The following is a 57671-nucleotide window of genomic DNA, read 5'->3' on the forward strand; positions in this document are numbered from 1 at the left end:
CCTGCCTATTGGCGCGAAAGTGACTTACAAAAATATATTAGCGATCGCTTAAAAGAACGTGGATTTCAAACTCAATTGGAAGTTTCTGCCAATGGTGGCAGGGCTGATATTGTCACCAATTGGCATGGTGGTGCAATCATTGAGTGCAAAAAGTATCTTGATCGCAATACTATTTATCAAGCTGTAGGACAACTCAATCTTTACGGCTTGAACAATACACACAAGCTGATTGTCATGGGATTTCTCATACCTGATGCGCGTGAGCAATCATCAGCGCTCAAGACTGCCTCAATGGTTGAGCAAAATCCCCGTATACAAGTAGTTTTCGTCAATACTGAAGAAGAATGGTTGCCAGGAAGTAGAATTGCTCCCTCGGGGTTGGTGCAGTTCTTTTCATTGCCAAAACTTTTACGGACAAACCTCGATTTGGGTAACTGGCGATGGTGGTTTAGGGTTGCCAAAGCTAATCCAATGCTGATGGTTTTTGCAGTGGCTTTGGTTTCTCTAACGGCATCCCAAATGAAGCGAGAGTTTACCCAATGCCAACAAACTAATCATCTTTTGAGTTGTTTGTTTTCTCAACAGTCTTCTCTGCCTTAATCGAATCGGAATTATTTAAAAAATCAGTTTGAACTTAACTGTTGAGTTTGATTCTTCATTAAAACTCTATCCCTACCTGGATGCCTAAGCCAGGAAGTCACCCCCCTGACTCGGCTACAAAACCGTGCATGAAACGTTAATTTCACACGGCTCCGAGCGTGATTTGGTGTTTGTCAAACACACCTATAAATTCAGAATTAGAAGGGATGAAAGTTGAGATAATCCTCATCTATTTCTGGAATTGCAACAGCAAATTTATCTGCTGCCGTTTTAGCATCGTGGCAGTGTCCATGAAGTAACTGAAGGTTGTCGTATCTATCCTTACCGCCTTTTGAACGGGGGATTTTATGGTCAATTTCCACTTCTTCATGGTGAAAAAACAGTCCACAGTGAGTACACTTTCCTTTTTGCATCTTCAAAAGTGTTGCCACTCTTGTTGGCGCTTCAGGATGTTTACCCATTCTGGAACTCCAGTACACACAGTCCCCATCAAACGGGCTACGGCTTCCTTGCACCTGTATGTGTCTCACAATGCGAGTTTCACGGTGCTTGAGTAAGCGAATCTTCTGGTTATGGGGTTTAAATACCCAATTATCAGACCCTACAGTTTGCCAATACTTTTGGCAACTCCATCTGGAAGATTTATTAGGGTGACGATGTTCTGCCCATGCTTTTAGCTGGCTGAATAAAGTTGTATCAGCCTGGTTAAATATGCGTTTGCTGACGACACCTGAATAGTAGTTTGTCCATCCACGGATTGCTGGATTTGACTTTCTTGGTCATCATACTCAACAATTCCCACGGGGCAAATATCGTAGTGATGAAGATAAGCACGGGAGAAAGTTAGGTTTTGATACACTCATCACCCCATCAAAATTAAGGTTCTTGGCAACTTTTGGTGATCTTGGTTGGGGAAAGTTGCTGCACCTGTCGAGAGCGAGAAGAAGTTGAATGTGGGGGATGCGATACCGAAGGTCAGCGTCTTTGACGCTATCGCTGACCTAAGCCACATCCCTATCAATTCCCAAATCGACAATTGGAGGTTAAACCACAAGGGCGAATACGCCCAATATTTGGACAAAATCTTCCCTGTTACTCCAAAATCATCGAACCTGATTGGTGGATTTCAAGCAACAGTACATACAGCAGCAAAACAACAAAAATATGGTGATACTATTCTTGGAGAGAAAGAACCGACTACTTGGGCAAAACGATTGTCAGCCAATGGGTTGTCCCCGACATTACGTGCTGGGAGTGGGAATCGAACAGCAGCAAGACCGATACATTACGAACATGCGCGGGTGATAACGGTTCGTGAAGCCGCGAGATTACACAGTTTTCCTGATTGGTTCGCTTTTGGGGCAAGTAAGCTGGCTGCTCGCAAGGCGATCGGTAATAGTGTGCCACCTTTACTTGCTTATGCCATTGCTTCTCAGGTATGGGCGCATTTGGAAGAACAGCAAAATTCAACGATTGTTTTGCGATGTCCAGGGACAAGCTGCTTTGTGTTTACACATCTACTGGACTTAGCAACCCTTGAAGCGTCGGTTGATTTGCCTCAATGGAGCAACAACCAGAAAAACGAATCTGCGGGACTTCTGGGTTAGTTGATGGAGAAAATATCAAAGTCGGTAACGAGCGATCGCCTCCAAGTAATTTGCGGAGCGCAATTCATAAATTACGCCATTTTGTGCAAACCAGGGTTTGTAACATAGGTCTTATATTTTTGAGATCATTTCAGATTGGTATTTTGCTGAGATGGCGAAATACCAGAAGTGTTATTAAAGCTTACTCTTAAATAACGATCGCAAAACTAAAGCCAAACAATAAATAGTACAAAAATACTATAAAATAGTCACAGGATAACTTATCCCGGATTTCTCACAAGTTAGAAAAAAATATTGATATACTCAAGATTCAGACTAATCGAATTTATACACAAATAACTCGGACTTAAAAACCTAGATATTCCTCAATATTAATACTGAGAATAATAGATAATTAAATACTCTAAATACTGAAATAATAAAATAAAAAACCTCTAGAGATAAAATCTAGACACGGTAAAATTAGAATTGAATAAATCCAACTCTAAGTGTAAGTGTAAGTGTAAGTTAATAATTCAGGTTTAAATCAGGTCAAATCAACTAAAATCAAGTGAAATTAGGCAACATACTCAAATACTTGTAAGCAATTGCAAAAGTCTCTTGGTAAGGGCAAGCATTAGTAATCGCAATCAAAATTTCTCGGGTGCTAAAAGTGATAGTTGCACCTAACTTCAATAATTTTGTCCGAATAGTACCAATTTGGGCATTTCGTAGTTCTGTTTTAGCTAAACACTGTTCTCGTAAAGCGTTCATCAAAACATAGGCAATAGACGAAAACCACAAACGTAATTGATTACCAACGAATGTGTGGGTACTGGTTCTGTCACTTTTCAATTCTAGTTTTTGTTCCTTGAAACGATTCTCCATATCACCTCGCGGACAATATTTTTGGGTGTAAAGTCGTCCTGGCGGCACTAATTTAGTAGGTAGTGAAGTCACAACAAAGCGAGTATTTGCCCCTTGCTCACCATATTCAATTTTTGAAACCACACGACGATTACGACTCCAAGAGTCTAATGTTTTATAGTCAAGTGAACAATACCAAACTGATTCATCAACTAATGCTGTGGCTTGCTTTTTCAACTCTTGATCAGGAATAAATAAAGTTTCAAAAAAACTGACTAAGGTTTGAAGTTTTTGTGAATATTCTTCAGCAGCTCGGTTTTTGGTCGATTGAGATAGTTGTAATAACCTATTGTTCGGTGCTAACCCAAACACATAATCTACACCTACTTGGGATTCGCACCATGCCATAATTTCTTCTCTGGAATACGCACTATCTCCGCGCACCAGAATTTTCACCTTACCCCAACATGAGCGTATTTGTTTAATTACCCTTTGTAATTCGGACAATGCTCCTTCTGCTGGGTCTACATTAGAAGCACGCAATTTTGCTGCTAATAAATGTTTACCGCAAAAAATATAGAGGGGCGCATAACAATATCCTCCATAATAAGGGTTAAAGAACGCTTCTTCTTGATTTCCATGTACGAGGTCGTCGGTAACGTCCAAATCCAAAATTATCTGTCTTGGTGGTTTTTAATAGGATTCCAAAAATATTTCAACCAACAAATTTTCTATTGCTTCTGCCTGATGTTCAATGCGATGATACCGACTATCGGCTCTATTTGAAACTGTTTCTGGGCAGTGTTCGATACGATTTAAGGTACTTTTTCCAGCTAGAGTCGCTGCTTCATTCTCTAGACCAATTACTTTTCCCACTGACAACCCAAACATTAAGTCGTGCCTTAACTGTTCATGGTCATTTATGTCTTCGTACCCCATGATTAAGCCATATACTCTCTGTGCAATTAAACTATCCACAGGATGCTTAATCCTTTTTGCTTCTCGGTAATCTTTAAAACATTTCGCTAACCGAGATGTTATTCCTCTTTTCCGGTCTAGTTCTGCAATTAAGCTTATTCCTGCATCCGATGTTACATTCTCACCCTTGAAATTAACTAGAACCGAGTATGAATCTACTTTTTCAAATTGGAATTGTTCCGGTATACAATCTGTGAATACTGGGGTCATGTTCAAAACTGCTGAAATTCTTTCCTAATCTACATTTTCACAGTTTTTGACCCCTCTTCTTTTAGCCTTTGTGAGAAATCCAGGTACAGCCAGTCATAAATAGGAATTCAATGAAGGAAGCGTAGTATTTGTAATGGCGATCGCTCTTAAAACCCTCGATTATTTTATCCCTCTCCTCCAAAGAAAAAGGATTGATATCCGTATCCTCCGATTCCCCCTTGGGAACCCGAATATCGGCAGCCATCCCCACAAACGGATTATTGGTAATTAGTTGAGATTTCACAGCCCAATTGCAACAGGCATTTATTTGCGTCAAAATACGTTTTGCAGAATTGGCCGTTTTATTCGCCACCAACCAGTCTCTAATTGCAACTGCATCGTCAATAGACTTCTTTGGCAGGTACAAATTAAGACAACGGTCAACTTTCTGATAATCCTTTGCCAGGGTACTTGGAGAAGCATTTGGTCGCTTAAATTCTACATATTTCTCCCACAACTGGGGAAGGGTTGGTTGGGATTTTTGCGATGGTGTACCTGCTTGAGCCTTACGGACAGAACCTTCGGGGCTGTACTTGCTTAAATCCTTGGGGTCAAACCGCTCGCACAAAATATCTTTTTCGATTTCTGAGGCTTTGAGTTGGGCTAGCTTCCAATGTTGTGGTGTGTCAGGATAGCCCGTGGAAATATAATGACGCTTGCCAGCAAAATGGAAGCGCAGCTGAATGCGTCCATTGGAAAGGATGGTTGTGACAGAACCCTTGGAAGCCCTGCCAGTTGGGGTTTTCGTTTTCATGGGGGTATCTGGTGTAATCTACATTCTAGTCTACACAAGGATTACACCATCTTTACACCATTTTTTTCGCTAAATCGACCTAAACATACCCAATAATTTGATTACAGCTTTTTTTACTAAACCTCCAAAACCCTTGCTCTGTGGGAGAAATGTAAATTTTGTAGTAATGCCAGGAACCAGACTTGAACTGGTGACACGAGGATTTTCAGTCCTAATAAAAAGCTTTGTATATCAGTACTTTGAAGTTGAATTTAGACATTTTACACCCAATTTACACCCATCTATTCCTTATGCGTGAAGAACAAAGGAATAATTTTATGATTAAAATACCAAACTCTAAGAAAAGTAAATAATACTATAGCGATCGCGCTTGTAAATATGCTCAAGTGAACATTGTCATTACTCTGGTCGCTGGCGTCTTTACTAACTAGACGGTACAGGGGGGAACTTCTCGCCTTGGCATACCTCACCTTCCTGAGCGTCTGAATATACAGTTACTGGGTATCGTGTGACCAACGCCATCAACCCTAATAACCCTTCTATACTGAAGATAGCCAAAGAATTTTGTTTATGGTTTATGTAGTATTGCAGTTCGGTAATCGAACGCAGTTTTGGTTGGTTTAATTGGTGTCATCGCTTGGATAAAGACTACGAATTTCTACCACAAATCCATGAAGTATTTGTACAAGTTGCAATGATTAGGTTAGTGCTGAGAAGACTCGCTTAATTGAATTGTTTAATACTTTCCAAACATCCTCTAACATGGCTAAGAATGACAATAATAGCGGATGAATATGTTCTTCAACAATTTTTAGGCACCTTAGTTATATGTTCTCTGCTACTAAATAGGCAAGTCTATAAACAATATTTTGAATTTTAACTTACTAATTTTAGTTTTATGACTAAGACCAATTCAGAAATTATCGCTCTATTAAAACAAGCATCTTATGGTTTGTTATTTACCAGCGAATCTGAGTATCCATTTTTGGTGTTTCTTTGGTCAGGTATCGCACCTGTAACACCAGAAAAAGTTGTGCAACAGACAGATCATTCCCCAGATACACCTGTCAAAGTAATAGCAGTTGATGATTTCTTTCAGGTGGCGACAAAACAAGAAGATTGGCATAGCCCTTCTGAGCAAGAAACTGTGAAAAAATTCCAGAATCTAGTGCAGGTAATTAAAACCAATCTCAGTAACCCACAAGTGTATCGCCTCGGTAGCAAAGAAGCTGATGTTTATATTCTTGGAACCACGCCATCAGCTGACTTAGCAGGGCTTTCCACTAAAATTGTAGAAACTTGAGTCGTTCACGGATCTACCTTACTTTCAATGACTTCTTGAATATTTGGGGAAACCGAGGAGAGAAAATCATAGCCTGTAAGTTTCTCTAATTCATCAACGCTGACTTTATAAGCTCTCCAGTCATTATTAATTTCTTGTTCATTCGGTATATTAACCGCGATAACACGAGTATTAGCGGTAATACCATTAATCCCAGAACCTGGGGTATCTAGTACGACAACAATCTTCCAAGTCGATTGAGGAACTGTGACCTTACCCTTGAGGGGTTCGCCAAGACTGCCACTAGGCCCGGCGATAATGTAAAGTTCTTTGCCAAGGCTTACCAGTTCTCGACAATAATCTTCTAAATTCCCCCAAGTGTTGCGATTATTATCGGCGCTCTGGGGCATCATGTTAGTCATGAGGAAAGTTGAGGAATTATCTTCTTTGGTCTTGGTGCGGTCTGCCGAAGGGACAATGTGACCTCGGTCATAACCTGAACCAGAGTACATAGAAGGAGTTACCCGCTCCCAACCCGTAGGCAACGTGTTGTCAGGGCGAAAGTTATCTTGGCGCTCTGCGTTTCCTAGCCATGAGGAGTTAAGCTGCCAGCTTGCCCAATTCGCAGTCCCTTTGCTGCGGTTGATTGAGAGTGCATACTGATTTTTTACCATCAGGTAATTGTCAGGTGTAATGCTCGTTGGCGTTGCGCTGCTGGGATTTCCCAGGAGTAAATGCACGCTTATTGATGGGGAAAGTTCAGTGTTAGGTGGGATTTGGGATTGGGCAGGCGAACACCCAACCATCAGCACTAAGAATGCTACACCTAAAAAATGACGGATTTTCATAAATTGCTGCACCCAATGAGATTTATTGCACTTGAGTTAGTTGATTGTATGTCCTGAGTTCTACTTAGTTTTGGTTGAGCAATTTCTTCACAGTGTTTAATTCCTACTACATCCTGATCTGGACATAATACAACACTAGCTCCTTTTAAATCCTCGAGGTAATTGGGATAGCCGTAGCGTCTCCATGCACCTGATCCGCCAATAGAACAAGTAGCAGGAATCCCCATCTTTATTAGAGAGTCTACTTTGCCTTCTCCCTCAACTTTGAGAATAGGTTTCCCATCAGCGATCGCATCTTGATTTATAGCTTCATGAATTCGGTAGAGATGAATCTTTGCTTTAGCTTCATCAGTCAGTTTTGCTTCCCATTCTTTGCCGTTCCAATGATATTGAGCAAATTTTTTCTGTCCATCACCTGAATCTGTACGCACTACTTTAACTAGCTTGTCGCCTTGAGCATCCGGATAATAAAATTCCTTTCTCGAGTTAGCACGGATGGGTTTAGATAGCTCTTCTGCTTTGGTACTAGCACTAGGATAATAAGACTTTTTGTTTGACGGTTCTTCTATTATCGGAAAGTACTGCCCCCACAATCCATCATCTGTTGCTCCTCGATAGATATAACCAGAAATAGCAGCATCCTTATCTATGTATGTGTGGCACAAAACGACATCATCATTCCATCGGCAATCTTGATCCTTGGTGCGCTCACATATAGGGCATGGCTTTCGGTGGCTAGAGTAGATTAATTGAGATTTTGACATCAGCTACCCTTCCTGTACTTTTGCTTATTGGAAGGCAGCGATCGCAAGTAATTTTCTATTGCCTTTTGATGTACTGCTGGAGCATTATGATTAGCTACCCAGTCCAGTATCAACGGCAAATTATAGAGAATAGAACGAGAATTTATCCTTTGCCAATGAATTCCCTCAAGCCAAACGCCGGATAGCCGATATTTCTTAAAGGTCGAGTTTGAAAGCCCTGTGGTTTGGCTGAGAGTTCTTTTTGAACAGAATTGTATTTCCATAAGTATTTTTCAATTCTTATGGACACTATTGTTTGACAGCAACTGCTTCAATGTAAAGGATGTGAAAACTGTTAAGTTTTCGTAACAAAAGCTCGGGATAAGTAGTCAGGTGGAAATAACCTCAAATACAGCACTCCTATGGCCATAACCCAGCCTTCAGATAAAGCGGCTTGTACCCCCTCTGCTTAACCCGAACTCACGTTGTATAAACTGTTAAGCTTTACAATCCTTCCATTTCTGCCGGAGAGTACCCTCAGTAATTACGCCCTCAACACAATAGTGAGATTTTCGCCTATGACTCTTGAGTGCTGGATCACGAACACTTTTAATCCTTAAGCGAGCCATAGCATCAATATTATTTGAATTAATATCTAAGTATGTTTTGATTTTTTGTACTCCACGATCTGCAAGTTCATAGGCTATAGCGATCACACGGTCATACCAGATAGCCTTTGCTGCATTTTTGTCAACTAATTTCCAAAACTTCTTTTCTTCTTCTATCTCTTTCTCTCCCTCAGGAAACTTATCTTTGTGCATTTTCCGTTTGAGCTTATCAATTTGATCAATTTCCCAACCCTTATATTCATAAGAACTCAAAAGATAACGGCTAAACTCTCCCTCTATGTCTCCTCTCACCATTTCGCACAGCAAATCTGTATTAGATGTAAAAGGATAACCCCAATTTTTATCTAAATTTAGTGTGATTAATCTGCTGTTATCGCAGATTAAATGCCAAAGATTTTTGTATAAGTCAGCTTCTAGCCACTTATATTCGTATGCCCACTTATCAATTTCACCTTTCTCAAGTAATGGTAAAAGAGGATCATCAACCTCACCTTTAGTTGACAAAAAGCATTTAGCAATATTGACACAGGCATCCTTGTATCCCACCCAAGCTTGTAGAACTCCGCAACCAATATTCTTTCCTCCATCTAGCAATTGTGCATCTGGTAATGCAGATATAAAGAATGCTATTTTCTCCTCTTCAGTTCCATGAGGTAATCCAACTGATTGATAGCCATATTCTGCGTTAGAAACCAGGTAATCTCCTCTTCTTCTCGTAGATAAGTACTTTATATAACAATGTCTGCCGCGAATCTGGTATTGTTCTGGTTCGCTGGATTGGTCTGTCATTATTGAACTCCTCCTTTAAGAAAGTTCGGGTGGCCTAAGGTTCGTAAAGTTAGTAGCGCCATAGTGATTGTCAATCATTTTGGCTGATGTTCCAGTCCATCGACCGATCGCGGTACTATTAATATGTGCTTCCACACATAAGCTGATAAAGGTATGTCGTGTCTGGTAGCTTTTACGATAAGGGACATTACACTTAGTTAAGATTGACTTCCATGCACGGTTAGCAAAGTTGTGATGGTCAATAAATTTTCCTTTCGGACTTATAAACACTAGAGATTCAGGGTTATTGCCCTCATGTCTAATCTCATCTAAAATTGCTTGCACTTCTGAATTAATCGGAAAATCCCGTTTTCTTTGGGTTTTTAGTCCATCTTTCAGGACTAAGCCATCTTCTGAGACAACAACAGATTCCCGAAACTGAATCACACTATTAGTAATGTGCTTCCATTTCAAGCCAACTGCTTCTGATGGTCTACATCCAGTAAAGAAAAGGAAGCGCACATAGTTGGTGTAATGACTATAGTGGCGATCGCTAGCGAAAGTACGAATAATTAAATCTCTCTCTTCCTTGGTGAAAGGATTAACGTCCTGTTCCTCGGAAGTACCCTTAGGGACTTTGATTTTCATAGTGGCAAAAGGGTTAGTGTCGATTAATCCCTCATCCATTGCCCAATTACAGCAAGCTTTCAGTTGGGTTAAGCAGCGCTTTGCTGCATCTGGAGTGAGATTTGATAACAGATGATCTCGAATAGCAGATGCCTCATCTAGCGATCGCGTAGGTAACTTAGCAATGTGATTTCGATGCTTAGTAAAGTCTTTGGCGAAAGTACTCGGACTAACTTGCGGTTTCTTAAACTCGCTATACTTGTCCCAAAGTTCATCTAATTGAGGTTGGGACTTTCTAATGGGTGTAATGGGTGTAACCGTGCTTAAAGCCGATTGAGGTTGGTACTTGTTCAGAGATAGGTCTAATCGTTCGCAGAGTATATCTTTCTCTATCTCGGATGCCTTCATCTCTGCCAATTTGCGGTTAGCGGGAGTATCAGCTAAACCCGTAGAGATGTAATAACGCTTGCCCTGATATCTAAACCGTAACTGCAACCGTTCGTGAGAGTTAATGATTGATACAGAACCCTTAGATGCTCGTCCTGTAGGGGTTTTGGAGAACATAGGTTTAAAAGGTGTAATTACTCCTCTACTCTAACTCTTTTACACCCAATTTACACCCAATTTGTATCTAAAGGTATCCAAAAATGTCCAAAATTGACATAAATAGTAGAACATTTGTTCTCCATTTTCAGAGATAAGAAAGCAAAAAACCCTTGAAATTCAATGATTTCAAGGGTTTTTTCAAATGCCAGGAACCAGACTTGAACTGGTGACACGAGGATTTTCAGTCCTCTGCTCTACCGACTGAGCTATCCCGGCGGGGACGTTTTCTTTGCCACGATTACTAAATTTAGCAAAGTTATCAGGATTGCGCAAGGGGATGAGGAAAAAATTTTTTATGCTGCTTTCCCAATCAACTTGAGGCAGATGAACACAGCTATAAATAGGAGAAACTGAACTAGAACAATACTAGGGCCAGAGGCTAAGTTAAACAAACCGGAAACCATCATGCCAACAAAGCTGCTACTAGAACCGATAATCACTGAGAGAATTAGAAAACGGGTAAAATGATGACTAATTAATTTGGCGGTGGCGGCGGGAATGACTAAAAAGGCGTTGACTAGTAAAACGCCGACAGCCTTAATGGCAACAGCTACAGCTAGTGACAGCAATACTACAAACCCATAGCGATACAATTGAACGGGGATACCTTGTACCTGCGCTACGTCTGCATTCAGGGTCAATAAAATTTGTTGTCTTAGGGTTGATAGTAAGAATAGGCTACTACTAAGCAACACCAGCAGCGTCAAGATTAAATCTGTATTGTCAATGGCGAGAATATCCCCAAACAGTACTCCCATCAAGTTACCGCGATAACCTTGAATGAGGCTGGCAAGAATAATGCCGATCGCTAAAGCTCCGGAGAGTACTATACTAAGTACGCTATCACTAGCTAAATCTGTTTTGTCAATCAAGTAAAGGACAATTACACCAAAAACTAAGCTAAATGGCAGCAACATCCATGTAGGATTTAACTGTAGCAGTACGCCTAAGGCTACACCCACTAGGGCTGCATGACCTACAGCATGGCTAAAAAAAGACAACTGGCGTAAGGTGACAAAACAGCCTAATAAACCGCCAAGTATTCCCATTAATACAGCACCTGCGATCGCGCGCTGCATAAAGGGAAATTCTAATAACTTCAGTAAATCTTGAACGTTAACGACAGCTAACTCAATTATCTGGCAATCAGTGAATAAATTCATGTGTAAGCTTTTTAACTGATTAGCCTTTTATTTATCACAAATTGTTAGATAATTTTCTCTTAGATTAACTAGCCCAACCAAAAGAAATTAAAATTTGCACAGGCATAAAGTACGTTACAACCCGTTAAAGTATCCTACTAAAAGCCGGAAGTCCCTGTATCTGATGCTTGTTTAGGGTGATAACTGCCCTGGTAGGTCGCTTATTTTACCCTGTTGGACATAACGCTCAAGGGCGCGAACGCTCACGCCTAGATAATCTGCGGCTTCTTGCTTGTTCATAAATCTCGCCAAATATCGACAGTCGCAAAAATACTATCAGATTGTTGGCGAGTTTTATTAGGCGTACTCTAGTTTTTGTCAAACATTATAAAAATTCAATTTACAAAATGAAAATGCTTGCATGTCGTAAAATGCAAGAATAGAAGTAGTCAAAAAGTTGAATTAATCAAGTTCAGATATGGTATAAATGGCACATTAGCCTCGTGCAGCAAAGCCGTACAATAGATTTTTTTACGATTATTCTAATAATTTTTATTAGGTAAATAATTAGTAATTAAATAACAATTAATTATGTCATTTGTCAATACAATTAACATCTTTTAACAAATAGCTAATTGTATAATATATAATATATTACGTTATATTACTATCAATACTTAATTAAGTATAAAATTAATTATACCTTTATTAATCTAGTGGATATTTAAGAAGTATTAGTTATGATGCTAGTACTAATTCAATAACTTAACTTTCAGTTATTTATAATATTTTCAATTAAAATCTTTTTTGTATTAAATAGTACATTACCTTATTGTTTGTGCCAATTATATAAGTGGCATTCTCAGCTATTTCCTGCTAATACACTTACTGATAAATTACTTGCAAATGCGTTTAAGCGCAATTTAACTAGTTAAGTAAGAAAGGATGCATATGCCTACTTCATATCAGGACCCCAGTGAAGATCGTTACGGTACAGAAGGCAATGACACTATCACATACTCAGGTACAGTATATGGTCTTGGTGGTAATGACACCATCAATGGTGGATCTAGTTCTAGTATAGACGATCTCCATGGTGGAGATGGTAATGACTGGCTCTATGGTGGAGATTATATAGACTTCCTCTATGGTGACAATGGTAATGACTTGCTCTTTGGTGGAGATCGTGCGGACATCCTCGACGGTGGTACAGGTGCAGATACAATGTTTGGTGGTGCTGGTCATGACTCTTTCTTGGTTGATAATGTAGGTGATGTTGTCAGAGAAAATGCCAATGAAGGTATAGATACAGTTTCTTCAACCATCAACTACATCTTGACAGCTAATGTTGAAGAACTGTATCTGTCTGGTGCTGCGATCATCGGTATAGGTAATGCCAGCGATAACAGTATCACAGGTAACAACAGCAATAACATCCTCTACGGTGACTATGGTGATGACACCCTCGACGGTGGTACAGGTGCAGATGCAATGTTTGGTGGTGCTGGTGATGACCTGTTCTATGTTGATGATGTAGGTGATGTTGTCAGCGAAAATGCCAATGAAGGTACAGATACAGTTTATTCAACCACCCACTACACCTTGGCAGCTAATGTTGAAAACCTCACCCTGACTGGTACTGCTGCGATCGCCGGTACAGGTAACGCCAGCGATAACAGTATCACAGGGAACAGCAGCAGTAACATCCTCAACGGTGGTAAAGGTGCAGATACAATGTTTGGTGGTGCTGGTGATGACTTTTTCTATGTTGACAATGTAGGTGATGTTGTCAAAGAAAATGCCAATGAAGGTACAGATACAGTTTATTCAACCACCAACTACACCTTGGCAGCTAATGTTGAAAACCTCACCCTGACTGGTACTACTGCGATCTACGGTACAGGTAACGCCAGCGATAACAGTATCACAGGAAACAGCAACCATAACATCCTCGACGGTGACTATGGTGATGACACCCTCAACGGTGGTACAGGTGCAGATATAATGCTTGGTGGTGCTGGTAATGACCTTTTCTATGTTGATAATGTAGGTGATGATGTCAGAGAAAATGCCAATGAAGGTATAGATACAGTTTCTTCAAGCATCAACTACACCTTGACAACTAATTTTGAAAACCTCACCCTGACTGGTACTACTGCAATCTACGGTACAGGTAACGCCAGCGATAACAGTATCACAGGGAACAGCAGCAATAACATCCTCAATGGTGACTATGGTAATGATTCTTTATTTGGAGGAAATGGTAATGATTCTTTATTAGGGGGTAATGGTAGTGATATTTTGTATGGTTCTAGCTCCTACATTAATCAAGAAAAAGATACTTTAAATGGAGGATCTGGTTCCGATATTTTTGTTATAGGTGATCAAAACGGCAACTTTTATGAAGGATCTGGTTATGCAATAATAACAGATTACAATTTTCAGGATGATACAATTCAAGTGAGACCTGGCAGTATTATTGTTTTAGGCAGAAATAGTAATATTGGTGGAGGTCTTGCGAATGATGTAATTATATATGAGTACGATTCAGGTTCTCTAGATAGACTAGCAGTAGTTTATGATACTAATGCTGTTCGCTTTGTATAATAACTTTCTTCAGTTACTTTCAGGGAGAGCGATTGCTAGAAAGCTGATAAGACAATTAATACAAGCTATATTTTTAGAGAAAAATTGGTCTTGTATTTGTTATTAAAAAATAATTGCACAATCACTTGCTATACAAAAGCTCTAGAATTTAGAAAGAGCAAAACCTTTCGGATAGTGACAGAACAAGGTTAACGCTGATTCTACTTTGCTGGACTTAACGCTCAAGGGTGCGAACGCTAACACCTAAACAATTTGCAGCTTCTTGCTTGTTTATAAAGGAAGCCAAATATCGAAACTCGCCAAGATGGTATAAAATGCTTGGCTAGTTTTGGCGTTTATCTATAGCTTTAAATGTTGCTTTTCATACTTCCCAGTTTTGACAAGCAAGTAAGCAAAAAGTAAGCAAAAATTTCTCCGTAGTGCTGGAATTAAGTACTACTTAATATTTAGCTAATTTATTTTTGAATAGTTCATTAGCTTCAGTATAGCAATCATAAATGATTTATGAGAAAACACGTAAATATTTAAGCGTGATTTATAAAACTTGTTTTTAGTCTATATATTATGCAAAGTATATAATTTTAACCTCAAACTTCAATTAATACGAGTATTTGAAAAGACATTAGCATGTTCAGTGTTTTCTCACGTATGATTCCGGATTGCTATATAAGTTTTGAATTGCTTAATGATGATGTTGGTAACGGCTAAAACCAGGCCCATAGGTTGCTAATAAGTTTTGTGGTGAAAGCGCTATTTCTGGGTTACCAGTACATACAACGGTTTGGTTAAGACAAAGAACGCGATCGCAATGGTGGCTTACCATATCAATATCATGGGAAACCTGCAATATTGTCCACCCTTCCTGCTGCTTTAACTCGTTTAACAACTGATAAAAATCAGCTGCACCTTGCATATCTACCCCTGCAAAGGCTTCGTCTAATACCAAAAGTTTCCTTGGTGTAACCAAACAGTAAGCTAATAATACTCGCTTAAGTTGACCACCACTAAGAATACCAATAGCTTGATTTCTTAAATGATAAGCGTCACATCTGACTAAAGCTTGCTCTACGGCTAGTGATTTTTCCCTGTCTTGTCTAAATAAGTTTTTCCAGAAATAACTTCTAGATTGGTTTTTATTAGTCATTTTCTCCCATCCTAGCCCCACTAGTTCTTTAACTGAAATGGGAAAACTACGGTCAAAAATAAAATTTTGGGGCATATAACCCAATAAATGACGTAAATTACCTAAGTTTTTCACTTTTCTGCCAAATATTTCAATTTTGCCGCTATTGTGAGGAATTAATTCTAAAATAGCTTTGACTAAAGTACTTTTACCTGCACCATTCGGCCCTACTATAGCTGTATCTGTTCCTGGCAATAATTCAAAAGAAACATCTCGTAGTGCTAGGTAATTGCCTTGATATACGGTTAATCCTTCGACTTTTAAAATCGGTAAATTCATTTTTAGCTCATTAATCATATTAGTTATTTAATTTAATTTCTTGGTTGTTAGAAATCTTGACCGTGACAATTGATAATTGCTAAATATGGATGCACAAGCAATTAGGCGAACCTGATAAATAAGCAATAGATAATTTTTATCATCTATTGCTTATTGACTTTTACATCTTAATAATTAGCTATTACCAGCTACTTGCAAGCGGCTTCCAATGTTTGCAAATTTGCTTTCATCGCTTGGAAATAATGCTGCGGATCTGTTTCACCATTTTCCAAGGAATCTAATGTTTGCAAATTTAATTTCAAATCTTGGGAGAGACTCTTGAGCAATTTGTTATCTGTTCCTGGTTCAGTAAATAAAGCTTTTACTTGATATTTCTTCACCGCGTTGACTGCATTTTGCACATCTGTAGGTGAGAGTTGATCTTCAGGAATTTCGACTACAGCAACTTGCTTGAGTTTATAACGTTGAGCTAGGTAGGGATAAGCATCATGAAAGGTGACAAAGGTGCAGTTAGGATATTTCTGCAAAGTCTGCTGAAATTCGCTATTTAATTGATCTAATTTTTGAATATAAGCTGCACTATTAGCTTCATAGGTAGCTTTATTTTGCGGATCGGCTGTTATCAATCCGTCACGAATATTGATTACCTGTTGTTTCGCCATTACAGGATCGAGCCAAATGTGCGGATTACCACTAGTATGTTCGTGATCGTGGTCTTTTTCTTCTTTACTAGTTTTGACAATTGGTGAAATTTCTTTCACTGGTTTAATACCTTTACTAGTATCGATTTCCGTGAGTTTGGGATTTTGGGCATTTTTGACTGTTTCTTCGAGAAATTCTTCCAAACCCAAACCGTTTTTTACCAGTATATTCGCAGTTGCGATCGCTTTCACATTTTCTGGTTTTGCTTGATACTCGTGTACCTCCGTACCCGGCGGTACTAAAATTTCTACTTCTGCTACATCCCCAGCTACTGCTTTTGTAAACCAATAAATCGGTAAAAATGTCGTTACTATTTTGGTTTTTTTCGCCGATGGTTGTTCTTGAGATACTGCTTTTTTATCTGTGGGCGATTGGTTACAACCAAAAATTGATAATATCAGCAGTGCAATTACAGGCAGAATACCACTTCTTCTCCTGCCTTTTTTCGGTTCTATACCAGTGCGAACCACAGTTTTTTCCCCTCCAGATTTGTCTGGCGCTGTCTTCGTCAAACATTTTTTGACAATGATTGACAATGATATCCATTATGAATTCTATATTATAATAATTCTCATTCTCATGCAATTATTGTATGTGTGTAATTTGATCAATGATGATTTCCTGACTGAATCTTCTTCAAAAAAAAGCTTGGCTCCTGATAAGATATCTGAGAATAGTTATTAATAAGTCTGGTTTAAAGGCTGGGTAGTATAGAGAGTTACTCTCATTAGGTGTGAGGATAAAAGATGCGTAAATTATGGAAGTCGCTGCTGACTAGTTCCGCAGTTAGCAGTGCAATGCTGTTTTTAACCACAGCAGCAATTGCCGGAGAAATTAGTCAAACAATTGTTGCAGCTGATGGGGAACAAGAAACTGAGAATACTACGCAACAACAGGTAATGTCTCAGGTTACCTCAGTATCTCAACTATCAGATGTACAGCCTACAGATTGGGCGTTTCAAGCATTGCAATCGTTGGTAGAGCGTTATGGCTGTATTGCAGGTTATCCCAGTGGAACATTCCGGGGTAACCGCGCCATGACAAGATATGAATTTGCAGCTGGGTTGAATGCTTGTCTTAACCGTGTTAACGAACTGATTGCAACTGCAACAGCTGACTTAGTTACCAAAGAAGATTTAGCCACACTGCAAAGATTACAAGAAAGTTTCGCAGCAGAATTGGCGACATTACGGGGACGAGTCGATGGTTTAGAAGCGAAAACAGCAGAGTTAGAAGCTAATCAATTTTCCACCACAACCAAACTGCAAGGTGAAGTTGTCGCTGTCATAAGCGATGTTTTCTCAGGTAGTCAAGTTAACGGTGGCGAAATCACAGACAAGAATACCACGCTTGGAGCAAGGGCAAGGGTTGAATTAGTCACCAGTTTCACGGGTAAAGATACATTATTCACCAGAATCCAAATGAATAATATCCTTAGCCCTAATATTGGCACACCAGAAGGTAACTTATTCTTTGCTGGCGAAGATGGTACCAATGAAACATTTGTGGATGCACTATATTATCAATTCCCGGTTGGTGAAAAACTTCAGGTAATTGCTATTGCCAATGCTGGAGCAGCAGATGATCTGACAGATACTGTAAACCTGTTTGATGGGGATGGTGGATTTGGCGCTTTATCTACCTTTGGGACACGCAACCCGATTTATTATCAGATGGATGGTGCTGGTTTAGGCGTCAATTATGATTTTAGCGACAAATTGGCGCTGAGTTTGGGATATTTGGCTAATTCCAATAACGATCCTAGTGCGGGGAATGGTTTGTTTAATGGTGGGTATGGTGCTTTAGCACAGCTTACCTTTAAACCAAGCGATCGCCTAAAAGTTGCCTTTACTTACATTAATGCTTACAATCAGGAATTAGCTACAGGTAGCAACAGAGCTAATGTAGGCTCATTTTTAGGTGACATTGTTCAAGATATAACCGGAAGTGAAGAAGCTACTTCTATACCTACTTCTAGTAATTCCTACGGTATCCAAGCATCCTTTGCAATTAGCGAGAAATTTGTCCTTGGTGGTTGGGTAGGATACAGTAACGTTCGGAGCTTATCCAGCGCTGATGGCTTAGTTGATACTGGCGATGTTGACATTTGGAATTATGCTGTTACTCTTGGCTTCCCCGACTTAGGTAAACCAGGTAACTTAGCGGGTATTATCTTAGGTATGGAACCAAAAGTTACCAGTTCCAGCATTAGCCAACTTCCTAAAGACCAAGATACTTCCTATCACATTGAAGCATTCTATCAGTACAAATTAAGTGACAATATCACCATTACACCAGGAGTGATTTGGTTAACAGCACCAGATCACAACGAAAACAATGATAATGTTGTCATTGGTGCTTTAAGAACTACATTTAGTTTTTAAGTACAGTCAACAGTCGATAGACTAATACCAATCCGCGTTCTAATACGTAATTAAGATTTTGGTAGGGGTGGGGTTTCCCCCATTGGTGTCAACTTAACGCAAAACCCATTTACCGCAAGGAACTGAAGTTCCTTGCTAATAGCCAAAGTCATCGTCAGATTCCTAAATATTCTCAAAATCTTGAGTCTACTTCAGTAGACTTGGGCTATTAGCCTGAGAATTAATTCTCAGGCGGGCGACAAAGCTAAGACAGAGGCGATTTTTAGCTTAAGTTAACACCTATGGGTTTCCCCACCCTTGTATGGGTTTCAATGTTACGTTTTAGATTGCAGTTTAGTATAAAAATGACCTTATAAAATAAAACCCAGCCACAAAGGCTGGGTTTGTTTTGTTACCCCAAATTACCGTTGTTTATCTTTTAATCTCAAGGCTTCATCTCACCTCATGTGTCTGTTGCTATTAAAAAGTTTAGACAGAGCTTGATTTCGCCCGTTTCTTATGTATAGGATGACATATAAAGCTAAGAATTGTGTAGAGTAAAGCAATATTTTTAACCGAAAAAATATTTTATTGCAGTGACTCTAAAGATAGAATTAAGCGCTTATTGAAAAACAGTTTTCCATGTATAAGTATTCAATTTTATTCAGTATTTATATGTAGATAAATCAATAAAGCGTATTCATTTATTTTGCATTTAACTAATATTTCAGTAAAATCTAGTAGGACTAAAACTTCTCAGCAAAACTCGATATATATCATCTAGTTAATTTAACTGAGATAGCAGAAAAAATTTGCGGAAAATACTGATAGTGGATGATGCAATCAGCCTTAGTAGGCAGTTGATTATTTTCCGTATCTGTTGTATTGCGGTAGTTAGAGCAATAGTCTGTGATAGCTACTCCAGTAAGCAGACGCTACAGCAACTAATAAAAATAGTATCGTTAGCAGCAAGTTAATATTATCGCTCAATATCAGTCAAAAAAAATGACCAGCCTCCCACAGCTGGTCTCTCAAATATTTTCCGCGTTGTCTTCTCAATAGAGTTAAAACCAAGTTGCGCGTTCCCAAAATATGACGGGCAACTTTTCTTAACAATATTGTAGCAGTCAACACAGTTTTTTCGTAAAAATTTACAAAAAAAAGATACTCGCTTTAATTTCCTACCTCTATCTGGCAGCATAATTTAGTACATTTTGATCGAGATGATACAAAAATAACTAGACCAATGACCAATGACCAATGACCAATGACCAATGACCAATGACCAATGACTATTGACTATTCTGTGGTTTACCCCAAAGAATGCGCTCTTGTTTGTAAATAGCAATTCCTGGTTTAGCACCTTTAGGTTTGTAAACGTACTTGGGCTGTGTATAGACTACTGGTACTTGGTCGCTTTGACGAGCGCGGCTGTAGTAAGCTGCTAAGTTAGCGGTAAATTGTAAATCAGTTTCTTCAGCAACAGCACCGGGTTCTAGGCGCAGTAATACATGACTACCAGGAATTTCTTGGGCGTGGAACCATAAATCATAATCCCCAGCTACTCTAAAGGTTAATTGGTCATTTTGACGATTATTACGACCGATTAAGATTTCAAAACCATTGGGGGTGCGGTAACGATGAAAATTGCTTTTGGTTTCATTGTTAGTGCGATCGCGGTATTCTGGATCTTCGAGATACTTTTGTCCAATAAGTTCGTCGCGGATTTCTTCTAGAGCTTGTAAGTCTTCTGCTATCTGATATTTGTCGATTTGGGCGATCGCATCTTCTACTTGTTCTAAATATTCAATTTCGCTATTTACTTCTGCTAGTAGGGGTTCTACAGCCGCCCGCGCCCGTTTGAGCTTTTGATGTTGCTTATATAAGCCTTGGGCATTTTGTACAGCATTTTTATCTGGTTGTAAAGCGATCGCAATTGGCGCACTTGTTTCAAAATCTGGGAGCATAATTTCTTTCATCCCTGGTTCCCAGTTTTGCAGATGCGCCATTAATAAATCGGCTTTTTGACGATATTCATCAGCGCGATCCGATTGCTGTAAGCGATCGCTAAAAGTGTTGGCTTTTAGGCGTAATTTTGCTAAAATATTAATCAGCTTTTGACTGAGTTGATGGCGCAGTTGAGCAAATAATTGTTCGTTTAGGCGATCGCTATAATAACGGTTAAGTAACTCTTGGATATCCTTAGCTGGTTCCACTCCACCCCAACCCATGACAGTATAGCCATTCGCAATCCAAGCAGGGTGAAACTTCTCCTCTTTTAAAGCTTGTAACCATTCTTGCCATTGAGCAAATAATTCTTGCCAATTTTGTGCAGTTAAGTCATCAGTATTGGCTTCTGGTGCTAAATTTGCCGCTCGCACCATTGATTCTACTAATGATGCACTCAAACCACTATAACTTTTAAGTAACTGACGCTTAATCGCACCGGGGACTAAACTCACTCGCTCTTGCCAACGTTGTAGCGGTTCGCTGATACTGGGAACTGGGCCTGTAAGTTTGGGTGGTGTTTCGTAAACTTGTCCGGTGAGAATGGGACGGACGCTAGATTGTTGTTGACTAACTTGATGGGCGGCAGTGATAATTAAGTTACTGGCATCGGTAAGAATGACATTGCTGTATTTGCCCATAATTTCCACGTAAACGTGATATAAAGGGCTTTCTCCTGGACGACGGGCAAATTGTAAATCTACCACACGTTCCCAAGGCGCGATCGCTTCAATGGCGATTAAAGCCAAACCACCCAACTGATGTATGAGTTGTTGACTAAAAGTAAAAGTATCCGGCGTGCGCGGTGGGGGACTACCAATACACAGGCGTGCGGCTTGGGGATGCCAAGATATCTCTAGCCAACCCCGTTGTTTTAAGGTACGTAATGCTATGGAAATTGTATAGCGATCGCGCTGAAAAACCTGTTCCATCCGGGATGGTAGCCAGTGAGCGCGGAGTTCGCTACAAGCAGCTGAGAGAGTCGTATAGTCTACTGGTTGCACGATAATTAGCTATTGGCCTTCAAACGTCGATCCTCAGTATTGTAAAGCTTGATTGTTGATGTAGTCCAAATAAACTAAAAGTCACAGTCACATCTCTATTCTTTTAGATTAAGTTGTTAGCGATCGATCTGAAAAATTGATAAATTAAATAATATCTTCAGATTTTCCTCATAATTATTCTTTACTATTAACTTTAAGTTAGTTGGGAAACAGTTGGAAAACAGGGTAGGAAGTAATACGGTTGGGCTAAAAAAATTGTCAAACTGGGCAAGAGAATTAATAAAGATGTAGAAGATTTGGCTTAAGTATTGCCCGTCAACAATATATATTTGATTAACCGAACCGTACTCCAGATATCAGGGAATAATTTGGCTGACGATTGTTCTTCCTTTCTACATCACAAACAATGTCTATGGTGTTTAGATACTCAAAATTGGAACTTTTCTATGTCCAAAAAGCGTATTCTCTTGATTGATGATGAAAAATCTCTAGCCACAGTCATTCAAGCTTGTCTGGAAAACTTAGCAGATTGGACAGTACTTAAAGCCGAATCTGGTAAGGAAGGTTTAATCAAAGCTCAAACGGAAAAGCTGAATGCTATTTTGCTGGATGTTATGATGCCCGATGTAGATGGATTTACCGTCTTACAAGAGCTGAAAAAAAATCCACTGACTCAAGCTATTCCTGTCATGTTAATTACTGCTAAAGTCGAACCTACAAAGCATAACCAATATGACGAGTTAGGCATTGCCGGGGTAATTAGTAAACCTTTTGACCCCTTAAAATTAGCCGACCAAGTAGCATGTATTTTAGGCTGGAATTAACTGAATTTTTGGTTGCATAATTCAAGCTATCAACAAGGATTAATTGCGATTTCTAGTAATGCTGTGCTTAATTTCTAATTACCTAATTAGAAAAGGTTTTATACCAATTTGACGCGAAGGGCGACAGATATATTTATATAAGCGAGATTTCCCAGACAATTCCCAAACTAAAATCCATTGATAAAGTGACACTCCACGCCAGCATATTCCATAGTCAGGCGACATAATGCTTTTTGTAAAGAGAGTGATTCTGGTAAGTTGTTGGCGAGACTTTTCATGGAATGCAAAATGGTATTAGACATTTCTCATTGGTGGTTTATTTATACACAGACTTTACTAGTTTTATGAAAACTAAATTTATTTGTTGATGAGACTTGATACATAAAATTACCTTCAGAAAAAGAAATTTCCAAAGTAACAGATTTCACCAACTAGTATTAAGTAGAGACACAACATTTATGGAAGCACAAAATTTTCTGGCATTTTCTATCTACGAAGATGATGTATTTAATGTAGATAATGCAATTTTTCAAGCTTATTTACAAGCTTTTTTTCGACATCAGGCTTATATTTATAAATTATACAATACGGGTAAAATCACTGAATTACAAACCATTGAAAGAATTAATACAGCTTGGAAGAAGTTAGCAAAGATACAAACCAAACTCAAATGTCAAATAAAATTGCCACAATATGATGTGCGAGAGAAGTTTATGTTCGTTAACACCAATGATTTTTGCTTGTATGCACAAGATTCAGTCAGTATGTGGAATTAATACATAACTGAATGAATGTGAAATCGCCAGGATACTTAGCTCCCCGACTTCTTCAAGAATTCGGGGAGCTAAAAATTGTAGGATACTGTATAAGTTTCCCACAAGCTCTAAGAGTAGCCATCACTACCAAAATATTCCCGATGACTACAAATCTTGTCTCCACGTACTTCAAAAAAGACAGCTACCCGATTTTTATAAGGTTGTCCTAATAATAGCCCTTCATCTCTAAATTCAAAGACAACTGTTGTTTGATTACTAGTAATTCTATCTAAAGAAGTTAACTTTATCCCATCAGTAAAAACAGCAGAAACATATTGAAAAAACTCTTTAGCTCGCTCTTTTCCTTGATTCCAGCCTTGAAATTTACCGATGGGAAACCAAAAGGTAAAGTCTTCTGTCAGCATATCGAAAAAACCTTGCCATTGGGCAGTTGCTAAACCATGCTGAAAATGCACAAATGCTTGCTGGGCAATTTTTAACGTATGTTCTGAATCTGGTGTCATTTTGAGTTTATGTAAAATAACGATAAAGTTAGATTTAGTATAACTGTATTTTTGCTGGATACTAAGCAGCTTAATTCTAAATATCATTAACTAAAGTCACTAAATATAACTAATATTCCGTAAAATTACTGCATTAAAAATAAAGTTTAGATGAAGAAATTAATAAAAGCAGAGAAACCCACAGTATTTTCCGGTTACCTGTATTAAACTGGTGACAAATCATATCAGCATTTTGTTTGACAACTACCAAATCTATGGAAAGCATCGCCAAATTTTGAGAACTCAAGTTTGAGAGGCAAAGATAAGAATATGCGAAATTTTGGAACTCATCCTAAGAATCGTTTGTATACCAATCTGAACAGTTACCTGTTGTATTTGGGTTATGTTCTATGGGGGCGATTTCAGCAAGAGAGAAAAGATATTGAGTTATTTGAAAAGGCGCTATGCGAACGGTTTGGGGCTAAACATGCTATTTGCGTATATCAATGTCGAGTGGGGATATATCTTGCTATTAAAGCTTTAATTAAGCCGGGACAAGAAGTGATTTTGTCTCCTTATACGATCGCGGATGTAGTCAATATGGTGATTTTTGCGGGAGGGCGTCCGGTATTTGCAGATGTGGAACGTCAAAGTTGCAATATCTCACCTGGGGAAGTAGAAAAGCTGATTAATCAGAATACAGGTGCAGTATTAATTACTCATTTACATGGACTTGTGGCTGAAGCGCACCGGATTAAGGAAATTTGCGATCGCTTTCACATCCCCATAATTGAAGATTGCGCTCAGTCTTTCGGCGCTTACGAACAAGGTAAAGCAGTCGCTACAATTGGCGATGTGGGTGTCTTCAGCTTTGAAATGCATAAGAATTTAACTACCTGGCTGGGAGGCGCAGTAATTACAAACCGCACAGATCTAGTAGAAAAATTTCGCACGGAAATCGAGAGTTTTATCTATCCTCCATTACCGCGAGTTACAGGTAAAGTTAAGTCAGGATTAATCCAAGATATTGCCAGCTTACCTGGAATTTTTCAGCTATTTACCTACCCCATACTTCGATATAGCTATCTGAAACAGATTAAAGTTGTCAACGAAGCAGTTCGCAGAAAACCCCAAGAAAGCCAACCAGCAACACATTTACCTGATGTATATAAGTCACGGTACACCACATTTCAAGCTCGCCTGGGATTATCACAGCTTAAACATATCAATCGTGATATTAAGAAGAGGATTGATAATGCCCTAATTTATTATGAAGGATTAAAAGATATTGATGAGTTAATTTTACCGCCTCTGCGGACTGATGGCTCCCATACTTATCTGTGGTTTCCAGTGCAATATTCTCGTCGGGATGAATTGTTGCGGTTTATGTACAATCGTCATCGAGATATAGCTGCTGGTCATTTTACCAGCACTGCTGATGCACCTCAATATCAAGAGTTTTATAGAGATTGTCCCAACTCAAAAAAAGTTGAGCAAGAATTATTGTATTTGCCTACCTATCCTCGCTATCCTCAAAGAGAAATTGAGAAAAACATTCAGGTAATTAGAGAATATTTTAATCAAAAAGTGTAGGTTGGGTTGAGGAACGAAACCCAACATTTATCGTACATTCAAGGGATAAGGAACTTCCAAATAAAAAATATTCCAATCATTAACTTACCAAACCCGCAACTCGTAGGGGCGGGGTTACCCCCATACGTGTCAACTTAACGCGAAACCCTTGCCAATAAGTGATGAGAGAATTTAATCGCTTACCAATCACGAAAAGCGTTACCCCACCCCGGCTTTGCTGACGCAAAACCTCCCCTCCCCGTAAACGGGGAGGGGATTGAGGGGTGGGGTAAAAAACTTGTGGGGTAAGCATTTAAACTTAAGTTGACACCAATGGGTTACCCCGCCCCTATAATTTGGCATAATTTACAGCATATTTCAGGTAAATGAGGTATGCGCTTGGGGGCATGGCAGTGCCAGTGCCCCTACAATCAACAATCATCTGTACATCACCAGATGACAATGTGCTGTATTTTTTGGAGTTACCTAAGACCCCTTCGTCTACAAGTAGTAGATTTTCAGTGGAGGTTTAAATCTCCAATTGAAAATGTCTTTCACGCGCAAATACTTCGAGTGAGCTTCAGTACAAGTTTTGAGTTTTGAATTGTTAAGCGGATGTTGGGTTGAGGCTTTGCGAAACCCAATCTACATCTAGAATACTACTAGCTTGTCTAAACATTAGGAGTTTATTGCTGTTCTTCTTCAAAAAACCAAGCTTCCGCTAAAAGTGTAAAACCAACCAGCCAAAGTAATAAGAAAATCGCAACTAGAATTATTCCTGTCATGGCTAATAACTCCCCCGATTTAATTTCAGTACAGAGTTATATACAAGTTAGCGAGATTTTTATAAACTAATGGCAACTTGCAACAAAGATTGACAATATAGTTATGAGTCAATAGTCAATAGTCAATAGTCAATAGTCAATAGTCAATAGTTATTGGTCAATAGTTGAGAATTTCTTAACTATTGACCAATAACTAACTTAATTAGATAGTAATTGAGCGTTGAAGGCTTTAGTAATGCGATCGCGTGAAAGTTCCAAGTGCGCTACTGTGGAAATATCCAGGTTTTCGCTCCTTTGCTGGAGGTGCTTGTCAATGGCTGTTTGCAGTTGGCGCAATTCATACCAAGCCAATGTTCTACCATCTTCAGTGGCGTGAGTATGTTGTAACATCATTTCTAGCAAAATATTTAGGTGTTCCCGTTGTAAGGAACGGCGAATACTGGAAATTGGCTGTGGTTTGTCTGGTGTGAAAATTTCTGTCCAAATACCTTTTTGTAAGGTATCAAACAGTTCGGGGATGGTTAAAGCTTCTCCTGGTGGTGTTTTTAATTCTATATCTTGTAGGCGATTCAAGCGATCGCTGCTCAATAGCGATCGCAATATTCGACTTTGGAAGCGAAAAATGCGATCGTGTAGGGGATAATCTAAGCGATCGTTAGAGATGGGATTACCCCAATGTTGCCAGCGTGACGGTGCTAGCTGATTTAATAATTGGGGTGAAAACTTCAAAGCATCTGCTGCAAATACATAATTTTGCAAATTTGTCAACGCTTGACGCTGTTTTTCTAGGGAAACTGGGACAAAAGCCCAAGATGTATCATTTCCAGCATGAACCCGGCGGAAGGATTGCCCGCCAATATATTGAGAAACTAAAGTAGCATTGCGAAAATAGTATCTGAAGACTCGATTAAATAAAACGCGCAAATTGCTATAGCTTTCTCCTTTGGGGAGATAACGCCGATCCAAGCGTTCCCACATTAAGCGGGCATTATCCATTTGCCATTGAGAATACATTAATACATCGCTGCTCATATCCCAGAGATTTGCTAGGGGGTTGATATCCCAAATATCTTCATCCGTAGCGTAAGATAATTCTGGCTGGGGCGATGCTAAAGCTATCTGTTCTAAAAAGCTTTGTTCTGCTTCTGGCTGGGGGCTTCTTTTATAACCATATTCTATAGCCCATTCATCATAAGGGCCGACAACCCCAGGAAAATAATCTCCTTGCTGTTCTCCTTGGGGGGCGATGTTGACGGGTAAATAATCCATCACCGAACCGACTAAACCCTTGGTGTGGGTAATTTCTATGTTATTTAATTCTTGGGGCGCTAACATGGTGCTGCCATGAAAATTATGGCGTAAACCCAAAGTATGTCCAACTTCATGGGCAATGACAGAACGCAAGTATTGATGTACATATTCTCGCATCGCTTCGCTATTGGGTGTATTATTCTGCAACAGCGATAACGCCAACGCCCCCATAGCTGCTTGATCTAGAGAATCTTTGCCATAGCAGATTTCAGAAGAAGGCACAACATTTAAGGGAGATGCTAGAACTAGAGAATTCTTCCCTTCTGCCTCCTGCCTTCTGCCTCCTGCCTTCTCCCCTATATCTCCACATGGGTTTTGACTAGCATTTCCATCCATTAAGGTGAGATATTCTTGTTGAATGGAACGTACCATACCTGCATCAACAATAATATCTGCATCTAATATTTCCCCGGTGAAGGGGTTAACGCGCATCGGCCCTTTGGCGAAACCTGCATCCAGGGAATTGAACCAGCGAATAGTATTGTAACGCACATCTGCGGGGTGCCAATCAGCATCATCTGGCATTTGTCGTACTTCAAGAGCATTGCTAAATCCCGCTTTAGCAAAGGCTTTATTCCACATCAGCACGCCTTCACGAATGGCGTCGCGGTATTCTAATGGTACGGCGTTTTCAATCCAAAATACAATCGGCTGTTTGGGTGGCGATAAAGGTGCAGTTGGATCGGTTGGTTCTAGATGCCAACGATTGATGTAACGTACAAATAGTTCTGAATGGCGATCGCTCGAAAAATCTTGGAATGCTGTAATAAAATATCCCACTCTGTCATCAGCAATTCTGGGGGTATAACCGTTATGTTCTTGTAGTTGAGAAAAGCTATAGTGGACTTTTAACGAAAGTGCCCGACTATCAGGTAAGGTAACTAAATTTGACCCTTCATATGAGTAAAATCCGTAAATAGAATCTATTTCCAGATTTTCGGGGAAGTTTTTAACATCATCAAAATAAGACTTACTTAGATCTAAACGATAATCTGCTTGTAGAGAGTATTTTAATAGGGGTGTTAAACCGGGTAAATCCTGCATCAGTAAACGATCTAACCGAATCAAGATATTTTTACTATGGGGATCGATAGTATCTATTTCCATAGCATAGAGAACTGAATCGCTAAAAGAACGAGCAAGCGATCGCTGTTCTGGTTCGCCTGGATCTGTGCGGAATTTGACATTGCGGATGACAAAGTGCAAATTATTATTGACGCGCCGAAAATAAAACAGAAAATCGGACAGAGGTAATCCGCTATAAATTCCACTCTCCCCCAATCCCGATTCTAATGTTACTGTCGCTAAGTAATTTTTATTAAGTTGTTCTGGTGTCAATTCTAAATAAATACTACCATCTTCATGATGACGATAGAGGGTAAACAGTCCCGGTAATTTCTCAGTTACTCTGACTATCTCCCGAAATAGCCGCAAATCTTCCTTTCTATTGTCAATAAACATATTGTCCCATACCGGATATGTAGACAGTTGGGACACATCAATATTTGCAAGTTGGTTGGCGACTGCGTAATTAGTTCCTATTAACCAGCTATAAATTAACCAGACACAGATGAATAATTTCCCAATCCAGTATTTCATTTAGTTTTCCAGATGAAGCGATTCTCTTGTTGAGGAAAAAGGTGGATTCATGCGTCATCAGCCAACTTTGCTAAGTAATTCCCCAATCTAAATTGCACATATACCCTCAGTAAATCCACTACAGTCAGACAAACTATAGTTTGTCGGGGAATAAATTATCCATTTATAAGATGAAATTAATTTTATCGCAACTTTTTATGTCTTTAGGTAGAGAGGTTTTCATACTAAAGATATAGGTTTTTTAAAGTTATATTTTGTATTTAAGAGCAAAAATAGCGCATAAATTGTATTTATAAATACATTTAAGCGTTGGCGCAGAAAATCTGAGCATTAGTAGCGATCGCTCAAACATATCTGCATTTGGGGAGAGTAATTAAAAAAATAATCCGATAGATTGTAAGGGCATGGCATTGCCATGCCCTCTTGAATATATAGAATGGGTTGAGGATTTGTGAACTCTTACATCTAGGGTTGTTGATAGTCAACAGTCAACAGTCATCAGTCATCAGTCATCAGTCAACAGTCATCAGTCATCAGTCATCAGTCAACAGTCAACAGTCAACAGTCATCAGATTATTGCTATTTCTTGTCTTTGACAAAGAATTAAGCCAAACCATTGCTGAGAATCTGTCCAAGTTTTTAATGTCTTCATTCCTTGAACTTGTAGTTGTTGTTGCATATCAAATAAATCAAACTTGCGAGAAATTTCTGTGAGAATGCTTTCACCAGCCGCAAACCCAACATTTAAATTGAGAGTTTCTAAGGTAACATCATGACTCCCTTGACAATGGAGATACATTTCAATTTGTGTATCTACTACATTATAAATCGCTTGATGTCGAAATAAATTCAAGTCAAAATTACCTTGAAACCGCCAATTTAAATGTGAAAGCATATTCAAATTAAAAGCTGCTGTTACTCCTTGGCTGTCATTATAAGCGGCTTCTAAAATGTCTTTGGGTTTTTGTAAATCAATACCGATTAAAAAGTAATCTCCTGGTTTTAAAGCGTCAGCAATTTGCTTAAAGAACTGCTCAGACTCTTGTGGTGTAAAATTTCCTAGAGAACTTCCTAAGAAGAAAACCAGACGCGATCGCCGCCAGGGATGTGCAGCTAGATGAGCTAAGGCTTGTTCGTAAGTTCCCAGCAATCCCTGAATAAAAAATTCTGGATATGCTTGTTGTAATTCTAAAAGGCTATTTTTGAGAATTCCCCCACTAATATCAATGGGAAAATAACGACAATCATCTGATATTTGCCGATAAGCATCCAATAATAGGCGCGTTTTTGTTGAACTACCGCTACCTAATTCTACGAGTTCGCAGTTACCTGTAATTTCAGCAATTTCCGCAGCATATTGACTCAAAATTGCTGCTTCTGTGCGGGTGGGATAATATTCTGGTAACTGACAAATTTCTTCAAATAATTGCGAACCCCGATCGTCGTAGAAATATTTAGCAGGTAAGGTTTTGGGAGTCTGGCTTAATCCTTGGATGATATCTTCACCATCATTATTTAAATCTTGATAGTGATTATCCAGAATTAATAACGGATCTATTACCATGTTCTCTTCTCTTTTATTTGCTATGGGGTGCTATAAAATTTTGGGATGAATGGATGAGAAAATGCTTAAGGCAGGATATGTAAATGCCATGAACAAACTGAGAAATTTTAAGCTGAGAAATCTTGGGCAATTCTCAAACCAGAGTGCTGATAAAAGTAAGGACGGAACCAGTTACGATAGGTTGGTAACGCCATTGAACCGTTAGTAGCCCAAGAACTACCAAGCAGCATCTGATGTTTGCCATCAAAGAAAGGTGCAGATTGATCGAGATACAGGGGATGGGGTTGAAATCCTGGTAAAGGGTTGAGAGTATCGCTTAACCATTCCCAAACATTTCCGCGTAAGTCATGAATTCCCGCACTGTTAGCTGGTGGGAACATGTTGACGGGACTGGGGGAGATGTATTTTAAATTTAGATTACGATCGCAATTCAAGCGATCGCTTTCCGAATAAATTAAAGCTTGATTCCATTCAGCTTCGCTCATCAAGCGAATATTTTCACCTTTCCACCGACAAAATGCGATCGCTTCGTAATAGTTGACTTCTACAGGCCAATCTAAGGGTAAGTCAATTTCCTCAAATACAGTGCGATAGCGATAACCATCGGCACTAGATAGCCAAAATTTCGGGTGTTGGACGTTGTAGAGTTGCTTCCAGTTACTAGCTTCACTATTCCAATATTCTGGAGTTTCATAACCCCCATCTTGGACAAACTCCAAAAATTCACCATTGCTGATGAGGTACTTACTCGCCAAAAATGGTTTTACTTCCACAGTGCGATCGCCATATTCGCTATCCCAACCAAAAGTATCATCATCCTGGGGTTTTCCTAATTTCACCACACCACCAGGAATCAAACGCATTTCATTCTCTGGAATATCTCCATTACTAGGTGCGTAATCCCAATCTGAAGGACGTTGGAGACAATCAACAGGTAATTGACGCAGCAACATCGAAGAGGTTTCAAAGTGAACCCGGCTATGTTCTATCCCCATCAACAACGCCCAAAACGGGTGCTGTTGGTGAATTGGGAGATTGAGAGGCGTATTTGCAATCATATTCGCGATCGCATCTTTGGCTTGTTCTCGATATTGCCAAACTTTTTCCACCTCCGGCCAGCTAATATGTTGCATAGCCGCATCAAGTTCTGCTGGTGTTTCTGGATCTACTCCCACCTCAAATAAAGCTTCAAAATCTGCATTAATCCGCTTTTCCAGTAACCCGACGCAGATTAATTTATTGATATAAAAAACAGGTGAGTGTCCAAGATAAAAAATCAGACGGTTTCTTAAAGGATCGGGACTGAGGTAAAAAATGTCATCACTCACCAGAGATTTCATTAATTTTTCCTCAAGTTCCCAAGCATTTTCAAAATACTTGAGTAGGGTTTGCGAACTGCAATCATTAAGTATGGGGACGCGATTCGATAGCTGTTTTTTTATCGTAGAAACTCTACTCATGGTGATTGTTTAGAAAATTTACGACTCAAATTGTGCCATTTACAGTGTTTTTGTGAGAAAACAGTGTTTTTAGACACAATTTTTCTGATGTGGTTATGATCGGGCAATTCTCTAAATTTGTAAACTAGCTGAAGAAGAGAGTTGATGGTTGACCGTTGACTGTTGACGGTTGACAGTTGACTAATTATACAAATTTTAATAATTTTTGCGGCACATCAATATATTCTAGAGGGCATGGCAATGCCCATACATGTCAACTTAAGTTCAAACGCTTACCCCAAAAGTCTTTTACCCCTCCCCTAACCCCTCCCCGTAAACGGGGAGGGGAAGTTTTGGCTTTAGACAAAACTGGGGTGGGGTAACGCCGATCTTGATGGTAAACGATTTGATGCCAAATCAATTCCTGATAAGGGTTTCACGTTAAGTTGACACCAATGGGTATTGCCATTCCCCTACAGTCGTATTCTTTTTTCAAATTGGTATGACAAATGACAATTGTACAGACGCGATTCATCGCGTCTCTGACCAATGACAAATGACCATTAAAAAAATATTTGACACTATAAACCAAGCTTGCTATAATCCTGGCGATACGGAACCAACTATGTTAAGCATGTTATACGGAAACTAAAAACCGCTTGCTGTAAGGCAAGCGGTTTTTATATTTTGGTCACAACTTGATAATTAAACCAGCTTCAAGTCGGGATACTCAGCCAATAAATCATCAGAAGTGAGAGTATCGCCTTCAGCTTGGGGAGTCCAAAGCACTTCGATAGCGAGAATTTGCTCGCTAGGAATACCGCCAATTTGACGCAAAGCTTGACGCAAATCCTCAGTACCGTTGAGTGCGGGAATTCCATACTTACCCAGAGTCGCCACCAACAAGGTGACGATAATATATTCACCAGGGCCAGAGGTAATTAAATCGGTAGGATTTTCGGGATTGTGGCTACCTGGTAGCGCTTCTTTCGCCAGTGCAGCTTTGAGTTGGTTATTAACGTTAGATAGGGTTTCTTCGCTAAATTTGCTGCGTTCCGCTAAAGAGAGACGGTTAAATTGAGCCTCAGCAGAATTTAATTTAGCTTGCTGTGTACCACCACCAACATATACCCAATATTCTGGATGGCGCAGCAAAGCGAGGCTGGTTTCTTGTAAAATCTCGGCTCTTCCCTGTGGGGAGTTGGTATCAGCAGTTTCGGCAATGCGATCTAATTCTGGTTGTAAATCGCGCGCTTGAGCTAATAAACCCACTTGTAAACGAGTGACAGATACATTAGGGTTGCTGCTGTAGCCTTCTTCGGTGACAGTTTCGCCACCAGTAACACGGCGGAAGGTTTGGAATAAGAAATTAGCGATCGCAATAAAGATTAAGATGCTAAACAACCCGCCAAATCCGCCACCAATTCCCCAAAAAGGAATTAGGAAAGGAAATCCAAAGCCACCACCACCGGGATAATATCCACCACCAGGAGGTGCGTAAGTGCGAGGTGTGTAAGTGCGACTAGAAGGTACTCTAAAGGAACCACCACCGATGCGTCCGCCGCTACGAGCCGCTAATGCGTTATCAGCGTGACCAAGTGCTAAAGTTAACACCAGGCTGAGGATAAAGACAGTTTTTAACAGTGGTTTAATGGCTAGTTTTAGTTTTTGATGCATAATACAGTCACTTGAAAAACATTATTGGTGATGATTTCTCCCAAAGCTGTGCTTGAGAGTCATGCTTGGTCACTAACGCTGCTCCCGTAGCAAGCAAGCGAATTTTTGATTAGCAGTAGCTCTCTGTGACTGATATCTGAGTCGGCTACATATTTAATGTACCGCGTCTGATTTGGCCAAAACAGCACGCTTAGGGGGGATTTCTTGAGTAGATTACCGTACCTTAAATCTTTTCGCGATCGCCGGAATTTTGGGATCAATTAATCATTAGGGGCTAGGAAGGAAGACAATTGTAGAGACGCGATTCATCGCGTCTGTGCCCAATGCCCAATGCCCAATGCCCAATGCTCCATGCCCCATTTTGGCATTTTGGCATTATTTTCCCATTTTTCAGGATAGGCTAAGGATAGAAACTCTCTTTAGCAATGACCACAGTAGTCTATGAAAAATTGATTTAGCCGGCAGTACTGGATTTTTATGCTTGTTAATCAGGTAGACAAATTTTATGTGGTGAGAAATTGCCCAAAAACTTAACTTAACAATATTTAAAACGAAAATTTGCCAAATACTGTTTTCAAATCTGGCTGAAATTTTTATACTCCAATCGCTAAAACAAGGATTGAGAATGATGTTGCTACAGCCTATGTATTACAAAACGTCAACTTTTAGTATAAATCTTATTAAAATGTCCAAAATAAATACTGATACTTAAATCTAAGCCTAAAAAAATCTTAAAATAACGGGATTTTGCAGGTTAGCTGTTGGCGCGGATGACAAAACCGGAGAAAATTATATACAGTTCTGATAAATTTCTTCTGGAAATTACAGAAACAAATTTTTAGTCAAAATTCAGTGTGACTGTCTCTCGGTTACAGAGACCCAGACTACTAGTAACTACAAAAGCAAGTTAGCCTTGTCAGCAATTCCCCTGAACAGCAAAGTTATTGCTTGTCTCTAAACAAATTGTGGAGAGTAAGAAATGGCTAAAGTCAAGAACAGCAGAAAATAGACCTTGATTGCTTAACCAAAATGAATCATCTCAAGACTTAACATTTATTGGCGGTATAGTTAGAAAATATACTATGGAACATATTTCACAACTTGGGGCAAATGTTAGAGAAACAACTGCACTGCCCGATATTCTGGTAATATCTCGCAGTTTCTTGCCAAAAGAGACTGTATTGAGTGAATATATTTATAGTCGCTGCCTGCAAGATCCAGAACGGGTAATAGTTCTAGCTGCCAGTTGTTCAGGCGATAAAGTATTTGACCAAACGCAAAAATTCCCTATATATCGCTGGCCAAGTCCGAGAAATTGGAGTTTTTTACATCCTTTATTCAACCTTATATATTCATTTGTATTAGCCATCAAGCTCTATTTTCGCTATCACTATCGCTACATTGAATGGGGTCACGGCTATGAATTTCCATCGCTTTTACTGTTAAGCTATTTTTTGCCAATTCGCTTTTTTATCTATCTTCACGGTAATGATATTGTTTGTGGCTTACGCAATCCCTTATGGCGATCGCTCTTTAAATTAACTCTCAAACGGGCTGAAGGTATCGTTTGTAATAGTTCGTTTACGAAAGATTACTTAAGTACAAAGCTGCGACTCAAAACCCCTACCCACGTTATTAACCCCAGCGTGAGAGCAGAAAAATTTACTCAACTCGCAAATCCCAGTAATTTGAGTGAGTTACGCGCAGATGTGCGCCAGATGTACAACATTCCTGAAACAGCAATAGTCATTTTATCGGTGGGACAGCTGGTCAAAAATAAAAGTTTTAATCGCGTGATTGATAACTTACCCTTGCTGCTGACTATTGGGGTAGATGTACATTATATAATCTGCGGTCAAGGCCCTTGTGAAGCAGAACTGAAATCCCTTGCCCAACGCTTACGAGTAGATCAGAGAGTACATTTTGTAGCAGATGTGAGCGATCGCGAATTAGCTGGTTATTATGCCGCCTGTGATATATTTGCCATGCTCAATCTTTTGGATACTCACACTAGGAATATAGAAGGTTTTGGTATTGTCTACCTAGAGGCGAGTTACTTTGGCAAACCCGTAATCGCCTCTCGTTTAGGTAGCGTCATCGATACTATTCAGCATGAAGAAAATGGTATCTTAGTTAACCCCAAATCTGGCTATGAAGTTTTTCAAGCCTTCACGCGCTTATGCCAAGACCAAGCACTAAGAGAAAAACTCGGTCGTAAAGGTAAAGAACTAGCCCAGCGTAAGACCTTTCACCGTTCATTATACAGGCTGGAGGAATTGTAGAGACGCGATTCATCGCGTCTCTCATCTCGATTGATGATTCATCGCGTCTGTGATCTCGATTGACGATTCATCGCGTCTGTGATCTCGATTGACGATTCATCGCCTCTTTCTTCAGCCTCCACCGACAATTGTGACAACTTCCAAGCGATCGCCTTGTTGTACTTTTGTTTCTGTCCAAAACTGGCGGTGTAAAATCTCACCGTTATATTCGACTGCTACCAAACGCGGATTAAAGCCTAGTTGTTGCAGAAGTTCGGGTAATGGCGTTTGGGATGAACATCTGTGGTTTTCTCCATTGACTTGGAGTGTAATTTCATTCGACATCAGCTTTCACAAATTCATCAGCAATTGAGAAGGTAGAAAAAATTCTGAGTAGCAAAAGCTACTACTCAGAAAGTTTAAATTTTGAATTTTGAATACTTCGACAGGCTCAGTACAAGTTTTGAATTTTGAATTATTCAAGGTTCTGGTTGTATCCGATGTAATTGGGAAAGCAAATATTGTGCCACCAGGGTAGGTTGTTCTGCTTGCATGAGCGATCGCACTACAGCTACACGTTCTGCGCCTGCATCAATTACATCATTGATATTATTTGCATCTATGCCGCCAATCGCAAACCAGGGAATCGAGCAGTTTCTAGCCGCATAGCTGACATATTCTAAGCCAGCCGCCGGTTTACCTGCTTTTGTTGGTGTTTCATACACTGGCCCCACACCAATATAATCAGCACCTTCTGCAATTGCCCTTTGCATTTCTTCCAAATTTGTGGTAGAACGACCAATAATCCTCTGGGAACCGAGTAACTGTCTTGCAAGGTCAATAGGCATATCTTGCTGTCCTAGATGCACCCCATCGGCATCTACAGCTAAAGCTAAGTCTACACGGTCATTGATAATAAACAGCGCGCCGTAGAGGTGACATAACTGTCGCAGTTTTTTCGCTTGTTCGAGACGAATAGTATCATCGCCAGTTTTGTCACGGTATTGTAACAAAGTCAATCCACCTTTGAGCGCAGCTTCCACCGTTGTCAATAAATTTTCTGACGGTGAGGTAACCAAATACAAACGCGATCGCCACAGCAGTTGATGGCGTTGATGACCTAATAAATTACTTTCTAGGGTATACATTTGATACCGCATCTGCTTAAAGGTTTTACCCATCTGGGGATGATGCAGTTTACCGTATTCTTCCAGCACCCGCATTGCTTCTTGCACGCGACAAAAGTTAGCTTGCAATAAAGCTTTGATACTAGTACGTTGTTCCTCTTGGGGATGGCTTAACTCAGTTCCAGCGTCACCTGGAGTATCCCGCGCCGCCCGGAGTTCCGCCGTATGCCAATGGGCTATCTCTTGCCGCAGCCGCTTGCATTCGCTGGTAAACTGAGAATTGTTTAACCCAAAGCGACACCATTCTTCAATAATTCGCAAACCCTCACGAGCGCGATCTAAATTAGCATCTAATATGCGGTAGACAACTTGCTGCGTCTGCTGCGTTTGGCTGTATGGCTCGACCATTTCAACAACCCCATTCCTGCTGTCATCAAACGATGTCAAATCAACTATTCTAGTAAGCTTCATTTATTAAATTGGTATTTTTACTAGAAATTTACTATGCACTCAAAAACATAAGAGTAGCAAGGATTCTATCAAATTAGCAGATATACGGGTCGGTTCAGATAAAAGTAGTTTAAGATTACAGCCTACCAAAGACAGATACAAAAAATGGGCAAAAGAAACACAAGAAAATTTCTTTTACCGAGAATTAAAAGTTGTAAGCAACTCGTAGGGGCGGGGTTACCCCGCCCCTACAATTTGGGATAATTTCTTTTCTGGAGTTCCCTTAGTACAGCATTTCATTAATTTGTCGCCAATCCTTTGCGCGTCTTTGCTTGGAGATTTCTCGCCTCATGTTCACAGATGTAATCTGTATCCTCGCAAAGCAGATCGAGTTGACTCTTTTGAAGTTGCCAATGATACTGGTAAAATCACCATATTCCCGATAGGAATATGTAGTTTTTCCTCTTGCTTTTTATCGGGAATACCTGCGATTATCTTATATACCATCTGCGTATACGGTATTTCTAGAGAATAACCGTAGATACTAATTATAGAGGAGAATGTGTCATGAGTCTGTGGCCCCGCCAGCTAAAGCGATCGCAACTGAGTATTAAACGAATTATCACTCCCTTTAGGTTAAATTCCCTCAAAGGCTTTGTATCAATGTTTTTGGTGGGGACATTCTTGAGTGTCACCCTTGCTGCTTGTGGTGGTGGAAATAGCGGTAATTCTGCAAGTGAAAACCCAGCAGCTAGCCCTGTTGCAGCCAATAAACAAAATGTAGAATTAACACTTGTATCTTTTGCTGTTACCAAAGCAGCTCACGAAGCTATTATTCCTAAATTTGTCGAAAAATGGAAACAAGACCACAACCAAACTGTTAGCTTTAAACAAAGCTATGGCGGTTCTGGTTCGCAAACTCGTGCTGTAATTGATGGTTTAGAAGCAGACATTGTTCATTTAGCCTTGGCTGGAGATACAGAAAAAATTCAAAAAGCTGGATTAATTGAGCCGGGATGGGAAAAAGAAGCCCCCAATAATGCCATTGTCTCTAAATCGGTAGCTGCATTAGTAACTCGTCCAGATAATCCTAAAGGGATTAAAACTTGGGCTGATTTAGCAAAAGACGATGTCAAACTCATTACCGCAGATCCCAAAACCTCAGGGGTAGCACGTTGGAATTTCTTGGCTTTGTGGAATTCTGTGATTAAAACAGGTGGCGATGAGGCTAAAGCACTTGATTATGTGACGAAGGTTTATAATAATGTGCCTATTCTAGCTAGAGATGCTCGTGAAGCTACGGATGCTTTCTTTAAACAAGGTCAAGGTGATGTTTTAATCAATTACGAAAACGAAATTATTTTAGCATCACAAAAGGGTGAGAAAGTCACATCTATAATTCCTGATGTGAATATCTCTATTGATAATCCCATCGCCGTAGTTGATAAAAACGTTGATAAACACGGTAATCGTGAAGTTGCAGAAGCTTTTGTAAAATACCTGTATACTCCCGAAGCACAACAAGAGTTTGCCAAATTGGGATTCCGTCCTGTAGATGAGACAGTAGCCAACACTAAAGAAATTGCCGATAAATTCCCCAAAGTCAAAACTTTAGGTACAGTCCAAGACTTTGGTGGTTGGGGAGAAATCGATAAGAAATTTTTCGCTGATGGCGGAATTTTCGATAAGATTCAAGCTGCAAAGAAATAGATAATTAGTCAATGGTCAATGGTCAATGGTTGACTGTTGACTGTTGACTGTTGACTGTTGACTGTTGACCGTTGACTTTTGACTTTTGACTCTTAACTATGACTCTATCCCCTTCTGTAGAAGCTGACAGTAAAACTCCCATTTGGAAGGAATTCCTCGAAAAATTGGGTCGGATTCCCTGGACTTGGCGCATTACTTTGGTATATCTGACATTGATGTTGTTCATCCCCATCGCGGCGATGTTTCTCAAAGCGAGTACGGAACCGCCAGCGAAATTTTGGGCGATCGCAACTAGTGAGATTGCTTTAGCAACATATAATGTCACATTCGTTACTTCACTATCTGCGGCTTTGCTCAATGGGGTATTTGGTACGCTGATTGCTTGGGTTTTGGTACGTTACGATTTCCCCTTCAAGCGAATTATTGACGCTACCGTAGATTTACCGTTTGCCTTGCCAACATCAGTAGCAGGTTTAACACTGGCAACGGTGTACAGTAATAATGGCTGGATTGGTTCGCTATTAGCACCCCTGGGAATTAAGGTATCTTTTACCCGTTTGGGTGTTTGGGTAGCGATGATTTTTATTTCCCTTCCCTTTGTGGTGCGCACAGTGCAACCTGTACTGCAAGAAATGGAACATGAAACAGAAGAAGCAGCTTGGTCTTTAGGTGCTTCTCAATGGCAGACTTTTTGGAAAGTGATTTTACCGCCTTTATTCCCGACAATTTTAACTGGTGTAGCCTTGGGTTTTTCCCGTGCAGTTGGGGAATATGGCTCTACCGTCATTATCTCGTCTAATACACCTTTCCAAGATTTAATTGCACCTGTATTAATTTTTCAACGCCTAGAACAGTATGACTATTCTGGTGCAACTGTAATTGGTGTAGTGTTATTAGCAATTTCCTTAGTGCTACTGCTAGCGATTAATTTCTTACAAGCCTGGTCAAGAAGATATGACAGTAAATGAGCCAAGTCTTCACTCCTCTAAGTCAGAGAAAAGTACAATCAAGCCAAAACAAACTAAAAGTTGGGTACCGACACTGTTAATTGCGATCGCGATCGCTTATTTAGCTTTGGTGCAATATATCCCAGCAATCAATGTATTTGTCCAAGCTTTCGCTAAAGGTGTAGGCCCTTTTTTCGCCAACTTAGCCAAACCAGCGTTTCTTCATGCAGCTTGGCTGACATTATTACTAGCGCTGATATCTGTCCCCATCAATGCAGTTTTTGGACTTTGTGCAGCTTGGGCGATCGCGCGTCATAATTTCCCTGGTAAAGCTGTAGTCTTAAGTATTATTGACCTTCCCTTCTCCATCTCCCCCGTAGTCGCCGGATTGATGATTGTCCTCCTCTACGGGCGAAATGGCTGGTTTGGGCCTTGGCTACAAGCAAATGATATCCAAATTATTTTCGCCTTTCCGGGAATGGTACTGGCTACAGCCTTCGTTAGTATGCCCTTTGTCGCCAGAGAAGTCATTCCTGTCTTAGAAGAATTTGGCAAGGATCAAGAAGAAGCCGCCAGAACACTTGGCGCAAATGAATGGCAAACTTTTTGGCGCGTCACCCTACCCAGTATTCGCTGGGGTTTACTCTACGGCTTAATTTTAACCAACGCCAGAGCAATGGGTGAATTTGGCGCAGTTTCCGTTGTATCTGGCAATATTGCCGATAAAACCCAGAGTTTACCACTGTTTGTTGAAGATGCTTACAAACAGTATGAAACCGAAGCCGCCTTCTCTGCTGCTGTATTGTTAGCGCTGCTAGCAGTCGTCACCTTGGTATTAAAAGAAATTTTAGAACGCAAAACCCGCATTAAAGATGTGGAATGAGTTGCAGATGAAGAAAGGGAAGGAAGACAAGCAGGATCACAAAAGAAATAAAAATGACAATTGTACAGACGCGATTCATCGCGTCTCTTCATAATGACAAATGACAATTATAAGCGATTCATCGCGTCTCTTCATAATGACTAATACCAATAAACGAATCAGATTAAGAATTCCTAAAGACTATCACCAAGAACCTGTAATTTCTAAATTAGTTTCTGATTATGGTTTAGTAGTGAATATTACTGCGGCAATTTTGGGAGCTAATGCTGTTGGTGATGGTTGGTTTGACTTAGAATTGCAAGGAACAGATGCCCAAATTCAAAGTGGATTAAATTATCTTAAAGAGTTATCTTTGCAAATTTGGGATGAGACAAACACATCTAATTGGTGAGTTTATTGAAGCCTCAGTCAATTCACTTTTTCCAGAAACCCGACTTATTTGAAAAGTTGGGTTTCTCTATTTAATTATGGTTTTTATAATACCAATTTGAAAAAAGAATGCGATAAATCAATACGGTTCAGTTAAGGATAATTGGAGGTTGGGTTGTAGCTTGCTTCCCGTAGGGTACGAAGTGAAACCCAACAAACCCCTGAAAATGTTGGGTTTCGTTCCTCAACCCAACCTACACAGTTTATGGTTTTTGGCGCTAACTGAACTGTATTGCGCGATAAATGGTAGGGGCACTGGCAATGCCATGCCCTCTAAATTATATTGATGTGCTGCAAACACTATTAGATATTATTTTGACCTAAATATTTATTTTTCAATTCTTCTAATTCATCATCAATAATACTTTTAGTAGTAGACTGAGGATTAGAATTTGGTGGATTGACTGGATTTTTAGGCTGTTTATTGCCACCTAAAAATAATGTTTTCATTTCTTCTAATTCTTTATCAATTTGACTGTTAGATTTTGGAGGAATCACAGGTTGAGGTGTAGATGGTGAGATAGTAACAGCTTTAACTGATGTTGCTGGTGTGGCGTTTAATGGTAACTTTTGCAAATCGTTGAGAACTTCATCTGCTGTTTGATAGCGACGCACAGGAATACTGGCTAACATTTTATTGAGAATTAAGCTTAATTCATGACTCACAGGAGTTTTCAAATATTGTTGCCAAACCCAAGTATCGCTATTTACATCATAAGAATCAAAAGGCGATCGCTCTGTTAAGAGTCGCACACAAGTTGCACCTAAACTGTAGATATCGCTAGCAAAAATAGCCCTTCCTCTAATTTGTTCTGGGGCGACATATTCGGGACTACCAATACTTGTACCTGTGCGGTTGAGGGCGGTACTGGTAGCAGATTTAGAAGCTCCAAAATCTACTAAAACTAATTTGCGATCGCTACTGCGTAAAATAATATTTTCTGGTTTAATATCGCGGTGAATTACTTGTCTAGCATGACAAAATTGCAATACTGGCAATAAATCGTTAAGTAACTGGCGAATTTGCACTTCATTAAATGCGCCTTGTTCGACTAATTCCTGCGCTAAATTTCTGCCATCAATAAATTCTTGGACGAGATACTGTCTATCTTCTTGGGTAAAATATGCCAGTAATGAAGGAATTTGCGGATGCTGTCCTAATTCATCTAACTGCACAGCTTCCTGGTTAAATAACTCCACAGCTTTTTGCACATTATTAGTGCCTTGGGCTTGGGGGTAAAATTGCTTAATTACACAACGTGGTTTTGAGGGTTTATCTTCATCCACCGCCAAGAAAGTACGCCCAAAACCACCTTGTCCTATGGGTTTAATTGCGCGGTAACGTTCTTTGAGGAGTAACTTAGAACCGCAAGTTAAGCAAAACTTAGCATCATTAGCATTTTCTGGTTTTGGACAATGGGGATTAAGGCAGTAGCTCATGGTAGCGTAAAAAATCGCTGTGGTTTGTTTTTATTGTGCCCTGCGATCGCCATTCTTGATTGTAAAATCAAAAATTAACGTTTACCCAGAGTATCTTTAAATGGTTGTCTAGCACTAACTCTATCAAGATAAGCGACAACCGCAGGATATTTCCTAAAGTCTAATGATAAAAGCAATTTAGCGTAGTGTAAGTAGGAAGCAACTGCAATATCTGCCACAGTCAATTTATTACTAGCGATAAAAGGCTGTGTCTGCAAAATTTGATTCAGTGGCGCGAGTAAAGTTGGCATTTCTTTTTCTCGCCTATCTGCTAAAAATAAACCAGGCCCCAAGCTAGCATTGGCAAAAATCACCCACTGGGTAATTTTGGCGCGTTCTTCTAAGGAATTAGGTAATTGATTGTATTTATCAGCTAAATAGAGCAAAATTGCCCCAGATTCCCATAATTTCAGGTTTCCATCAACTATAGCAGGCACTTTCCCCATAGGATTAATGGCTAAAAACTCAGGCTGCTTGTGTTCGTTAGCACTGAAATTGAGTGAAATATAGTCATAAGGAATGTTTAATTCTGCTAAATACCACTGCACAATTGACACGCGCGTTCTTGGCGCACCATAGACTTTTAATTTAGCTTGATTTACTGTATTAGGGCTAGCGGTAGCAGGTTGAGAATTATTTGGTTGTGGCGGTGCAGCTAAAAGTGGTGTGATGGGCTGAAAGATTAATGCGATCGCACTGACAGCAAAAAAGATTTTGAAACGCGAATTTTGCAACATTCTATAAATTATAATTAGTTTTATTTCTCGCAAGTATCATACCTTTTGCTATATTGAATGATAAATTATTTTATATTTATTCATAAAGTATGTAATTTTTTTTGTTTAAATATATTAAATCTGCACTTTAATCTAAGCTGAGTGAAGCTAAAAATATGAAACTAAAATCATTTATTAAATTTCTTTTACTAAGTATTTGCTTGACTGGCAGTAATGCATTAGCCCAGACTCTTACACTGTCACCTAATTTAATTAATTTCAATTCTAAGGAAGGAGAAAAATTATTAATTGAAAGCCAAGCGCGAGAAGATTTCTTTCCCCTCAGCAGTCAGTTTATTACTCAAAACAATCAAGCCTATTGTGGCGTAGCTAGTATTGTAATGGTGCTGAATAGTTTAGGAATTCCCGCACCAGAAGTCCCCCAATATAAACCATATCGCGTGTTTACCCAAGAAAACTTTTTTAGCAATGAAAAAACCAAAGAAGTAATTTCGGCTGAAGATGTTGCACGTAAAGGTATGACTTTAGAACAGTTAGGTGGGTTATTACAAAGTTATGGTGTCAAAGTCAGAGTCTATCATGGCTCTGATATTAGTTTAGATAACTTTCGTAAACTAGCCGCAGAGAATTTACAACAACCGGGTAATTTTATTATTGTTAATTATTTACGCAAAACAATTGGGCAAGAAAGAGGCGGTCATATTTCGCCTGTAGCTGCATATAATCAACAAACAGATAGATTTTTAATTTTGGATGTTTCTCGTTACAAATATCCGCCTGTTTGGGTAAAAGCAGAAGAGTTATGGAAAGCAATGGCGACACATGATATTACTTCAGGTAAAACTCGCGGTTTTGTATTTGTGAGTAAGCAATAAATCAAGAAATATAAATATATACAGCAGATTGCCAGTTAGTGAAGTACAGATTATATCGTTGATTGTAGGGGCACTGGCACTGCCATGCCCCGAAGCGCGTACCTCATTTACCTGAAATCTGCTGTATTTGTAAAAAATAGCTGTCATTTGTAATTGCTAAAGGTTGCAAATTTCCAAATTAAAACTGAATTCTTCTAGTGTAATTTTGGTAAATCCTGATGCGTCAAATTAGCGTGTACCTCGTTGTCATACATAACAGATGATAAGAAAATTTACTGCCAAAGATACGCTGAAAAATACATCATTAAAGTTACAGAAAAATGAAACTTATTACTAACTATCAACGAGTAGCGTTCCCCAAAGGGGTTGCCGTAGGCATCGCAGTCTTTTCTCTGGGCGTATTTTTCCCTAGTCAAGTTGCTCAGACATTAGAAGCGATCGCGCAAAATCCCCAAAGTTTTTATACCGGAAACATGAGAGCATCCCACTTTTTTAATCAATACCCTAGAAGGGTATTGCTACACAAACAAAGCCTGCCTCCGCAGGCTTCGTCTTTATAGCCCCAGGCTTCCAGCCTGCGGGCGTTTTAAAAACTGGGACGCACCCTGGAAACATTGCCTAAGAGATCGCAGCAGATATGGCAAAAAACGGTGGTTTAATTACTTTAGCAGACTTAAAAGCTTACAAAGCAATCTGGCGTACTCCTGTATGTGGCGATTTTCTCAAGCTAAAATCTGCTCAATGCCACCACCTTCATCGGGAGGGGTACATCTATTGCAGATTTTAAACATCATTGGCGACACCGATTTAAAATCTTGAGGATGGCATCACCCTGATAGTTTACCAAAAACCTGGGTCTAAAGCCCCGTCCACTTCGGGTGTAGCTCTCAGTGCGCCGCTTTCAGGACGGCTTTTTGAGAGAATTGTGGAAACAGGCAGGGCATTGTCTGTCGGGCGAGATAGTGTAAGACGGGCTATGCCTGCAACTGTTGTTTGAACCCAGAATCCCCACGCCTTTAGGCTGAGGAGTATGTCAAAAGTTATTCTCAACGTTTTAGTATATGGCATGGATGCTGGTGCAGCAGTTTCTGCGCCACGCATACATCACCAGTGGCTTCCCGATGAGTTGCGAGTTGAACCTTGGGGTTTTGATGCTGTCACTTTACAACAGTTGCGTCGCCGGGGACACAACATCAAGGAGACGACTCCTTGGGGGAATGCAAATGCGATCGTTGTGACAGCAGATAAGACTTTAGAGAGAGCAGCCGATCCTTGGGGCGAAGGTTCCCCAATCAGTTTTTGAGCTATTTATAAATATAAGCCCACAGTATTTTTCAATCGCTGTGGACTTATTGATTTTGAATTATTGAGTCTGAAAAATTGTTAACAAATTCATTGGCACGAGAGCTAGGAATGAGTGTCCAACCAGCTTTGAGTAATTTTTGATAAGTTGCCCAACCTTTTGAACCACCTGGTATTTTATAATCAGGAACTGCATATTCTCTACAAGCTGTATAAGGACGCCACGGTTGGCCGGGTGCAGTTTGCAAATGCAAAATCTTATCCCCATCATCACCTAAACCAGATAACCAGCACATTTGTCGCTGCATGGTAAACTCCTTTGCGTTAAGCATATATTGCATATTGGCACATTTTTGTCAATATCCGCATCACCCTTGTGGGATAATTTTTGTTACTTATTTGAGTTCACTTTCAAATCTCGTACTGCTTGAGAGCAGATAATTACCCACAAACATCTCACCTCACGGAACCCAACCGGAGGATAAAAAAATAGAGTCAACCAACCTACACGCCTCTCCCTTGATTGAGAGTGAAGTTTTTTTTAATAGTACTTGCGGATTTGGCAAGTGTATGTATCAGGAGTTACTATTTTAGCCCAGCCTCAGCAGTAAATCATTTGTTTTTTGGGTTACATAGTTTTGAAATACTTATCAGTAGGTTGGTTGTAATTAAATTTATCTTTCTGACAAAGTTCCGATTCCTGATCGAATTTTAGATTTTAGATTTTAAATTTTGGATTGAAGATTCAAAATTTAAAGAATCGCGCACGGGTTCCAAGCAAGCGAATTAATTCATGGAATAAATCCAAAATCCACAATTTTTAATTAAAGCCCCTGCATTCATAAGCCACTGCGGTGGACGGGTTTCCCGGATTAAAGCAAGTGGCGTGCATAGGGTTAATCTAAAATCCAAAATCCAAAATCCAAAATTGATTGACTTCCATGCGGCGAAACGCACCACTAAACATTTTTAATGCTTTACGGTGACGCGATCGCATTTCCGCCTCATCTTTTCCAGTCACTCCGGCTTTTGTTAAAATTAAAAATAATATTAAGAAATATAAAGTAACGTAACAATGCCCAGTGTAACTGTTAACAAAAATCAGCCTCGTGTCATCGTCGTCGGTGCGGGAATAGGTGGGCTAACTGCTGGCGCATTATTAGCCCATAAAGGTTACAGCGTTTTAATTGTCGATCAAGCTTTGGTTCCTGGGGGTTGTGCTTCCACCTTTAAACGCCGAGGATTTACCTTTGATGTGGGAGCAACCCAAGTCGCCGGCTTAGAACCTGGGGGAATTCATCACCGAATTTTCTCAGAATTGGGCATAGATTTACCAGAAGCGACACCTTGCGATCCGGCTTGCGCTGTTTATCTTCCTGGCGAATCCACACCGATCAACGTCTGGCGCGATCGCGAAAAATGGCGGGAAGAAAGACAAAAACAATTTCCTGGTAGCGAACCATTTTGGCAGTTGTTAGCCACCTTATTTCAAGCTAGCTGGGAATTCCAAGGACGCGATCCGGTGCTACCGCCACGCAGTTTATGGGATTTGTGGCAACTCACGCAAGCGGTACGCCCCAGTACATTAATTACTGTGCCCTTTACTTTATTTACCGTCGGCGATGCTTTACGGTTATATGGATTAGGTAATGACCATCGCTTACGAACTTTCTTAGATTTACAACTCAAGCTGTATTCCCAAGTCAACGCTGAAGAAACAGCTTTACTTTACGCAGCTACGGCGTTAAGTGTATCCCAGCTACCCCAAGGATTATTTCACCTCCAGGGTAGTATGCAAGTCTTAAGCGATCGCCTGGTAGAATCCTTAGAAAGAGATGGCGGTAAATTATTGCTGCGTCACACCGTCGAAAAAATTACTGTCGAAAATCATCAAGCCAAATCTGTCACCATTCGCAACCAGCAAAGCGGCGAAGTTTGGACAGAAACAGCCGATCATATAGTTGCAAATGTCACAGTGCAAAACCTCGTACAGCTGTTAGGGGAACAAGCACCAGTAGGTTATAAACAGCGCGTAGACAAATTACCCCCAGCTTCAGGTGCATTTGTTGTCTATTTAGGTGTAGACGCCAGCGCCATTCCTGCCGATTGTCCACCTCACCTGCAATTTTTATACAATGCCGAAGGGCCGATTGGCGAAAATAATTCTTTATTTGTCTCCGTCAGCCATCCCGGCGATGGACGCGCCCCCGAAGGTAAAGCCACAATTATTGCTTCCTCATTCGTAGATACCCGGAGATGGTGGCGTACCGAAAATTACGCCGAATTGAAGCAGCAGTATACAGAACAAGCGATCGCCCGTTTAGGGCAATACTTCTACCTCAAACCCGAAACCATCATCCACCAAGAAGCCGCCACACCCCGTACCTTTGCCAATTTCACAGCACGCGATCGCGGTATCGTTGGCGGTATCGGACAACGCATCCCCACCTTCGGCCCCTTTGGTTTTGCCAATCGCACGCCTATTGAGCATCTCTGGCTAGTTGGCGACTCCACCCACCCCGGCGAAGGCACAGCCGGCGTCAGTTACTCAGCCTTAACAGTAGTGCGGCAAATATTGAATAGGTAATGGGGCATGGGGCATGGGGCATTGGGCAAAAGTTAAATAGAATTCTTAATTTTGAATTTTGAATTTTGAATTCTTAATTTTGAATTGTTTGTCCCCACTCCTTTATTCACAAATCATTGCAAAAAATAGGGGCACAATATTTTGTGTCCCCAGAGAATATATTAAGTTGTTCCAAACGTCAATTTGGCGTTTCCGTGCTACTAGGTGACGGTGACAAAGTTGGTGACAAAGTTGGCGGCGTTGCTGGCTGGGGTTCAGGATTGAGAAAATCTCGCCAAGTCTGAATCTGTTGTTGTGCAGCACTATAAGCAGAACTACCTCTAGGAACCAGCTTGGCAATCTCAATACCTTTATAGATATCAGATTGTCCTTGAGTGCGGGCAATATCTAACAATTGCTGACTCCACTGATCGATGGCAACATTCGCATCCATCCGCAAGACATTACGTCTGGGAACCTGTTGGGCTAGGCGGATTGCTTCTACCAATGCATCCGGCGTACCCGTCAGCGCTGCGGTTCTGGCTTTTTGCCAGTTATCTCTAGCGCGAATTTGCTCTCGCCAATCATTGATCGCTTCTTGAGCCTCGCCAGAAAGCGCCCTTCCCGAAGAAGCTATGTTTTGTGCCGCACTAATCGCACCCGCTAAATTACCACTAGCTGCTAGTTCTCGCGCCTGATCTAAGTAAGGCTGATCTTGAATGCGCTGGATCTTCGCCGTCCAATTCTGAATTTTTCTCCGTGCTTCAGAAGATAATGCCCTACCACTACGGATTTGACTCGCTTCAGCGATCGCAGCTTGTAAAGAATTGATATCTTCCAGCATTGCTATCTGTTCAGCCCGATCTAAGAAAGGTCTATCTTGGATCGTCTCAACTTGCGCTTGCCAGCGTCCCGCCTCTTGTCTAGCTTCACTAGCACGGGGGTTACCTCTGGGAATCAGCTGAGTTTGAGCGATCGCAGCTGTTAAATCGGTGACAGAACCTTGACTAGCTAATGTTCGCGCTTTTTCTAAATGAGCAACATCTTCAATTTCTAACTGCCAGCGAGCAATCAACTGTTGTGCTTTGTTATACACAGCCCTTGACGGGTCAATTTGTTGCGCTTGGGAAATTGCTGTTTGTAAAGAATCAATCGTCCCGATCCAAGCACTTCTTTGGGCTTCAGCCAAGCTGATAAAGTCTTCAACCTCGGTTTGCAGCTTTGTATTTTCAGGAATTTGTCTAACTATATCTAAAGCTGTATCTGCATCCCGTTTATCTAATTTCGCCTGGGCTAAATCCAGCATTTTGCGCCCATATGCCGGAATTAACTCTTGAGCTTTTTGATACAGGTAACTATTTTGACCAATTGATTCCGCTAGCTTGATGGCTTCGAGGATTTTCTCAGCAACGCCACTCTCAGCTAAATTATCAGCTTTTGCTAATTTCTCACCATCTTCCCTAGCTGTGGCAATTGTCCGATTCAATTCATCGTATTTAGTAGTCGCCCAATATTTATTATCCACACGTAGCAATTTAGCAGACAGCATAAAAGCTGATTGCCAATGTCTTTGCCGCAATTCGGCTTCGGCTTCTTGATAAATTCCCTCAGCCTTTGACCAAATTGATTGCCATTTTGCTACTTGTGCTTCTACATTGTTATAAACAGGTACATCGCTAGGTATTTTCTGCGCAGTAGCGATCGCCTCTTCTAAGTTTCCGGCTTGAAAACTTTGATCCGCTAGTTGTAAGATATCCTTCGACCATGTTTCAATAAAGCGATCGGCTTCGCCACGTAACGGATGGTTTTTACCCAGCTGCTTCACCAAATTAATCGCTTGCAGCAAATCGGTGACAGTTTGCTTAGAAGCCGCCAACTGCGCACAATGTAGCCGCACCGACTCACTCGCCAAAGGCCAGAAAATTTTCGGACAATTGGGGGCTGCCGGCAACTTTAAAAGCATCGCTGTTGCCAAAAAAGCTATTCCCCCAGGAACCAACATTAATAATACTAACCACAACACCCAATTTTGCATCCAGCGAGGCAATTTACTAAGAATCAAATCGGGGGAAATAGTTTTTTGGGATTGATTATTAAAAGGTAATTCTTCGGAATTATGATCTGTTTGCCGCTTCACTGACTTAGAGTTAGAACCAGTCGCTGGAATATTAAATAAATGAGCTTCTCCGAATTTTTCTGTTTCGGATAATCTCTGACTTTCATCCTGATCTCTGGCTCTGCCTCGGGACCAACTGTCTGTAATATCCCGCTCTGTCATCTCTCACACCAAAAAATAGTTGAATAGCGATCTGTATAGATCGATAATTCTATTGTTGCCATAGTAACTTTCTCATCATTAAAAAGCTACTTTTTTTATCATCTCCATAGATACACTAATAGACGCAAAATTTTAGTGCCCTTTTATACTCTTATCCTGAAGCAGAAGATTCAGTTTGCAAATCGACAATCAGCTGAGCCAGTTGATCGCTGCTGGCCTGGTAAACTTGACCACAAAAGTCACAAGTTGCCTCAGCGCCATCATCTTTAACGATCATATCTTGTAGTTCCGCTTCTCCCAACATTTTTAATGCGCCCAACATGCGGTCAAAGGAACAGCCACAGTGAAAGCGCAATATTTGGTTTTCTGGGAAAATTGTCAGCCCCATATCCCCCAACAAATCTGTCAAGATTGTCGGTAAACTCTTACCAGCTTGCAATAACGGCGTAAATCCAGCCAGGCTAGCTACCCTTGATTCTAAAGTGGCTACTAAAGCTTCATCTCTAGCCGCTTTCGGTAACACCTGTACCAATAACCCCCCAGCAGCCGTTACCCCACCTGCACCCACAAACACGCCCAAAACTACAGCCGAAGGCGTTTGTTCGGAACTCACCAGGTAATTTGCCACATCATCACCGATTTCACCCGAAACTAGTTCCACCGTACTAGAGTAAGGGTAACCATAACCAATATCGCGCACAACGTAAAGGAATCCCTTACCCACTGCACCGCCAACATCAAGCTTACCTTTGGCATTGGGTGGTAATTCTACAGATGAATTGCCAACATAGCCCCTTACCGTACCGTCTAATCCCGCATCTACTAAAATGCCGCCCAATGGCCCATCACCCTTAACACGGACATTGACCCTAGAGCCAGTTCGCTTCATACTAGAAGCCATCAACAACCCAGCTGCCATTGTCCGTCCAAGTGCAGCTGTAGCTACATAAGAAAGTTTGTGGCGCTGTCTAGCTTCTTCAGTGAGGCGCGTAGTAATTACACCTACGGCTCGAATCCCACCGTCGGCTGCTGTGGCGCGAATTAATTGATCCGCCATGAAAACCTTACCAAATAATATGTTATTAAATGCCCCTGCTGTGAGGGTCGCAAATTAAAGCCTTATTTAGTATAACTTAGTATATCTCAACTAAACTTAACCATTTCCTAGACTGCCAATTTCTCTCATCCCGATTTTGCATAAACCTGCACAAAGTAATTAAATGACTCTTCTAACTCTCTTGTTGGCGTCATATCCTGCACAAAGCTGCTGCGAGTCTCATGTGTACTAGGAGGCTGATTTTCAACATCAACTACATCTTCCCAGACAATTGCTATGACTTAGATTTTTTGTCGCAGTGCTAGTGGCAGCAGAGTTCATAAATACCCTGTAAATATTAGGAAAAAATCAATGATTAATTATTCTGTCTGTTAATTATAAGTCAAAAATTTTAACTTAATATTTGCCATAATAAAATTATAACAAACCTACAATAATTATCATCTAAAAAAATGCTAGGTACTTTTCAACAAAGCCAACTCCGAATCGAAATCGAAGCTTCAACCAGTGCAATTCACGATAGCCTGTTACGTCCAGCGCAATTACAAAAATGGCTCATTGGACAACGTTTCGCGCCAGGAATGCCAGAAGAACTACAAGCAGGTTTTCAATTCACCACCTGGACTGGCCCAGTGGCAATTCATCATCAAGTAAAGGTGGCAAAAGCTAACTGTTTGCGCTTATTACTTAGCGGTGGAATTGATGGATTTCATGAATGGTATTGGGGAGAAGGTTGGGTACAGTCACGCCTAGAAGGAGTCTCCCTATTACCATTAAATATAGGACAAACTGTCAGCTTATTAAGCTTGCGTCAGTTTCTAGCAAATCATAAATCTGAGAATAAGTAAGTTGGTGCAATTAGATATAACTGTAGGGATTGTCATTGGTCATTTGTCATTGGTAAGCGTTTCTACCCTAGTTATGTTTAGTATATTTGGGTTTATTTACACCAACTGATACCAATTTTAAAACAGAATGCGACCGTAGGGGCATGGCATTGCCATGCCCTCTAGAATATATTAATGTGCCGCAAAAACTATTTAAATTGGTATTATTTGTCTTGCTAAGGGACTTCCAAGAAATAAATTATCCAATCTTGTGGGGTGGGCAGCGTTCGACTGAGCGCTCACGCCGAAGTCTTGCCCGCCTTTTACTATGGGCGGGCGAGACGCCCACCCCACAATAAATAGTTGTATATTTTTTTATTTGCAAGTCCCTAAATTCGCTCGCTCTCATACCATTTATTTGTGAAGCTGCACAAAACTCTACCTTTCTTCAAGGCAAAGGTACGCAGAGTTTTTTCAGTTCCATATCTTCCAATATAATTACGCGCGTCTTGATATTAAATTGGTATTACAACTCTTACCAATGACAGATGACTAACGAGCAATGACCACCTTAACTAGTTATCTTTAATTACACCAAACTACTTAAGTTGGCTTAACCACTAATACAGAACAATTAGCTTCTTCAACCACTTGACTGCTAACAGAACCTTGAACAATTCGCTTCATTCCTGTTAAGCCGCGACTACCAATGACAATCAAATCAGCCTGATAAATATTAGCCAAGCGAATAATTTCGTCTGCTGCATAGCCAGTAACTAATTCTAATTGGCTGGGTACAGGTAAACTTTCTTGATAAGATTGCAGTTGTTTTTCAATATAAAAATAAGACAATGTTGGTGAATCCGCATGAGGCCGATCTGCAGGTAAATCCATCTCTAACTCTGGCGGTGCAAAAACATGGCAAAGAATAACTTTACTATCTGGAGCCAGCACCAACTCTTTTACAGTCTCAATTACTCGCTCTGATATTTCCGAACCGTCTAGAGCTACCAAGATATTTTTTAACACCGCTCTCGTCTCCTCAAGAGTAGACCCCTTAATTGACATTTCCACGCACTTCGCGAAAGCCAGGTGCGGGGATTCTTGGGCTAATCACTGCCCTTTGAGGATTGCTCCCTACTAAGGTCTCACACGATTATGTCTAGTCCGGACTTACTAGAATATCACTCACTATCTAGTTGTCCTTTTGATGGACTACTCCCCAAGCGTTTACCTATTTCAAGGTACGTTTCCGTATGCCCTACGGTACGCGGATTATGAGTTTATATCATACTCAATTTCCCAAGCTTTTATTTTGCATCTAATGGGTGATTTTCTCGCAAATCATCAGCAAAAATTCACCATTCTCAATCACTCTTCATGCTGAATTCGCCGTCTGACAGAATCGCTATGGGAGGGTAAATCCTCCACTGATGCTAAAATATCAATTGTCCCAGCCACTTTTTGCAATGCAGTTTGGGAGTATTGAATTATACTTGATTGTTTAAGAAAAGTTTCCACACTCAAGGCTGAAGCATAACGGGCAGCCCCCGAAGTTGGTAAGGTATGGTTGGGGCCTGCTAAATATTGTCCTACGGCTGGTGGTGTAGCATCTCCTAAGAAAATTGCCCCAGCATGGCGAATTTGTGGGAGAAATTCCCAAGGCTCGGCAATTGCTAATTCCAGATGTTGGGGAGCAAATTCATTAGTCAGTTCTGCGGCTGCTTTGAGAGATTCGACAATCACAATCAACCCATAGTGAGCGATCGCTTTTTCCGTGTCAATCCGTCGGGGATGATCTACTAATTGTCTTTCCACAGCTACTTGGACATTTTTCGCTAAAGCCGCATCCGTAGTCAGCAGAACCGCCGCCGCCATTGGATCGTGTTCGGCTCTGGCTAGCATATCCGCAGCTACATGTACGGCATTTGCGGTTTCATCGGCAATAATTAGCACTTCGCTCGGCCCTGATAGGCAATCAATCCCGACGCTACCGTAGACAAGTTTTTTAGCCAGGGTGACATAAATATTACCAGGGCCTACAATGACATTAACTTTCGGAATCGTTTCCGTACCGTAAGCTAAAGCCGCGATCGCTTGCGCTCCCCCGACTCGGTAAATTTCCTGTACCCCGGCTTCTTGGGCTGCTACTAGCACAGCCGGAGGAATTGCTTTACCTGCCCCTGGAGGTGTCACCATGACTATTCGCGGTACACCAGCCACTTTCGCCGGAATGGCATTCATCAGTACAGTACTGGGATAAGCAGCACGCCCACCAGGGACATATAAACCCGCCCGATCTACAGGATTGTAGCGTTTGCCCAACACCACCTCATCATCAGCAAAGTTAACCCAGTTTTTCGGGACTCGCTGACGATGAAAAGCTTCGATTTTTTGGCTAGCTAACCGAATCGCCGCAATCAACTCCTGAGACACCTGCTGATAAGCCGCATCCAATTCTGAGCCTGTAACCCGCAGTTCCTCCTGCTTGAGAGTTTGGTTGTCAAATTCATCTGTGTAATGCAATACAGCCTTGTCGCCTTGGCGTTTCACCGCTTGCAACACTTCCCGCACCGTGGCTTCTTTATGAAGTACGTGTTCGTCATGGGTGCGATCGCAGATCCGTTGTAGTTCTGCTCTGACGTCTGCCTGCTGAGTAATAATTCGCAGCATGGAGTAAGCACAATGCCAAAATTAGAATATACCCGCCTGAGAATTAATCTTGCTCTTTACCTAAACAGGTACCGAGGTGAGTCTAATTCCCTTCTCTAGCTTAACCTGGATTTTTTTGATACTCCCAGTGTTGTTAATAGGTTGCCAATTATCTGTTGCAGATGAGCAGGGAGATAAGGGGGACAAGGAAGGGGGAGAAATGGTAACTGAACCAATGCCCAATGCCCCATGCCCCATGCCCCATGCCCAATGCCCCATGCCCCATGCCCCACAATATTTTTTTGGGAAATCTTAACATTGGCAATATGGATGCTATATTAGTAAATCTAGTAGTGTGTGTACATATTAATAGTCTTTCTGGAACTGACTGTGGCGAATTCAAAGTCTGCTCTCAAACGCGCCCATATTGCAGAGCGCAATCGGCTGCGTAATAAATCATATAAATCAGCTGTCAATACGCTGATGAAGAAGTACGTGAATGCAGTAGAAGTCTATGCTGCTAATCCCACTCCCGAATTAAAGCAACAAGTACAGGAGCGATTAGCTGAGGCTTACAGCAAAATCGACAAAGCCGTTAAGCGAGGTGTGCTTCATCCCAATAATGGAGCCAGGAAAAAATCAAGATTGGCTCGTAAACTCAAACCACTTACACAAACGGCACAGTAGTCCCAAATCATTTAGTCATTAGTCTGCTACTAATGACTAATGGCTAATGACTAATGACTCTAAAACAAAAATGCAGCTAATTGACACTCACGTTCACATCAACTTTGACGTTTTTCAGCAAGATTTAGCAGCAGTGCGATCGCGATGGCAAGAAGCAGGTGTAGTGCATTTAATACATTCATGCGTCGAACCAGCAGAATTTGCCAGTATCCAAGCCATAGCACGCGAGTTTCCCGAACTCAGCTTTGCCGTTGGGTTACATCCTCTCGATGCTAAACAATGGACTGATGGAACAGCCGATGAAATTCTCACATTGGCGAAATCAGATGCCAAAGTAGTCGCTATGGGGGAAATGGGACTGGATTTTTGTAAAGCAGACAACTATGAGCAACAGCGCATGGTGTTTGAAGCGCAATTAGCGATCGCCTATGAACTGAATTTACCTGTAATTATCCACTGCCGCGATGCAGCCGCACAGGTAAGAGAAGTGTTGCAAAAATGGCGAGAACAAAAAGGCGAACGAGTGCGGGGTGTAATGCATTGTTGGGGTGGAACGCCCGAAGAAGCTCAATGGTTCATTGATTTAGGCTTCTACATAAGTTTTAGCGGGACAGTTACCTTCAAAAATGCCAAGCAAATCCAAGCTACCGCCGCAATGGTACCGAGCGATCGCTTGCTAATTGAAACAGACTGTCCTTTCCTCGCTCCCGTCCCCAAACGAGGTACAGGACGCAATGAACCGGCTTATGTCCGTTATGTAGCAGAGAGTATAGCCGAACTGCGTAAACAGACGGTAGAAGCGATCGCCGCCCAAACCACCCAAAATGCCTGCGACTTATTTAGTCTGGTACTATAAGGTGTACATTTAAGTGTAGTTGGCTGTGTACAAAAAAATAAACACCTTGGAGGATGGAAATATGCTAAAATTATTTCCTCCAAAACATTTTGCTTGCGCCATAATGATAAAGGAAGGAAAATAAAACTCCTAAGATTGATTTTGCACAGTTACTAACTTGACCATCGCTACCCGCAAAGCAGTCATCCTTAAGGTGTCTAAGCTAATTATTTGCTGGGGTTGACCATCCTCCTAATCTCTACAAGCGGATGTAATCGCCGCGATCGCCAAGACTGACAATCATGAGTTGAGCTAGACACTTTGAGAAAAATACCTTTTCCGTATTTAATCTATAGAAAACTGTTAAACATAATTGCCTTGTGAGTATCACCCACCAAGATAAAGCCATACTAATCCAGAGTCGATTCAGAGCCACTCGGTTCCTTAGTTTTAGGATATCACCGTGAGTCTAAATATAGAGGGGTATTGAAAACAAAACAGGAAAAAAGCTGCGGCGGCTAATTAACGCGCTTGTGGGAGGAGAAGTGACAAAAGCCAACTTAATTCCAGATTATCTCAACCATCTACTTTTGAGCAATCAACCTAGTAGCTGGTTATTAGTTATAATTGTCACTTTTAGTGGAGTACTTTCCCGCTTGCCAAGATAGCACTTTCCCGCTTTAATTTCTGCGTTTGCCCGTACCTGCTGTTTAGCA

At 40.5% G+C, this 57671-nt stretch carries 49 protein-coding genes, 1 tRNA gene and 2 pseudogenes; 22 read left to right on the top strand and 30 right to left on the bottom strand.

Annotated features, from left to right (window positions below):
• The coding region (locus tag AACW45_RS13330) for a hypothetical protein (protein ID WP_190633097.1) at positions 1–600 on the top strand (600 nt) is incomplete at its 5' end.
• Positions 601–797: 197 nt separating this feature from the next.
• Here AACW45_RS13330 and AACW45_RS13335 read toward each other — a convergent pair.
• Positions 798–1358: an HNH endonuclease gene (locus AACW45_RS13335; RefSeq protein ID WP_313933778.1), complete on the bottom strand. Its 561-nt coding sequence runs from the start codon at positions 1356–1358 to the stop codon at positions 798–800.
• Positions 1274–1459 carry a hypothetical protein gene (locus AACW45_RS13340; protein ID WP_313933776.1) on the bottom strand — a complete coding sequence of 62 codons (186 nt, stop codon included), beginning with the start codon at positions 1457–1459 and terminating at the stop codon, positions 1274–1276. Before AACW45_RS13340 ends, AACW45_RS13335 begins: the two co-directional genes overlap by 85 nt.
• A gap of 214 nt (positions 1460–1673) precedes the next feature.
• Between AACW45_RS13340 and AACW45_RS13345 the strand changes: the two genes are divergently transcribed.
• Positions 1674–2207: a DNA cytosine methyltransferase gene (locus tag AACW45_RS13345; protein WP_242046839.1), complete on the top strand. Its 534-nt coding sequence runs from the start codon at positions 1674–1676 to the stop codon at positions 2205–2207.
• Positions 2208–2753: 546 nt separating this feature from the next.
• Here the strand turns inward: AACW45_RS13345 and AACW45_RS13350 are convergent.
• Together AACW45_RS13350 and AACW45_RS13355 are read right to left on the bottom strand one after the other, a co-directional pair.
• Positions 2754–4241, bottom strand: a pseudogene (locus AACW45_RS13350) (IS1380 family transposase).
• A gap of 61 nt (positions 4242–4302) precedes the next feature.
• On the bottom strand, positions 4303–5034 hold the full coding sequence (locus tag AACW45_RS13355; protein ID WP_190633098.1) for an Arm DNA-binding domain-containing protein: 732 nt from the start codon (positions 5032–5034) through the stop codon (positions 4303–4305).
• A gap of 598 nt (positions 5035–5632) precedes the next feature.
• Between AACW45_RS13355 and AACW45_RS13360 the strand changes: the two genes are divergently transcribed.
• Together AACW45_RS13360 and AACW45_RS13365 are read left to right on the top strand one after the other, a co-directional pair.
• Positions 5633–5761: a transposase gene (locus AACW45_RS13360; protein WP_190633179.1), complete on the top strand. Its 129-nt coding sequence runs from the start codon at positions 5633–5635 to the stop codon at positions 5759–5761.
• Between the two features lie 171 nt (positions 5762–5932).
• Positions 5933–6337 (top strand): nuclease A inhibitor family protein, encoded by a 405-nt coding sequence (locus AACW45_RS13365; protein ID WP_190633099.1) that lies wholly within the window; start codon positions 5933–5935, stop codon positions 6335–6337.
• Positions 6338–6342: 5 nt separating this feature from the next.
• Here the strand turns inward: AACW45_RS13365 and AACW45_RS13370 are convergent, their stop codons facing one another.
• The 7 genes from AACW45_RS13370 to AACW45_RS13400 form a co-directional block, all read right to left on the bottom strand.
• The gene (locus tag AACW45_RS13370) at positions 6343–7164 is read right to left on the bottom strand and encodes a DNA/RNA non-specific endonuclease (RefSeq protein WP_190633100.1); all 822 of its coding nucleotides are present in this window, start codon (positions 7162–7164) and stop codon (positions 6343–6345) included.
• Entirely contained in the window at positions 7161–7928 is a 768-nt protein-coding gene (locus AACW45_RS13375; protein WP_190633101.1) for a hypothetical protein, read from the bottom strand. The genes AACW45_RS13370 and AACW45_RS13375 overlap by 4 nt, the downstream gene beginning before the upstream one ends.
• Positions 7928–8191 carry an excisionase family protein gene (gene xisR / locus AACW45_RS13380; RefSeq protein WP_190633102.1) on the bottom strand — a complete coding sequence of 88 codons (264 nt, stop codon included), beginning with the start codon at positions 8189–8191 and terminating at the stop codon, positions 7928–7930. The genes AACW45_RS13375 and xisR overlap by 1 nt, the downstream gene beginning before the upstream one ends.
• Positions 8192–8404: 213 nt before the next feature.
• The gene (locus AACW45_RS13385; protein ID WP_190633103.1) at positions 8405–9325 is read right to left on the bottom strand and encodes a hypothetical protein; all 921 of its coding nucleotides are present in this window, start codon (positions 9323–9325) and stop codon (positions 8405–8407) included.
• 15 nt (positions 9326–9340) lie between these two features.
• Positions 9341–10495 carry a site-specific integrase gene (locus AACW45_RS13390; RefSeq protein ID WP_190633104.1) on the bottom strand — a complete coding sequence of 385 codons (1155 nt, stop codon included), beginning with the start codon at positions 10493–10495 and terminating at the stop codon, positions 9341–9343.
• A gap of 185 nt (positions 10496–10680) precedes the next feature.
• Positions 10681–10753 (bottom strand) — tRNA-Phe (locus tag AACW45_RS13395).
• 77 nt (positions 10754–10830) lie between these two features.
• Positions 10831–11700, bottom strand: a complete 870-nt coding sequence (locus AACW45_RS13400; RefSeq protein WP_190633105.1) for a metal ABC transporter permease — start codon at positions 11698–11700, stop codon at positions 10831–10833.
• A 930-nt stretch (positions 11701–12630) separates the two neighbouring features.
• On the opposite strand from AACW45_RS13400, the gene AACW45_RS13410 reads away from it, so the two are divergent.
• Positions 12631–14286 carry a calcium-binding protein gene (locus AACW45_RS13410; protein ID WP_190633106.1) on the top strand — a complete coding sequence of 552 codons (1656 nt, stop codon included), beginning with the start codon at positions 12631–12633 and terminating at the stop codon, positions 14284–14286.
• 682 nt (positions 14287–14968) lie between these two features.
• Here the strand turns inward: AACW45_RS13410 and AACW45_RS13415 are convergent.
• Complete coding sequence (locus tag AACW45_RS13415) at positions 14969–15748, bottom strand: metal ABC transporter ATP-binding protein (protein WP_190633180.1); 780 nt, start codon at positions 15746–15748, stop codon at positions 14969–14971.
• A 188-nt stretch (positions 15749–15936) separates the two neighbouring features.
• On the bottom strand, positions 15937–16920 hold the full coding sequence (locus AACW45_RS13420) for a metal ABC transporter solute-binding protein, Zn/Mn family (RefSeq protein WP_190633107.1): 984 nt from the start codon (positions 16918–16920) through the stop codon (positions 15937–15939).
• 276 nt (positions 16921–17196) lie between these two features.
• Between AACW45_RS13420 and AACW45_RS13425 the strand changes: the two genes are divergently transcribed.
• On the top strand, positions 17197–18834 hold the full coding sequence (locus AACW45_RS13425; protein ID WP_190633108.1) for an iron uptake porin: 1638 nt from the start codon (positions 17197–17199) through the stop codon (positions 18832–18834).
• Positions 18835–20105: 1271 nt separating this feature from the next.
• Here the strand turns inward: AACW45_RS13425 and AACW45_RS13430 are convergent.
• Complete coding sequence (locus AACW45_RS13430) at positions 20106–21824, bottom strand: Rqc2 family fibronectin-binding protein (RefSeq protein WP_190633109.1); 1719 nt, start codon at positions 21822–21824, stop codon at positions 20106–20108.
• A gap of 446 nt (positions 21825–22270) precedes the next feature.
• Between AACW45_RS13430 and AACW45_RS13435 the strand changes: the two genes are divergently transcribed.
• A complete protein-coding gene (locus AACW45_RS13435; RefSeq protein WP_096646975.1) occupies positions 22271–22648 on the top strand; it encodes a response regulator in 378 nt (125 codons plus the stop codon).
• A 167-nt stretch (positions 22649–22815) separates the two neighbouring features.
• Here the strand turns inward: AACW45_RS13435 and AACW45_RS13440 are convergent, their stop codons facing one another.
• Positions 22816–22950, bottom strand: coding sequence for a hypothetical protein (locus AACW45_RS13440; RefSeq protein ID WP_277880386.1), 135 nt, complete (start codon positions 22948–22950; stop codon positions 22816–22818).
• Between the two features lie 156 nt (positions 22951–23106).
• Between AACW45_RS13440 and AACW45_RS13445 the strand changes: the two genes are divergently transcribed.
• Positions 23107–23424 (top strand): DUF7219 family protein, encoded by a 318-nt coding sequence (locus AACW45_RS13445; protein ID WP_190633110.1) that lies wholly within the window; start codon positions 23107–23109, stop codon positions 23422–23424.
• 107 nt (positions 23425–23531) lie between these two features.
• On the opposite strand, the gene AACW45_RS13450 is transcribed toward AACW45_RS13445, so the two are convergent.
• The gene (locus tag AACW45_RS13450) at positions 23532–23927 is read right to left on the bottom strand and encodes a nuclear transport factor 2 family protein (RefSeq protein ID WP_190633111.1); all 396 of its coding nucleotides are present in this window, start codon (positions 23925–23927) and stop codon (positions 23532–23534) included.
• Positions 23928–24236: 309 nt separating this feature from the next.
• Between AACW45_RS13450 and AACW45_RS13455 the strand changes: the two genes are divergently transcribed.
• Positions 24237–25499: a DegT/DnrJ/EryC1/StrS family aminotransferase gene (locus AACW45_RS13455; protein WP_190633112.1), complete on the top strand. Its 1263-nt coding sequence runs from the start codon at positions 24237–24239 to the stop codon at positions 25497–25499.
• Between the two features lie 962 nt (positions 25500–26461).
• On the opposite strand, the gene AACW45_RS13460 is transcribed toward AACW45_RS13455, so the two are convergent.
• The 4 genes from AACW45_RS13460 to AACW45_RS13475 all read right to left on the bottom strand — a co-directional run bounded on the left by AACW45_RS13460 (position 26462) and on the right by AACW45_RS13475 (position 33853).
• Positions 26462–29173, bottom strand: coding sequence for a zinc-dependent metalloprotease (locus tag AACW45_RS13460; protein WP_190633113.1), 2712 nt, complete (start codon positions 29171–29173; stop codon positions 26462–26464).
• A 568-nt stretch (positions 29174–29741) separates the two neighbouring features.
• Positions 29742–30737: an L-histidine N(alpha)-methyltransferase gene (gene egtD, locus AACW45_RS13465; RefSeq protein WP_190633114.1), complete on the bottom strand. Its 996-nt coding sequence runs from the start codon at positions 30735–30737 to the stop codon at positions 29742–29744.
• Positions 30738–30844: 107 nt separating this feature from the next.
• Positions 30845–32197 (bottom strand): 5-histidylcysteine sulfoxide synthase, encoded by a 1353-nt coding sequence (ovoA, locus tag AACW45_RS13470; protein WP_190633115.1) that lies wholly within the window; start codon positions 32195–32197, stop codon positions 30845–30847.
• A 684-nt stretch (positions 32198–32881) separates the two neighbouring features.
• The gene (locus tag AACW45_RS13475) at positions 32882–33853 is read right to left on the bottom strand and encodes a DUF1517 domain-containing protein (RefSeq protein WP_190633116.1); all 972 of its coding nucleotides are present in this window, start codon (positions 33851–33853) and stop codon (positions 32882–32884) included.
• Positions 33854–34935: 1082 nt separating this feature from the next.
• On the opposite strand from AACW45_RS13475, the gene AACW45_RS13480 reads away from it, so the two are divergent.
• Complete coding sequence (locus AACW45_RS13480) at positions 34936–36135, top strand: glycosyltransferase family 4 protein (RefSeq protein ID WP_190633117.1); 1200 nt, start codon at positions 34936–34938, stop codon at positions 36133–36135.
• 111 nt (positions 36136–36246) lie between these two features.
• Here AACW45_RS13480 and thiS read toward each other — a convergent pair whose 3' ends face one another.
• Positions 36247–36459 (bottom strand): sulfur carrier protein ThiS, encoded by a 213-nt coding sequence (gene thiS, locus AACW45_RS13485; RefSeq protein ID WP_096603092.1) that lies wholly within the window; start codon positions 36457–36459, stop codon positions 36247–36249.
• A 134-nt stretch (positions 36460–36593) separates the two neighbouring features.
• Positions 36594–37649 carry a thiamine phosphate synthase gene (locus AACW45_RS13490; RefSeq protein ID WP_190633118.1) on the bottom strand — a complete coding sequence of 352 codons (1056 nt, stop codon included), beginning with the start codon at positions 37647–37649 and terminating at the stop codon, positions 36594–36596.
• 609 nt (positions 37650–38258) lie between these two features.
• Here AACW45_RS13490 and AACW45_RS13495 point away from each other — a divergent pair.
• From AACW45_RS13495 to AACW45_RS13510, 4 genes are all read left to right on the top strand, one after another.
• Positions 38259–39401, top strand: a complete 1143-nt coding sequence (locus AACW45_RS13495; protein ID WP_190633119.1) for a sulfate ABC transporter substrate-binding protein — start codon at positions 38259–38261, stop codon at positions 39399–39401.
• 98 nt (positions 39402–39499) lie between these two features.
• Positions 39500–40369: a sulfate ABC transporter permease subunit CysT gene (gene cysT, locus AACW45_RS13500; RefSeq protein ID WP_190633120.1), complete on the top strand. Its 870-nt coding sequence runs from the start codon at positions 39500–39502 to the stop codon at positions 40367–40369.
• Positions 40356–41231 (top strand): sulfate ABC transporter permease subunit CysW, encoded by an 876-nt coding sequence (gene cysW / locus AACW45_RS13505; RefSeq protein ID WP_190547025.1) that lies wholly within the window; start codon positions 40356–40358, stop codon positions 41229–41231. Before cysT ends, cysW begins: the two co-directional genes overlap by 14 nt.
• Before the next feature lie 136 nt (positions 41232–41367).
• Entirely contained in the window at positions 41368–41622 is a 255-nt protein-coding gene (locus AACW45_RS13510) for an NIL domain-containing protein (RefSeq protein ID WP_190633121.1), read from the top strand.
• Positions 41623–41963: 341 nt separating this feature from the next.
• On the opposite strand, the gene AACW45_RS13515 is transcribed toward AACW45_RS13510, so the two are convergent.
• Both AACW45_RS13515 and AACW45_RS13520 read right to left on the bottom strand, forming a co-directional pair.
• Entirely contained in the window at positions 41964–43100 is a 1137-nt protein-coding gene (locus AACW45_RS13515; RefSeq protein WP_190633122.1) for a serine/threonine-protein kinase, read from the bottom strand.
• Between the two features lie 74 nt (positions 43101–43174).
• Entirely contained in the window at positions 43175–43876 is a 702-nt protein-coding gene (locus AACW45_RS13520) for a glutathione S-transferase family protein (RefSeq protein WP_190633123.1), read from the bottom strand.
• Between the two features lie 155 nt (positions 43877–44031).
• Between AACW45_RS13520 and AACW45_RS13525 the strand changes: the two genes are divergently transcribed.
• The 3 genes and pseudogenes from AACW45_RS13525 to AACW45_RS38410 all read left to right on the top strand — a co-directional run.
• Positions 44032–44751, top strand: a complete 720-nt coding sequence (locus AACW45_RS13525; RefSeq protein WP_190633124.1) for a phytochelatin synthase family protein — start codon at positions 44032–44034, stop codon at positions 44749–44751.
• Between the two features lie 320 nt (positions 44752–45071).
• Entirely contained in the window at positions 45072–45311 is a 240-nt protein-coding gene (locus AACW45_RS13530; RefSeq protein WP_190633125.1) for a hypothetical protein, read from the top strand.
• A gap of 65 nt (positions 45312–45376) precedes the next feature.
• Positions 45377–46054 (top strand): annotated as a pseudogene (locus tag AACW45_RS38410) (gamma-glutamyltransferase); the annotation flags it as partial.
• A gap of 46 nt (positions 46055–46100) precedes the next feature.
• Here AACW45_RS38410 and AACW45_RS13545 read toward each other — a convergent pair.
• Positions 46101–46361 carry a hypothetical protein gene (locus tag AACW45_RS13545; RefSeq protein WP_096648052.1) on the bottom strand — a complete coding sequence of 87 codons (261 nt, stop codon included), beginning with the start codon at positions 46359–46361 and terminating at the stop codon, positions 46101–46103.
• Between the two features lie 767 nt (positions 46362–47128).
• Here AACW45_RS13545 and crtD point away from each other — a divergent pair.
• Positions 47129–48640 carry a C-3',4' desaturase CrtD gene (gene crtD / locus AACW45_RS13550; protein ID WP_190633127.1) on the top strand — a complete coding sequence of 504 codons (1512 nt, stop codon included), beginning with the start codon at positions 47129–47131 and terminating at the stop codon, positions 48638–48640.
• Positions 48641–48818: 178 nt separating this feature from the next.
• Here crtD and AACW45_RS13555 read toward each other — a convergent pair whose 3' ends face one another.
• Together AACW45_RS13555 and hslO are read right to left on the bottom strand one after the other, a co-directional pair.
• Positions 48819–50897, bottom strand: coding sequence for a chromosome segregation ATPase (locus AACW45_RS13555; protein WP_190633128.1), 2079 nt, complete (start codon positions 50895–50897; stop codon positions 48819–48821).
• A gap of 151 nt (positions 50898–51048) precedes the next feature.
• A complete protein-coding gene (hslO, locus tag AACW45_RS13560; protein WP_190633129.1) occupies positions 51049–51954 on the bottom strand; it encodes an Hsp33 family molecular chaperone HslO in 906 nt (301 codons plus the stop codon).
• Positions 51955–52406: 452 nt separating this feature from the next.
• Between hslO and AACW45_RS13565 the strand changes: the two genes are divergently transcribed.
• A complete protein-coding gene (locus tag AACW45_RS13565) occupies positions 52407–52802 on the top strand; it encodes a hypothetical protein (protein WP_190633130.1) in 396 nt (131 codons plus the stop codon).
• A gap of 582 nt (positions 52803–53384) precedes the next feature.
• Here the strand turns inward: AACW45_RS13565 and AACW45_RS13570 are convergent.
• Together AACW45_RS13570 and hisD are read right to left on the bottom strand one after the other, a co-directional pair.
• The gene (locus AACW45_RS13570; RefSeq protein ID WP_190633131.1) at positions 53385–53810 is read right to left on the bottom strand and encodes a universal stress protein; all 426 of its coding nucleotides are present in this window, start codon (positions 53808–53810) and stop codon (positions 53385–53387) included.
• 342 nt (positions 53811–54152) lie between these two features.
• Entirely contained in the window at positions 54153–55454 is a 1302-nt protein-coding gene (gene hisD / locus AACW45_RS13575; RefSeq protein ID WP_190633132.1) for a histidinol dehydrogenase, read from the bottom strand.
• A gap of 76 nt (positions 55455–55530) precedes the next feature.
• Between hisD and AACW45_RS13580 the strand changes: the two genes are divergently transcribed.
• The 3 genes from AACW45_RS13580 to AACW45_RS13590 all read left to right on the top strand — a co-directional run bounded on the left by AACW45_RS13580 (position 55531) and on the right by AACW45_RS13590 (position 56976).
• Positions 55531–55749 carry a hypothetical protein gene (locus tag AACW45_RS13580; protein WP_339385081.1) on the top strand — a complete coding sequence of 73 codons (219 nt, stop codon included), beginning with the start codon at positions 55531–55533 and terminating at the stop codon, positions 55747–55749.
• A gap of 74 nt (positions 55750–55823) precedes the next feature.
• Positions 55824–56120 (top strand): 30S ribosomal protein S20, encoded by a 297-nt coding sequence (rpsT, locus tag AACW45_RS13585; RefSeq protein ID WP_190547050.1) that lies wholly within the window; start codon positions 55824–55826, stop codon positions 56118–56120.
• A 70-nt stretch (positions 56121–56190) separates the two neighbouring features.
• Complete coding sequence (locus AACW45_RS13590; protein WP_190633181.1) at positions 56191–56976, top strand: TatD family hydrolase; 786 nt, start codon at positions 56191–56193, stop codon at positions 56974–56976.
• Positions 56977–57214: 238 nt separating this feature from the next.
• On the opposite strand, the gene AACW45_RS13595 is transcribed toward AACW45_RS13590, so the two are convergent.
• Complete coding sequence (locus AACW45_RS13595) at positions 57215–57391, bottom strand: hypothetical protein (protein ID WP_190633133.1); 177 nt, start codon at positions 57389–57391, stop codon at positions 57215–57217.
• Between the last annotated feature and the right edge of the window lie 280 nt (positions 57392–57671).

It is taken from the genome of Calothrix sp. FACHB-168 (assembly GCF_963889195.1).
Classification (GTDB): domain Bacteria; phylum Cyanobacteriota; class Cyanobacteriia; order Cyanobacteriales; family Nostocaceae; genus Aulosira; species Aulosira anomala_A.

Bases quoted from the DNA above. Each gene is read 5' to 3' on its own strand.
- AACW45_RS13355 (WP_190633098.1), bottom strand. From the start codon at position 5,034: ATGAAAACGAAAACCCCAACTGGCAGGGCTTCCAAGGGTTCTGTCACA.
- AACW45_RS13365 (WP_190633099.1), top strand. From the start codon at position 5,933: ATGACTAAGACCAATTCAGAAATTATCGCTCTATTAAAACAAGCATCT.
- AACW45_RS13370 (WP_190633100.1), bottom strand. From the start codon at position 7,164: ATGAAAATCCGTCATTTTTTAGGTGTAGCATTCTTAGTGCTGATGGTT.
- AACW45_RS13375 (WP_190633101.1), bottom strand. From the start codon at position 7,928: ATGTCAAAATCTCAATTAATCTACTCTAGCCACCGAAAGCCATGCCCT.
- xisR (WP_190633102.1), bottom strand. From the start codon at position 8,191: ATGGAAATACAATTCTGTTCAAAAAGAACTCTCAGCCAAACCACAGGG.
- AACW45_RS13385 (WP_190633103.1), bottom strand. From the start codon at position 9,325: ATGACAGACCAATCCAGCGAACCAGAACAATACCAGATTCGCGGCAGA.
- AACW45_RS13390 (WP_190633104.1), bottom strand. From the start codon at position 10,495: ATGTTCTCCAAAACCCCTACAGGACGAGCATCTAAGGGTTCTGTATCA.
- AACW45_RS13400 (WP_190633105.1), bottom strand. From the start codon at position 11,700: ATGAATTTATTCACTGATTGCCAGATAATTGAGTTAGCTGTCGTTAAC.
- AACW45_RS13410 (WP_190633106.1), top strand. From the start codon at position 12,631: ATGCCTACTTCATATCAGGACCCCAGTGAAGATCGTTACGGTACAGAA.
- AACW45_RS13415 (WP_190633180.1), bottom strand. From the start codon at position 15,748: ATGAATTTACCGATTTTAAAAGTCGAAGGATTAACCGTATATCAAGGC.
- AACW45_RS13425 (WP_190633108.1), top strand. From the start codon at position 17,197: ATGCGTAAATTATGGAAGTCGCTGCTGACTAGTTCCGCAGTTAGCAGT.
- AACW45_RS13435 (WP_096646975.1), top strand. From the start codon at position 22,271: ATGTCCAAAAAGCGTATTCTCTTGATTGATGATGAAAAATCTCTAGCC.
- AACW45_RS13440 (WP_277880386.1), bottom strand. From the start codon at position 22,950: ATGTCTAATACCATTTTGCATTCCATGAAAAGTCTCGCCAACAACTTA.
- AACW45_RS13445 (WP_190633110.1), top strand. From the start codon at position 23,107: ATGGAAGCACAAAATTTTCTGGCATTTTCTATCTACGAAGATGATGTA.
- AACW45_RS13450 (WP_190633111.1), bottom strand. From the start codon at position 23,927: ATGACACCAGATTCAGAACATACGTTAAAAATTGCCCAGCAAGCATTT.
- AACW45_RS13455 (WP_190633112.1), top strand. From the start codon at position 24,237: ATGCGAAATTTTGGAACTCATCCTAAGAATCGTTTGTATACCAATCTG.
- AACW45_RS13460 (WP_190633113.1), bottom strand. From the start codon at position 29,173: ATGAAATACTGGATTGGGAAATTATTCATCTGTGTCTGGTTAATTTAT.
- egtD (WP_190633114.1), bottom strand. From the start codon at position 30,737: ATGGTAATAGATCCGTTATTAATTCTGGATAATCACTATCAAGATTTA.
- ovoA (WP_190633115.1), bottom strand. From the start codon at position 32,197: ATGAGTAGAGTTTCTACGATAAAAAAACAGCTATCGAATCGCGTCCCC.
- AACW45_RS13475 (WP_190633116.1), bottom strand. From the start codon at position 33,853: ATGCATCAAAAACTAAAACTAGCCATTAAACCACTGTTAAAAACTGTC.
- AACW45_RS13480 (WP_190633117.1), top strand. From the start codon at position 34,936: ATGGAACATATTTCACAACTTGGGGCAAATGTTAGAGAAACAACTGCA.
- thiS (WP_096603092.1), bottom strand. From the start codon at position 36,459: ATGTCGAATGAAATTACACTCCAAGTCAATGGAGAAAACCACAGATGT.
- AACW45_RS13490 (WP_190633118.1), bottom strand. From the start codon at position 37,649: ATGGTCGAGCCATACAGCCAAACGCAGCAGACGCAGCAAGTTGTCTAC.
- AACW45_RS13495 (WP_190633119.1), top strand. From the start codon at position 38,259: ATGAGTCTGTGGCCCCGCCAGCTAAAGCGATCGCAACTGAGTATTAAA.
- cysT (WP_190633120.1), top strand. From the start codon at position 39,500: ATGACTCTATCCCCTTCTGTAGAAGCTGACAGTAAAACTCCCATTTGG.
- cysW (WP_190547025.1), top strand. From the start codon at position 40,356: ATGACAGTAAATGAGCCAAGTCTTCACTCCTCTAAGTCAGAGAAAAGT.
- AACW45_RS13510 (WP_190633121.1), top strand. From the start codon at position 41,368: ATGACTAATACCAATAAACGAATCAGATTAAGAATTCCTAAAGACTAT.
- AACW45_RS13515 (WP_190633122.1), bottom strand. From the start codon at position 43,100: ATGAGCTACTGCCTTAATCCCCATTGTCCAAAACCAGAAAATGCTAAT.
- AACW45_RS13520 (WP_190633123.1), bottom strand. From the start codon at position 43,876: ATGTTGCAAAATTCGCGTTTCAAAATCTTTTTTGCTGTCAGTGCGATC.
- AACW45_RS13525 (WP_190633124.1), top strand. From the start codon at position 44,032: ATGAAACTAAAATCATTTATTAAATTTCTTTTACTAAGTATTTGCTTG.
- AACW45_RS13530 (WP_190633125.1), top strand. From the start codon at position 45,072: ATGAAACTTATTACTAACTATCAACGAGTAGCGTTCCCCAAAGGGGTT.
- AACW45_RS13545 (WP_096648052.1), bottom strand. From the start codon at position 46,361: ATGCAGCGACAAATGTGCTGGTTATCTGGTTTAGGTGATGATGGGGAT.
- crtD (WP_190633127.1), top strand. From the start codon at position 47,129: ATGCCCAGTGTAACTGTTAACAAAAATCAGCCTCGTGTCATCGTCGTC.
- AACW45_RS13555 (WP_190633128.1), bottom strand. From the start codon at position 50,897: ATGACAGAGCGGGATATTACAGACAGTTGGTCCCGAGGCAGAGCCAGA.
- hslO (WP_190633129.1), bottom strand. From the start codon at position 51,954: ATGGCGGATCAATTAATTCGCGCCACAGCAGCCGACGGTGGGATTCGA.
- AACW45_RS13565 (WP_190633130.1), top strand. From the start codon at position 52,407: ATGCTAGGTACTTTTCAACAAAGCCAACTCCGAATCGAAATCGAAGCT.
- hisD (WP_190633132.1), bottom strand. From the start codon at position 55,454: ATGCTGCGAATTATTACTCAGCAGGCAGACGTCAGAGCAGAACTACAA.
- AACW45_RS13590 (WP_190633181.1), top strand. From the start codon at position 56,191: ATGCAGCTAATTGACACTCACGTTCACATCAACTTTGACGTTTTTCAG.